Source organism: Kitasatospora sp. NPDC001095 (assembly GCF_053598615.1).
In genome coordinates, this window is record NZ_JBSFKQ010000003.1 from 225,313 (window position 1) to 281,058 (window position 55,746).

Below are 55,746 nucleotides of genomic sequence, written 5' to 3' on the forward strand. Positions count from 1 at the left end.
GCCGGACTCGCCGGGGCCGCCGGGGTTGACCATCAGCGAGCCGATCCGCTGCTCCGGCTTGGCGGCCGGGTACTTGATCAGCGCGATGTCGAGCGCGTCGACGGCGGGGTCGGCGTAGTCGAGCGGGACGTGCAGCTTGCCGCACTGCATCCCGGATATATCGATCTTGGCCTTCTGGGCCTGCGGGTCGGCCGGGCAGTCGGCCCAGGCGACCTGCTGGCCGTAGAAGGGCTTGAGCGCCGGGTCGGCCTCGCCGGTGGGCTTGGGCGTCGGCGTGGGGGCGGCCGCGGGGGTCGCGGCGGCGGGCGCGGTGGTGCCGGCGGCCTGCTCCCGGGCCGGCTTGGCGGCGTCGTCGCAGGCGGAGGTGAGGAGCAGGGTTCCTGCCGCCAGGGCGGTCAGCAGCACCCGTGGGCGGGCGGCCCGGAAGGTTCTCATCGCACGTGTGTACCACCGAGGGGTGACGTGTTCGATCTTGACCCCCCGGCCCGGGGCCGCCCGCCCGGTCCGGCTCAGCCGCGGTGCACCTTGTGGTTGGCGGCCTGCGCCCGGGGGCGGACCACCAGCAGGTCGATGTTCACGTGCGACGGCCGGGTGACGGCCCACGCCACGGTGTCCGCGATGTCCTCCGAGGTGAGCGGTTCGGCCACGCCCGCGTACACCGCGGCGGCCTTCTCCTCGTCGCCGCGGAACCGGGTGACCGCGAAGCCCTCGGACTTCACCATCCCGGGCGCGATCTCGATCACCCGGATCGGCTCCCCGCACAGCTCCAGCCGCAGCGTGGCCGCGACGGTGTGCGCGGCGTGCTTGGCGGCGACGTACCCGCCGCCGCCCTCGTACGCGGCCAGCGCGGCGGTCGAGGAGAGCACCAGCACCGTGCCGTCGCCGGTCGCCCGCAGGGCCGGCAGCAGGGCCTGCGTCACGTGCAGCACGCCGAGCACGTTCACCTCGTACATCGCCCGCCAGTCGGCCGGGTCGCCCTGCTCGACGGTCTCCGCGCCGATCGCGCCGCCGGCGTTGTTCACCAGGACGTCCACCCGGCCGACCGCGGCCGCGAAGGCGTCCACCGCGGCCCGGTCGGTGACGTCCAGGGTGACCGCCCGGGCGGACCCGCCCCGGTCGGCGATCTCCTTGGCCAGCGCCTCGATGCGGTCGGTGCGGCGGGCGGTCAGCACCACGTCGAAGCCCTCGGCGGCCAGCCGGCGGGCGGTCGCCGCGCCGATTCCGCTGCTGGCACCGGTGACCACGGCCACCTTCTGCTCGGTCATTGCCACTCCCTGGGGCTGGTCGGTCGTTCACCCGATCATCTCAACCGCGCCGCCGCCCCGGCGGGCCGGTCGCCCTCCGCGCCGCGGGGACCCCGATAGTGCGAGGACCCGATCCCCATCTCCGGAGGACCTCCATGGCAGCCGAACCGCGCCGCGCCGAGTCGGGCTTCGAGATCGAGCCGCTGTACGGCCCCGAGTCCCTGGCCGGCTGGGACGCCGGCGCCCGGCTGGGCCGGCCGGGGGAGTACCCCTACACCCGGGGCGTCTACCCGACGATGTACACCGGCCGCCCCTGGACGATGCGCCAGTACGCGGGCTTCGGCACCGCCGCCGAGTCCAACGCCCGCTACCGGCAGCTGATCGCGGGCGGCGGCACCGGCCTCTCGGTGGCCTTCGACCTGCCCACCCAGATGGGCTACGACTCGGACGCCCCGCTCGCCGCCGGGGAGGTGGGCAAGGTGGGAGTCGCCGTGGACGGCGTCGAGGACATGGCCGAGCTGTTCGACGGCATCCCGCTCGACGGGGTGTCCACCTCGATGACCATCAACGCGCCCGCCGCGCTGCTCCTGCTCCTCTACCAACTGGTCGGCGAGGCCCAGGGGGTGGCGCCGGCGGCGCTCACCGGCACGGTCCAGAACGACGTGTTGAAGGAGTACATCGCCCGCGGCACCTACATCTTCCCGCCGCAGCCCTCGCTGCGGCTGGTCGCCGACGTGTTCCGGTACTGCCGGGCCGAGATCCCGCGCTGGAACACCATCTCCATCTCCGGCTACCACATGGCCGAGGCCGGAGCCGATCCCGCGCAGGAGGTCGCCTTCACCCTGGCCAACGGCATCGCGTACGTCCGCACCGCGCTCGCCGCCGGGATGGCCGTGGACGACTTCGCCCCCCGGCTCTCGTTCTTCTTCGTGGCCCGTACGACCCTTCTTGAGGAAGTGGCCAAGTTCCGCGCCGCGCGCAGGATTTGGGCCAGAATCATGCGGGACGGATTCGGCGCCCGGGACCCGCGCTCGCAGATGCTGCGCTTCCACACCCAGACCGCGGGGGTGCAGCTCACCGCCCAGCAGCCCGAGGTCAACCTGGCCAGGGTCACCGTGCAGGCGCTCGCCGCGGTGCTCGGCGGCACCCAGTCGCTGCACACCAACAGCTTCGACGAGGCGATCGCGCTGCCCACCGAGAAGGCCGCCCGGCTCGCCCTGCGCACCCAGCAGGTGCTCGCGTACGAGACCGACGTGACCGCCACCGTCGACCCGTTCGCCGGCTCCTACGCCGTCGAGTCGCTCACCGACGAGCTGGAGGCCGCCGCCCGGGTGCTGATGGACCGGATCGAGGAGCAGGGCGGCGCGGTGGCCGCGATCGAACGCGGCTACCAGAAGGGCGAGATCGAGCGCACCGCCTACCGGCTCCAGCGGGAGACCGACTCCGGGGAGCGGACCGTGGTCGGCGTCAACCGCTTCCGGTCGGACACGGAGGAGCCGTACCGGCCGCTGCGGGTGGACCCGGCGATCGAGGAGCGGCAGGTGCGGCGGCTGGCCCGGCTGCGGGCCGAGCGCTCCGCCGGCGCCGTCACCCGGACGCTGGACGGGCTGCGCCGCACCGCCGAGGGGACGGGGAACGTGCTGTACCCGATGAAGGAGGCGCTGGCCGCCCGGGCCACCGTCGGCGAGGTGTGCGACGCGCTGCGCGGGGTGTGGGGGACGTACTCCCCGGTGGAGCGTTTCTGACGTCCCGTTGAACGGCCGTCAACCTGCCGGTTTCGCCCCGGGGGTGGTGGCCGTGACCGTCGGCGCGGGTGGTCGTTGCACAGGGCACGCAACTCGGGGAAGGCGGCTGAAACAAGATGTCATACCCACGTGTCCGGCCGGTATGCGCCCATCCGGGGACTAATTTTCCGGAAGTCGGGCCAAATCCCCCCAACAGGCCTACGATTGGGGAGATGAACCGTCCTGAGCCCGCTCAGCCGGGCGCCACTCTCGCCGTCGCACGTCCCGCCGCCGATCTGCGCGAGCGGGTCCGGGCGCTGGAGCCCGAGCTGATCGCCTTCCGCCGTGATCTGCACCGGCACCCGGAGCTGGGCCGCCAGGAGTTCCGTACCACCGGGCTGCTGCGCGACCGGCTGGTGGCCGCCGGCCTCGAACCCCGGGTGCTGCCCGGCGGCACCGGTCTGCTCGTCGACATCGTCCCGCCCGGCACCACCCCGGGGACGGAGTTCCTGGCCTTCCGCGCCGACATCGACGCGCTGCCGATCGACGACGCCAAGACCGACGTGCCGTACCGCTCCACCGTGCCCGGCCGGGCCCACGCCTGCGGCCACGACGTGCACACCTCGGTGGTGCTCGGCACCGGACTGGTGCTGGCCGAGGCCGTCCGCACCGGCGAACTGCGCCGCCCCGTCCGGCTGGTGTTCCAGCCCGCCGAGGAGGTCATGCCGGGCGGTGCGCTGGACGTGATCAAGGCCGGCGGGATGGCGGGGGTCGGGCGGATCTTCGCGGTGCACTGCGACCCGAAGGTGGAGGTCGGCCGGATCGCGCTGCGGGTCGGGGCGATCACCTCGGCCTGCGACCGCCTGGTGCTCCACCTGGACGGCCCCGGCGGGCACACCGCCCGTCCGCACCTGACCACCGACCTGGTCACCGCGGTCGCCAAGACGGCCGCCGACCTCCCGGGCGCGCTGGCCCGCCGGATGGACCCGCGCTGGGGCGTCAGCCTGGTCTGGGGGCGGATCGCCTCCGGCTCCGCACCCAACGTGATCCCGCAGCACGCCGAGCTGGAGGGCACCGTCCGCTGCCTGGAGCTGGACGGCTGGCGCGAGGCGCCGGACCTGCTGCACGAGCTGATCGCCAAGCTGGCCGAGACCTACCGGGCCAAGTGGACGCTGGACTACCACCGCGGGGTGCCGCCGGTGGTCAACGAGGCGGTCTCGGTGGCCCTGCTGGACGAGGCGATGAACGACCGCTTCGGCGGGGACGGCGCCGTGGTGGTGGAGGGCACCGAGCAGAGCCTGGGCGGCGAGGACTTCTCCTGGTACCTGGAGCACGCCCCGGGCGCGCTGGCCCGGCTCGGCGTCCGCGCCCCCGGCGACCCCACCGTCCGGGACCTGCACCAGGGGCGGTTCGACGTGGACGAACGGGCGATCGGAATCGGCGTGGAGCTGTTCTCGGCGCTGGCCCTGGAGGCGGACGGCAGCTGACGGCGGATCCGGGGTCGGCGCGGTCCGCGAGGGGGGCGGAAACGGCCGGATCCGGGGGTGCAGGAACGGTTCCGTAAACTGGGCGAACCGACCCCCCGGATCACCGTCCGCGCATGGGATAGAGCCTCAGGAAGAACATCAGACCACGGTTTGATAACAACCCGAATGCTCTGGCACCCCGTAACACAACCGTGTTCTACGCGCGTTACGGTGGCGTCCGACCACGCCAAACGGTTGCGTGTAGAAGGAGATATCCCCTTGCGCCGTTCAATGAAGCTCGCCGCGGTTGTGCTCTCGGGTTCCCTGGGCATGGCCTCGCTCGCCGCTTGCGGCGCAAAGAGCACCGACACCTCCTCCTCCGGCTCGGGCGACGGTTCGCTCAAGGTCGGCATGGCCTACGACATCGGCGGCCGTGGCGACCAGTCGTTCAACGACTCCGCCGCCCGTGGCCTCGACAAGGCCAAGTCCGAGCTGGGCGTCGCCGTGACCGAGGCCGAGGCCAAGCAGGGCGAGGCCGAGGCCGACAAGGAGACCCGCCTCAAGAACCTGATCGACTCGGGTTACAAGACGATCATCGCGGTCGGCTTCGTGTACCAGCCGGCGGTCAACAAGGTCGCCAAGGACAACCCGAACGTCAAGTTCGCGATCATCGACTCGAACGACAAGGACCAGCCGGCCAACGTCACCTCGCTGCTCTTCGCCGAGCAGGAGGGTTCGTACCTGGCCGGTGTCGCCGCCGCGAACAAGTCGAAGGCCAAGCACGTCGGCTTCATCGGCGGTGTGCAGTCCGAGCTGATCAAGAAGTTCGAGGCCGGCTTCAAGGCGGGTGTGAAGTCCGTCGACCCGAACATGGCGATCGAGACCACCTACCTGACCACCCCGCCGGACTTCACCGGCTTCTCCTCGCCCGACAAGGGCAAGGAGGCCGCCCAGGGCCAGCTCGACAAGGGCGCGGACGTCATCTACACCGCCGCCGGTTCCTCCGGCAACGGCGCCATCGAGGCCGTCGCCAACAAGCAGGGCGCCCTGGCCATCGGCGTCGACTCCGACCAGGCCAGCCAGCCGGCCCTGGCGAAGTACAAGGGCAGCATCCTGACCTCGATGGTCAAGAACGTCGACACCGCGGTGTTCTCGTACATCCAGTCGGTCAAGCAGGGCCAGAACCCGACCGGCGTCAAGCTGTTCGACCTGAAGGCCGACGGCGTCTCGCTCGCCACCACCGGCGGCAAGATCGACGACATCCAGGACAAGCTGAAGGCCGCCGCCGACGCGATCAAGTCCGGCGCCACCACGATCCCGACCGCGCCGGCCGCCCAGTAACGACCGCGCGTCCCGGACGCCGCAGCGCCTGCCGCCTGCCGGCAGCGCGGTGCAACCGCACAGTTCACGGGAGGGGCCCGGAAGGGTGCGCTCAACGCGTACCCCCGGGCCCCGTTCCGTCTCCACGTTCCCCCTTGGCCCTCCGTGCGCAACGACGCGCCTCCAGACCACCAGGAGATCGCCATCACCGCATCCGACCCCGTCCCCCTGCGCAAGGACGGCACCCCCAGCGCGGGGACGGCGACACCGGCCGTCGAACTGCGCGGCATCACCAAGCGCTTCCCGGGTGTCGTGGCCAACCACGACATCAACCTCACCGTCCGCACCGGCACCGTGCACGCCCTGATGGGCGAGAACGGCGCCGGCAAGTCGACGCTGATGAAGATCCTCTACGGCATGCAGAAGCCGGACGAGGGCACCATCGCGATCAACGGCGAGCTGTGCGAGTTCAACACCCCCGGTGACGCCATCTCCCGCGGCGTCGGCATGGTGCACCAGCACTTCATGCTCGCCGACAACCTCACGGTGTGGGAGAACGTCGTCCTCGGCGGCGAGAAGCTCCACGGCATCGGCGCCAAGGCGAAGGCGAAGATCAAGGAGATCTCCGACCAGTACGGCCTGGGCGTGCGCCCGGACGCCCTGGTCGAGGACCTCGGCGTCGCCGACCGCCAGCGCGTCGAGATCCTCAAGGTGCTGTACCGCGGCGCCAAGATCCTGATCCTCGACGAGCCCACGGCCGTGCTCGTCCCGCAGGAGGTCGACGCGCTCTTCGACAACCTGCGCGACCTCAAGTCCGAGGGCGTCACCGTCATCTTCATCTCGCACAAGCTGCACGAGGTGCTGGCGGTGGCCGACGCGATCAGCGTCATCCGGCGCGGCACCACGGTCGGCGACGCCGACCCGAAGGCCGTCACCGCCCGCCAGCTCGCCGAGCTGATGGTCGGCGCCGAGCTGCCCTCCCCGGAGAGCCGCGAGTCGACCGTCACCGAGACCGTGATGCTCGACGTCGAGAACCTGCGGATCGCCAAGACCGACGCCGAGGGCATCGAGCGCGTCGTCCTGGACGACATCTCGCTGCGCATCCACAAGGGCGAGATCCTCGGCATCGCCGGTGTCGAGGGCAACGGCCAGGCCGAGCTGGTCGAGGCCGTCATGGGGATGCTGCCGCTGAACGCCGGCACCGTCACCCTGGACGGCAAGGACCTCTCGGGCAGCCTGACCCGGGCCCGCCGCGAGGCCGGCATCGGCTACATCCCCGAGGACCGCCACAAGCACGGCCTGCTGCTGGAGGCCCCGCTCTGGGAGAACCGCATCCTCGGCCACGTCACCGAGGAGCCCAACTCCAAGGGCGTGCTGCTGGACCCGGCCGCCGCCCGTACGGACACCTGGCGGATCGTCCAGGAGTACGACGTCCGCACCCCCGGCATCGAGGTCACCGCGGCCTCGCTCTCCGGCGGCAACCAGCAGAAGCTGATCATCGGCCGCGAGATGAGCCACCAGCCCAAGCTGCTGATCGCCGCCCACCCCACCCGCGGTGTGGACGTCGGCGCGCAGGCGCAGATCTGGGAGCACATCCGGGTCGCCCAGCGGGCCGGCCTGGCCGTCCTGCTGATCTCCGCGGACCTGGACGAGCTGATCGGCCTGTCCGACACCATCCGGGTGATCTACCGCGGCCGCCTGGTCGCCGACGCCGACCCGGCCACCGTCACCGCCGAGGACCTCGGCACCGCGATGACCGGTGCCGCCAGCGGCCACCTGGAGTCCGAGCCGGAGGCCGTCGCCGAGGCGCAGGCCGTCGCGGCCGAGGGCACCGAGGCCGAGGCCGGGCACCCGCACACCGACACCGCCGACGACCCGCAGGCGGGGGAGTAACCCATGACCAGTCCCAACCCCGCCGCGGCCAAGTCCGGCCTGGCGCAGCGGTTCAGCGGTGAGCGGATCGTGCTCGCACTGGCGGCGCCGGTGCTCGCGGTCGTGCTCTCCGTCGCGATCTGTTCCGTCCTGCTGGCGACCTCGGGCAAGAACCCGTTCGACGCCTGGGACGTGATGATCACGTACGCCACCAAGGCTGACGGCCAGGTGAACATCCTCAACCGCTCCACCACGTACTACCTGGCCGCGGCGGCCGCCGCGTTCGGGTTCCGGATGAACCTGTTCAACATCGGCGTCGAGGGCCAGTACAAGGTCGCGGCGCTGTTCGCGGCCTTCGTCGGCGCCCAGCTCGACCTGCCGGCCTTCCTCCAGATCCCGCTGCTGCTGGTCACCGCCATGCTGGTCGGCGGCCTGTACGCGAGCATCGCCGGTCTGCTGAAGGTCTACCGCGGCGTCAGCGAGGTCATCTCGACCATCATGCTGAACTCGATCGCGGTGGCGATCATCGGTCTGCTGCTCGTCCCCGGCATCTTCGCGCCGAAGGTCAGCGGCACCAGCAACTCGGTCCAGACCGAGCCGATCTCGCAGTCCAGCCACTTCTTCGCGTTCGAGACGAACGGTGGCACCCTCTGGGGCTTCATCTTCATCGCCGCCCTGGTCGGCGTGGTCTTCCAGGTCGTGCTGACCCGCACCCGCTTCGGCTTCGACCTGCGCGCCACCGGCCGCTCGGAGTCCGCCGCGACCGCCTCCGGCGTCAACGTCAAGAAGATGGTCATCATCTCGATGGCGGTCTCCGGTGCGATCGCCGGTCTGATCGGCCTGCCCGAGCTGATGCAGAACTCGTACTACTTCGGCCAGAGCTTCCAACCCGGCCTGGGCTTCCTGGGCATCTCGATCGCCCTGCTCGGCCGCAACAGCCCGATCGGCATGGCCTTCGCGGCGCTGCTGTTCGCCTTCCTGGACGCCGCCGGCTCCCAGCTGCCGCTCAAGGGCGGCTTCCCCTTCGAGATCGTCGACGTCATGAAGGGCACCATCGTCATCTGCGTCGTCGTCGCGTACGAGCTGGTGCGGCGCTACGGCCTGAAGCGCCAGCAGCAGAAGGTCGGCGCCCAGCTCGCCGCCCAGGCTGCCGCGGCCAACGAGAAGAAGGAGGTGTCCGCATGAGCACGGCAACGGCTGCCCGTCCGAAGGCGTCGGGCGCACCCGCGAAGAAGCGCAAGCTGTCCTGGCCGGTGGTGCTCCTGCTGATCGCGGGCGCCCTGGTGCTGTTCTCCGCCGTGGGCATGGCCACCGGCAACCACTCGCTGACCTCCTCCGGGCAGGTCACCGCGGCGCTCAGCGCCGCCGTGCCGATCGGCATGGCCGGTCTGGGCGGTCTCTGGTCCGAGCGGGCCGGTGTGGTCAACATCGGCCTCGAGGGCATGATGGTCGCCGGCACCTTCTGCGGTGCCTGGGCGGGCTACCTGGTCAACCCGTGGGTCGGCCTGCTGGCCGGCATGCTGGGCGGGGCGCTCGGCGGCCTGCTGCACGCGGTCGTCACCGTCACCTTCGGCGTCGACCACATCGTCTCCGGCGTCGGCATCAACCTGCTGATCCCCGGCATCTGCGCGTACGTCAACCGGATCTACTACAAGGACTACATCTCGGCCGGTGCCGGCCAGAACCAGTCCCCGCCGGCGGACCCGCTGCCGTACATCACCATCCCGGGCCTGTCCTCCTGGCTGAAGGACATCGAGGGCCACCACTGGTTCTTCGTCTCGGACGTCGCGGGCGTGCTCGGCGGCCTGGTCACCAACATCTCGGTGGTCGTGCTGCTGGCCGGCGCGCTGATCGTGGTCAGCTACTTCGCGCTCTGGCGCACGGTGTTCGGCCTGCGGCTGCGCTCCTGCGGTGAGAACCCGACCGCCGCCGAGTCGCTGGGCGTCAACGTCTACAAGTACAAGTACCTCGCGGTCATCGCCTCCGGCGCCTTCGCCGGCCTCGGCGGGGCGTACCTCTCGCTGGTCGCGGCGCACTTCTACAAGGACGGCCAGACCCTCGGGCGCGGCTTCATCGGCCTCGCGGCGATGATCTTCGGCAACTGGATGCCCGGCGGCCTCGCCATGGGCGCCGGCCTGTTCGGCTTCACCGACAGCCTCCAGCTGCGCGACCCGGAGTCGGTGCACGTGCTGATCCTGACCGTGGGCATCGCGATGATCCTGCTCGCGCTGTGGCAGCTGTACCGCCGCAAGTACACCGCGACGGTGATCTCCTTCGTGGTGGCCGGCGGTCTGATCGCCTGGTACTCGCTCACCGACGAGGTGCAGCGCCCGCTGATCGTCGCCACGCCGTACGTGATCACCCTGGTGGTGCTCTCGCTGGCCTCGCAGCGACTGCGGATGCCGAAGGCGGACGGCCAGATCTACCGCAAGGGCCAGGGCAAGTGACCGCCTCCGCGGCCGCGGCGCCGTCCGCGATCGACTGGGAGCTGCTGCGCTCGGCGGCGCGCGAGGCCATGGGCCACGCGTACGCGCCGTACAGCGGGTTCCCGGTCGGCGCGGCCGCGCTGGTGGACGACGGCCGGGTGGTCACCGGCTGCAACGTGGAGAACGCCTCGTACGGGCTCGCGCTGTGCGCCGAGTGCGGGCTGGTGTCCGCGCTGCACTCCTCCGGGGGCGGCCGGCTGGTCGCCTTCACCTGCGTGGACGGCGCCGGCGAACTGCTGATGCCGTGCGGGCGCTGCCGTCAGCTGCTGTACGAGCACGGCGGTCCTGGGCTGCTGATCGAACTGCCCTCGGGCATCAAGCCGATGAGCGAGGTCCTGCCCGACGCGTTCGGGCCGGAGCGGCTCTAGCTTCCCTTTCTGTTACGCGCGTAGAGTGTCGCGAGTGGGCCGGAACCCGGTCATCTCGCGACACTCTTCGCTTTTGAAACCCCTCTTGGAGCACGCATGGACGCCATCTCCGTCATCAGGACCAAGCGCGATCGCGGAGAACTGAGCGACGCTCAGATCGACTGGGTCATCGACGCCTACACCCGTGGTGAGGTCGCCGACGAGCAGATGTCCGCGCTGGCGATGGCGATCCTGCTGAACGGGATGCAGCCGCGCGAGATCAGCCGCTGGACCGACGCCATGATCCGCTCCGGCGTCCGGATGGACTTCTCCTCGCTGCCGCTGCCCACCAGCGACAAGCACTCCACCGGCGGCGTCGGCGACAAGATCACCCTGCCGCTCGCCCCGCTGGTCGCCGCCTGCGGCGCCGCCGTCCCGCAGCTCTCCGGGCGCGGCCTCGGCCACACCGGCGGCACCCTGGACAAGCTGGAGTCCATCCCCGGCTGGCGCGCCCTGCTCTCCAACGACGAGATGATGGGCGTACTGCGCGACGCCGGCGCGGTGATCTGCGCGGCGGGCGACGGCCTCGCGCCGGCCGACAAGAAGCTGTACGCGCTGCGCGACGTCACCGGCACCGTCGAGGCCATCCCGCTGATCGCCTCCTCGATCATGTCGAAGAAGATCGCCGAGGGCACCGGCGCGCTGGTCCTGGACGTCAAGGTCGGCTCCGGGGCGTTCATGAAGAACCTGGACGACGCCCGCGAACTCGCCCGCACCATGGTCGGCCTGGGCACCACCGCCGGGGTCAACACCGTCGCCCTGCTCACCGACATGTCCACCCCGCTCGGCCTCACCGCGGGCAACGCGCTGGAGGTCCGGGAGTCCCTGGAGGTGCTCGCCGGCGGCGGCCCGGCCGACGTCGTCGAGCTGACCCTCGCGCTCGCCCGCGAGATGCTCGCCGCGGCCGGCGTGCAGGGCAAGGACCCTGCGGACGCGCTGCGGGACGGCTCCGCGATGGACCACTGGCGCCGCATGATCGCAGCCCAGGGCGGCGACGTCGACGCCCCGCTCCCGGTCGCCCGCGAGCAGCACGTCATCCCGGCGCCCGCCTCCGGCGTGCTCACCACGCTGGACGCCTACGCCGTCGGCGTCTGCGCCTGGCGCCTGGGCGCCGGCCGGGCCCGCAAGGAGGACCCGGTCCAGGCCGGAGCCGGCGTCGAGATGCACGCCAAGCCCGGCGACACCGTGGTGGCCGGCCAGCCCCTGCTGACCCTGCACACCGACACCCCGGAGCGCTTCGACTACGCCGTCGAGGCCCTGGCCGGCGGCATCGAGGTCGCCCCGGCGGGCACGGCGTTCACCCCGAACCCGATCGTCCTCGACCGCATCGCGTAGTCGTGCGATGACGGCATGTGCGGCAGCGTGCTCTGCGCTGCCGCACATGGGAGTCACGCGCTCCACGGTCGAGATCGGACCCTGAGGTCCGGGAACGGCTCAGCGCGCTTGCGGACCGGCATTGCCGCAGGACGGAACGCGCCGTCGATCTCCTGGCCGAACGACCGACGACGCTCGGCGAGCCGTACTCGCGCCGTCCGGACGGCCTGGTGCGCGAGCTCCGCTTCGAGCTGGGGACCGCCGCCCCGTGGATCGCCTACCGGCTCGCGTTGCAGCGGTTGGCGGCTGTGCTGGAGTCGGAGCTCGACATCCACGTGGAGCCCGGCATCCAGGCCACTGTCCGCTTCCGGGCCCCGGCTGCCTGAGCGCACGTCGAGGAGCCCGTACCCGCCCGGCGGGTACGGGCTCCTTCGCGTACTCAGGCCCGGACGGCGGGTACCGCCCGCCGGGCCGCGTGGGCCCGGCGGGTGGCGTGGAGGGTGACGGCGGTGGCGAGGGCCATGGCGGCGAGGCCGACGGTGGCGGCGCCGGGCCAGCCGGTGGCGTGGTAGGCGTCGGCGCCGAGGGTGCCGCCGAGGCTGTTGCCGAGGTAGTAGGCGATCAGGTAGAGGGCGGAGGCCTGGGCGCGGCCCTCGGTGGCGGTGCGGCCGACCGCGGAGGAGGCGGTGGCGTGGCCGGCGAAGAAGCCGGCGGTGATCAGGACCAGGCCGAGCAGCGCGCAGAGCAGGGACCCGGCGAGGGAGAGCAGCAGGCCGGCCGTGGTGACGCCGATGGAGACGTAGAGGGCGCCGCGCCGGCCGAGCCGGCCGGAGAGCCGTCCGGCCGCGGCGGAGGTGCCGGTGCCGACCAGGTAGACCACGAAGATCGAGGCGGCGATCGACTCCGGCAGGTGGAACGGCGCGGCGATCAGCCGGTAGCCGACGGTGTTGTAGACCGCGCCGAACACCGCCATGAACAGCATCCCGAGCGCGTACAACCGCACCAGCAGCGGGTTGCGCAGGTGCCGTCCGACGGTCCGGGCGAGCGCGCGGGCGTCCACCGGGGCCGGGGTGAAGTGCCGGGCGGCGGGGATCAGCAGTCGGAAGGCGAGGGTGGCGAGCAGGGCGAGGACGGCGGAGGCGGCGAGGCCCCAGCGCCAGCCGAACCCGGCGGCGGTCCAGCCGGAGAGGAGCCGGCCGCCCATCCCGCCGATGCTGTTGCCGGCCACGTACAGGCCCATCGCGGAGGGCAGCGCGCTGGGGTGGACCTCCTCGGCGAGGTAGGCCATGGCGGTGGCCGGGAGACCGGCGAGGACGACGCCCTGGAGGACCCTCAGGGTGACGAGGGTGGTGAGGTCCGGCGCGAAGGGCAGGGCGAGGGCGAACGCGGAGGCGGCGAGCGTGGAGGCCGTCATCACGGCGGTGCGGCCGTGGCGGTCGGAGAGCGCGCTGGCCGGGAGCAGCCCGAGGGCGAGGCCGAGGGTGGCCGCGGAGGCGGTCCAGCTGGCCTGGCCGGGGGTGAGGTCGAGGTCGGCCGAGAGGACCGGCAGCAGGCCCTGGGTGGAGTAGAGCAGGACGAAGGTCGCGACCCCGGCGGCGAACAGGGCGAGGTTGGCGCGGCGGAAGGCGCGCTGGCCTGGGCGGTGGCGGTCGTCCGCGGTGGCGGCGGGGGAGGGGGCGGTGGCGGGGGCGTCCGGGGAGGTCACGGACGCCCTGGTATCGGAGGGCTGCATGACGTCGACCGTAGGCCTGCCGTTGTTGATGCGTCCAATGCATGAAGCGTGGATGATCGATGCACTGGTGCATGAGTCGAGGTGGTGGCGGGATGTCCGGTCCGGAAGCGGTGGACGGTGGCGAGCAGCGGTACCGGGTGGCCGAGTTGGGACCGGAGGAGCCGGCCGTGCTGCTGGCACCCCGGCTGGCGCAGTTCGCGGCGGTGGCCCGGTTGGAGCACGTGACCCAGGCGGCCGCGCTGCTCGGGGTGCCGCAGCCGACGCTGTCGCGCGCGGTGGCCCGGCTGGAGGAGGAGCTGGGGGTGGACCTGCTGGCCCGTCAGGGCCGTACCGTCCGGCTGACCAGGGCGGGTCGGTTGCTGCTGGCCTCGGTGGAACGGGCGCTGGCGGAGGTCGAGCGGGGTGCGGCGGCGGCCCGGGCGGAGGCGGACCCGGAGGTGGGCCTGGTGGCCTTCGGCTTCCTGCACACGATGGGGCCGGACGCGGTGCCGGCGCTGCTGCGCGGCTTCCGCGCGGCGCACCCGCGGGTGCGGTTCCAGCTGGTGCAGGACTACGGCGCGGCGATGCTGGAGCGGCTGCGGGCCGGGGAGTTGGACCTCTGCCTGGTGGCGCCGCCGCCGGACGACCCGGCGTTCACCGCCCGCCCGCTGGACGAGCAGCTGCTGCACCTGGTCGTCCCGGCGGACCACCGGTTGGCCGGACGGCGGCGGATCCGGCTGGCGGAGGTGGCCGAGGAGCCGTTCGTCGGGCTGGAGCCGGGGTACGGGCTGCGCGTGCTCACGGACGGGTTCTGCGCGCAGGCCGGGTTCGTCCCCCGGCTGGCGTTCGAGGGGGAGGAGGCGGAGACGCTGCGCGGGCTGGTGGCGGCCGGGTTGGGGGTGGCGCTACTGCCGCCGGCCCTGGTGCCGCGGCCGGGGGTGGTGGAGCTGGAGGTGACGGCGCCGCGCCCCCGGCGGGCGGTCGGGCTGGCCTGGGCGGCGGGGCGGCCGCTGACCCCGCCGGCCAGGGCGTTCCGGGACTTCGTGCTGTCCCGGCGCGGGCGGTTGCTGCAGCACGACTGAGGCCGTCGCCGCGGTGGCGTGGCGCTTTGGTGGATCGTATGGACCGGCCGGTGGAATTCCGGATGGAGTTTGGACCATCCGGCGGTGTTCGCGGTGGTCGGTCTACGCGCGTAGGGGCTATATTTCCGCAATGGAACAGCAGATCCCCGTCACCACCGCGGGCACCGGCCCGCGCATCCCCACCGCCGACCAGATCCGCCGCGCGCCGAAGGTCCTCCTGCACGACCACCTGGACGGCGGGCTGCGCCCGGAGACGGTGGTCGAACTGGCCGCCGCCTGCGGCTACCAGGGCCTGCCCACCACCGACCCCAAGGAGCTCGGCGAGTGGTTCCGCGAGGCCGCCGACTCCGGCTCGCTGGTCCGCTACCTGGAGACCTTCGCGCACACCTGCGCCGTGATGCAGACCCGTGAGGCGCTGGTCAAGGTCGCCGCGGACTGCGCCGAGGACCTGGCCGCCGACGGTGTCGTGTACGCCGAGGTCCGCTACGCCCCGGAGCAGCACCTGGAGGCCGGACTGAGCCTGGACGAGGTCGTCGAGGCCGTCCAGGAGGGCTTCCGCCTCGGCGAGGCCAACGCCCGTGCGGCCGGCCACCGGATCCGCGTCGGCACCCTGCTGACCGCGATGCGGCACGCCGCGCGCTCCACCGAGATCGCCGAACTGGCCAACCGACACCGGGACGGGGGCGTGGTCGGCTTCGACATCGCCGGTGCCGAGGCCGGCTACCCGCCCACCCGCCACCAGGCCGCCTTCGACTACCTCAAGGGCGAGAACAACCACTTCACCATCCACGCGGGCGAGGCCTTCGGCCTGCCGTCGATCTGGGAGGCCCTGCAGTGCTGCGGCGCCGACCGGCTCGGCCACGGCGTGCGGATCGTCGACGACATCACGGTGGGCGAGGACGGCACGGTCGAGCTCGGCCGGCTGGCCGCGTACGTGCGCGACAAGCGCATTCCGCTGGAGATGTGCCCGACCTCCAACATCCAGACCGGTGCCGCCACTTCGTACACCGAGCACCCGATCGGGCTGCTCAGCCGGCTGAAGTTCCGGGTCACCGTGAACACCGACAACCGGCTGATGAGCGGTACCAGCATGAGCCGGGAGTTCGGCCACGTGGTGGAGGCCTTCGGCTACACCCTGGGTGACCTGGAGTGGTTCACGGTGAACGCGATGAAGTCCGCGTTCCTGCCTTTCGACGAGCGGCTGGCGATGATCAACGACGTGATCAAGCCGGGCTACGCCGAGCTGAAGGCGGAGTGGCTGTTCAGCGCGGGCACCGGCGGCAACTGAGCCGTCGGGGCGACGCTCCGGCGCGAGTCGGTCGGATGAACGGCCAGCTCTCTCAAGGGAATTGGCGTTCATCCGACTACTCACTCGGGTGAGTGAACGCCCTTTGGTTCCCACGCGACCGGCTCACTACCGTGTGCCCGTCATTGCCGACACGTCACGGCGGCGGTCGTCCGTTCGCCGGTTCCGAGCGTGCAGTCGGCCACCGAGGACCCAAAGGGGACCAACCATGAAGCAGGCTCTCAAGGCCGCGGGCACCGCGGCGCTCGGCATCGCCATCGCGGCGGTCGGCGCCGGTACCGCCTCCGCGGCCGACGGCCAGGCGGCCGGCGGCCTCGGGCTGCCCACCGGCGTGTTGACGAACCCGGCCGTGAGCAGTGCGGTCGCCGACACCGCCGCCAAGCTGCCCGCCACCGGCAAGGTGACCGAGACGCTCGGCACCCTCGCCCCGAGCGTCGGCCAGGCCGTCCCCGCCGGCGACACCACGCTGGCCGGCGTCACCCAGCAGCGCGCGGCCCTTCCGACCGTCCCGGGCCTGGACAAGACCCCGCTCGGCGGGCTGACCGGCGCCCTCCCGGCCCTCCCCGGCCTGGCCGGCTGAACCACCGCACGGCGACGGGCCGCCCGCCCCGGAGTTCCCGGGGCGGGCGGCCCGTCGCCGTGTGTCACGGTTCCTGGGGGAGCAGCACCCAGAGGGCCAGGTAGAGCAGGAACTGGGGGCCGGGCAGCAGGCAGGAGAGCAGGAAGATCAGCCGGACGGTCCACGGGGTCAGGCCGAAGCGTTCGGCGATCCCGGCGCAGACGCCGGCGATGACACGGTTGTGGCGGGGGCGGGCGAGGCGGGCACTCATGACGGTCTCCCTACGGTGGCGGCCCGGTCCGGCCGGTCCGGTGGGCTGTTTCCATGCTCCGCCGCCGGCGGCCCCCGGTCCTCCGCCCGGCAGGTGATTCCCCACCCCGAAGGGTCACCGGGGAGTCGTAGCCGGAAGTCGGGGTCGTCCTCAGGGTCACCCCGAGGGGCGGGCCGAATATCCGGCCGGGCCCGTCCGGACCCCCGGACGGGGCTCGGTAGGATGCTGCCGATCGCGGTCGGCCGGGGGGCGGACGAAAAGCCCGACTTTGTTGTGGAAAAACCTCTCCTGCAAGCGATTTCACGTCCTGTTGGGTTCTGTCCGAATTCTCTCGTGAGGTTGGATTTCGCATGCGGCATCGCAGATTCCTGGCCGCGGCCGCCGCCGTCTCGCTGGCCTCCGGCCTGGCCGTCGTCGAGGCCCCGGCCGCCTTCGCCGCCTCGGAGGCCGTCGCGCTCGTGCGGGGCACCCGGATCCAGTCCTCGCCGGTCACGGTCGTGCTCGGCGGCGCGCCCGCCACCGTCAAGGCGGGTGGCGCGCCGGTGGAGTTCACCGCGAGGCTCGGGAACACCGCCGACCACCAGGTGGACGTGCTGTCCTCCGCCTTCGTCGTCGGCGACACCGGCGCCGGCACCAGGCAGAGCCACTTCAAGCTGGAGTACCAGGCGCCCGGCGGTGCGCAGTGGCAGGACGCCACGGTGAACGCCGCGAGCGTCGGCGCCTTCTGGGAGATCGACCGGTCGGCCACGCTGCACCTGGCGGCGGGCGCCGAGGCGGTCTACCGGCTGCGGCTCACCGTCGCCGCCGAGGCCCCGGCCGGCCGGGTGAGCCTGGGCTTCAACGCCAACGTCGATGACCCCACCGTGCCGCGGGAGCAGCGGAGCAGCTTCGCCCAGAGCGAGCGGACGAACACGGTGATCGCTCCGGCGGTCACGCCGACCACGCCGGCGGCCACACCCGCCGCCGCGGCCGACATCAGGCTGGTCGGGGTGCCCACCACCTTCACGGCGGGCGGCGAGGCGAAGCCGTTCAAGCTGGTCTTCACCAACACCAGCGGCAAGGACCTCCGGGTCATGCCCACGGTCGTGTTCCAGGGGGTGACCGAACTCCCCTTCGAGACGGTCAGGTTCGAGTACCAGGGGCCGGACGGGGCCTGGCTGCCGGGCGGCCCCGGCGGCAACTCGGAGCACCCGACCTGGCTCTACATGAACCTCCGGCCGGGCGACATGAGCTCGGACGAGTTCGCCCTGCCGAAGGGCGGTACCCACACGATCAGCGTCCGGCTGTCCTTCACCAAGGACGCGTCGGCCCGTCTCGAGTCGCTGGTGGCCATGGCGGGCAGCCTGCCCGGCCCCGGCGAGAGCGCGACCGTGGTGTCCAGCCAGAAGGCCGACTTCACGATCGTGACCGCGGCGGCTCCCAGTGCCACCCGGACGCCGGGGCCCACCTCCGCGGCCCCGGTCGCCCCGGTGTCGACCGAGTCCGAGACCGCCGGCGCCCCGGTCCTCCCGGTCGCCCAGGCCACCGCCGTGGCGCCGAGCCCGGCGGCGGTCGGCGCGCCGGTGGTCGCCGCCGCGGCCCCGGCCGCGGACCCCCGGCTGGCCTCCACCGGCGGTGGCTCGACGGAGCCGATGGCGATCACCGGTGCGACCGCGATCGCCCTCGGCCTCGGCATCCTGGTGGTGGCGTGGCGCCGCAACCGCGTGCGGAGCGGCACCGGGAACTGACCCGAAGACGCCGGAAGGCCCGTCCGTCACCGCTCGGCAGCGGGTGACGGACGGGCCTTCCGGCGTTCGTACGGAGGGTGCGGCGCGTCAGCCGACCGGGTTCTGCGGCGGCTGCGGCTGGGCGTACGGGTTGTCCGCCACCGGCTGCGGCGGGACGCCCGGCTGGTAGGGCGAGCCGCCCTGCGGCTGCGCGGGCGGAGCGGCCTGCGGCGCGACCGGCGGGACGCTCGCACCCGGCTGCTGGGCGTACGGCGCCTGCGGGGCGCCCGGGTTGAACGGCGCCTGCGGGGCGTTGGGGTTGAACGGCGCGCCCGGGTTGAACGCCCCCTGCGGCGCGTTGGGGTCGAACGGGGCCGCCGCCCGGGCGGGCTGCTGCTTGGCGTTGCTGCGCTCGACGATCGCCTTCACCGAGGCGACGATCATGCCGATCGGCAGGATGAACACCTTGAAGAAGATGGTGTACGTGCCGCCCTCGAAGACGAACGCCAGGTAGTAGGCGTACCCCAGGAGCCCGAGGCCGATGACCACGTTGAGGATGCGCAGGCCGACCTTCAGTCCGCCGGAGGCGGCCCCGAGGGCCACCATGATGACGCCGCTGAGCGCCAGCAGCACGACGTACCAGGAGAAGAGCGGTTCGGCGCTGAAGTCGAGATTGTTCAAGGGGGTTTCCTGGGAGGGGAAGACGGAAAACGGCGGGCACCGTTCGGGGACGAGAGCGCACAGTACTGGAGGCGGCCGACATTCGCCTCCGCCTTTGTGTCACGGTGTCATTGCGCTGTGCCGGAACGGGAGTGGACGAGGTGGGAAATGACGGAGTTTGAGGTGCTGCGGGTCTTTTGCGGGCCGGACGGGAGTCACGGGAACGCGCTCGGAGTGGTGCGCGACGGCGCCGCCGTGCCGGAGCGCGCGGACCGGCAGCGGATCGCACACGAACTCGGCTTCAGCGAGACGGTGTTCGTCGACGACCCGGAGCGCGGGGAGATCGACATCTACGCCCCGTCGGTGCGGCTGCCGTTCGCCGGCCACCCGTGCGTGGGCGCCGCCTGGCTGCTCGGGGTGGACCGGCTGGTCACGGCGGCCGGCGAGGTGGCGGTGCGGCGCGAGGGCGGGCTGACCCGGATCGAGGCCCGCCCGGAGTGGGCCCCGCCGCGCACGCTGCGGCAGCACGGCTCGGCGGCCGAGGTGGAGGCCCTGGAGGTGCCGCCGCCGGGGGAGTGGGTCTACGCCTGGGCCTGGCAGGACGAGACGGCCGGTACCGTGCGGGCCCGGGCCTTCCCCGGGCGGGGGGACGGGATCGACGAGGACGAGGCGACGGGTGCGGCCGCCCTGCTGCTGGCCGCGCGCCTCGGCCGGGCGCTGACCGTCACCCAGGGGCGGGGCTCGCAGTTGCTGGCCGGCCCGCGTCCGGGCGGGCTGGTCGAGGTCGGCGGCCGGGTGGTCCGCGCCCCGCGCCCGGCTCAGCCGACCGGCGGGGTCGGCTCCGCGTAGGCGCGGCGGCGGGCGGCGGGCGCGACGGCCGCGAGCGGGGCCACGGCCACGGCCGACGCGGCGGCCACCGGCGGCACGGAGAGCACCGTCAGCCGGGGCGCCCGCGGCCGCCGGTCCCGCAGCAGGTGCCGCAGGCCGGGGACGAGCGCGAGGTGGACGACGGCCACGCCGACCACGGCGAGCAGGATGTGGTCCACGTTGAGGACGTGCCCGGGCGCCCAGGAGGAGAGGAACTCCAGCGCGGTCGCCAGCAGCGCGGAGACGCCGGTGGTGCGCAGGAAGGACGGCAGCCAGGGGGCCCGGAGCCGGCCGCCGGCCAGCGGCAGCAGGACGCCGAGCGGGGCCAGCAGCAGGAGCTCGCCGACCACCTGCCAGCCGCTGGAGGAGCGGAGCGAGGCGAGCGGCGTCAGGTTGGCGTCGTACACCCAGGCCACCGGCAGCGGTCTCAGCACCAGCCAGAGGACCAGCGCCAGATGGCCGGTGAGGCCCGCCAGCCCGGCCCACCGGAGGGGACGGTGGACGGCCGCCGCCGGGCTCTTCTCGTTCCCCGCGCCGGAACGCTCTTCGCGTGTCCTGGTGCCATCTCGCTGCACGGGGGGAAGGACGTGGCCCGACGCCACGTCGGTTCCACACCCGGCGTGAACATTCCCAAACGCGCCCTTGAGCTCGTTCCCCGCCCCTCTCCGCGCCCTTCCCGGCGGCCTACTTGCAGGGCGAGGCCGTCGGCACCGCGCCGAACACGTTGTCCGGCGGCGGGCTGCCCGGCGTCACCGCGGTGGGCGACGGGCTCGGGCTCGCGGACGCCTTGCCGCCGCGGGCCGGGGTCATGGTCGGGGCCGGTCCCGGCGGGGTGGCCAGGGCCGCCGGTATGTGCGGGGTGGTCGGGCAGGCCGTCCGGCTGGCGGGCGCGCCGGCGTCGACCGGTACGGCGGTCGGCCGGATGCCGCAGCCGGAGGCCAGGGCGATCAGCAGCAGCACGCCGGCGCCGCGGCGCAGGACGGTACGGGGGGAAGCGGTGTCGGGGGGGGTGGTCACGTGGCGTCCTTGTCCTGGGCGGCGTCGCCGGCGGGGCCGTCCTCGGCCTCGTCCGCGGACGGCGGAGGCGGCGGGGCCGACGGCAGGGTCAGGGTGAACACCGCACCGACCTCCCCGTTCGCCGCCGTGATCGTTCCCCCGTGTATCTGCGCGTTGGCCATCGCGATCGACAGCCCGAGGCCGCTGCCCTCCGAGCGCGCCCGCCCCCGGTCCGCCTTGTAGAAGCGGTCGAAGACGTGCGGCAGCACGTCCTCCGGGATGCCCGGGCCGCTGTCGGAGACCTCGACCACGACCGACTCCCCGTCCTGGCGGACCTTCACCCGTACCGGCGAGCCGCCGTGCTTCAGCGCGTTGCCGATCAGGTTGGCGAAGACCACGTCGAGCCGGCGCGGGTCGACCACGGCCAGGATGCCGCGCGGGGCGTCCACCTCGACCGCGTCGTACCAGGCCCGCCCGTCGATGCAGGACATGATCAGGTCGGCGATGTCCACCTCGTCGGCGACCAGCTTGGCGGTGCCGGCGTCGAAGCGGGTCACCTCCATCAGGTTCTCCACCAGGTCGGACAGCCGGCGGGTCTCGCTGACCACGAGCCGGACGGCCGGCTCGATCATCGGGTCCAGCGACTCGGCCTCGTCCTCCAGGATGTCCGTCACGGCGGTCATCGCGGTCAGCGGGGTGCGCAGCTCGTGCGACATGTCGGCGACGAACCGCCGGCTCTGCGCCTCGCGCGCGCTCAGCTCCTCGACCTGCTCGTGCAGCGACTCCGCGGCCCGGTTGAAGGTCCGCGCCAGGTCGGCGAGTTCGTCCGAGCCCTCGACCTCCAGCCGGGTGTCCAGGTGCCCCTCGCCGAGCCGCCGGGCGGCGTCCCCGAGCCGCTTGACCGGCCGCAGCACCGTCGCCGAGGCGGCCTGGGCGAGCAGCGCCGAGCCGATCAGCGCGAGCAGCGTCGCGATGGCCAGCGACCAGCCCAGGGTGTTGAGGTCGGCCCGCTCGTTCTCCAGCGACTTGAACATGTACGCCGTCGGGCCGTTCGGCACCACCTTGGTGCCGCCGATCACGAACGGCCGGCCCTCCAGGTTCTGCCGCTGCCAGTACAGGTGGTACGGGTACGGGTTGTTCTCGGTGACCTCGCGCGGCTTGGCGACGGTGGACTGCAGCGCGGCCGGGACGTCCGCCAGCGTGAAGTTCGCCGGGTCGGAGGAGGCCGGGCACTCCGGGTGCGCCGGGTCGACGACCACCACGTCGTACGTCAGCCCCGAGCTGGCCACGTTGGACGCCAGCGTCGCCAGCTCCGGGCAGCTCGCGTTCAGCGGCAGCTCGGAGACGTTGCGGGTGAGCGAGACCCTGAAGTCGTTCAGCGCCGTGTCCTGGGCGCGCTTGAGCACCGCGTCGCGGTTCAGCCAGTACGCGATGCCGGAGGCCGAGACGGCGGCGAGCAGCGCGACGGCCGCGAACACCGCGATCAGCCGCACCCGCAGGGAGCGCAGCCGACGCCACCGGCCCGTCGAGAACCGCCGGGCAGTCGTCTGATGGTCAGTCACAAGAGCCTGTCGTGGTACGGGAGTTCAGAGGTCGGGGAGGGGCGGGGCGAGGGCGCCCCTGGTCAGGCCGGCGGGTCCAGCCGGTAGCCCACCCCGCGGACGGTGCGGATCAGCGTCGGCGCGGACGGCACGTCCTCGACCTTGGCCCGCAGCCGCTGCACGCACGCGTCCACCAGGCGGGAGTCGCCGAGGTAGTCGTGCTCCCAGACCAGCCGCAGCAGCTGCTGGCGGGAGAGCGCCTGGCCGGGGCGGCGGCTGAGCTCCAGCAGCAGCCGCAGCTCGGTCGGGGTGAGCTGGAGGTCCTGTCCGTCCTTGGTGACGGTCATCGCCGCGCGGTCGATCACCACGCTGCCGTAGGCCGAGGAGTCCGAGCTCTCCCGTTCGCCGCGCCGCAGCACGGCCCGGATCCGCGCGTCCAGCACCCGGGGCTGCACCGGCTTCACCACGTAGTCGTCCGCGCCGGACTCCAGGCCCACCACCACGTCGATGTCGTCCGAGCGGGCGGTCAGCAGGATGATCGGCAGCTGGTCGGTGCGGCGGATCCGGCGGCACACCTCGAAGCCGTCGATCCCGGGCAGCATCACGTCCAGCACGATCAGGTCGGGCCGCTGCTCCTTGAAGAGCCTCAGGCCGTCCTCGCCGGAGGCGGCGGTGGCCACGCGGTGGCCCTGGCGGGTGAGGGCGAGTTCGAGGCCGGTGCGGATGGCGTCGTCGTCCTCGATCAGTAGGAGGAAAGGCACGGCCCCATTTTGGCCCACCGGCAGCCCCGAATCACCCCCCGGAGGGCCTGCCGTCCCCTCGGGAACCGGAACGCGCGCCACCGGCGTCCGGTACGGAGGGAGGCGGACCGGGACGTTCGACCCGCTCCTGTGACACCCCTGTGACAGTCGGCGGACAGCGCCATCACAACCGGCGGGCAGGATTTTCCGTGTCGCCGCAGGACAGCGGGCCGCAAGGCCGGCTGAAGGGCGGCTACCGGAACCGCTCGTACCGACCCAGGGGGCGCACGATGAACGCCATGCTTCAGACCCGGACCAACCCGGCTGTCCGCACCGCGCGTTCGTCAGCCACGTCCCACCGGACCCGGTACGAGGTCAGGACCGACGAGAACTCCGGTGCCGTGACCGTGCGGGGGTGCGCGCACAGCACCGGTGGAAACCCTGGCGCCCGTCGGGTGAGCGGCGGCGGCAGGACGGGGGAGCTGTACGGGATCGGCCGTCTGGGGAGTTCGGCCGACTCCTCCAACACCCTCACGCTGCGGGGCATCCTCCCCGTCCGCGTCGAGGGCAAGGACGTCCCGGGTAACAACCGGGGTACCGGGGGGAACGGTCTGCGGACGGTCGGTTCGGGGGAGCCGACCGGTCGCGAGGCCGCCGGTGCGACGCTGCTGCGGCTGAACCCCGCCGCGGCCCGCACCACCGAGGCCGGGCAGGGAGGCGCGCAGGGGGAGCACCCGGCCGTCGCGGAGGACCACATCAAGGAGTTCACCGCGTACGTGCGCGAGCGCCGCGCCTCCCTGTACGCCACGGCGTACCACCTGACCGGTGACCGCTACGAGGCCGAGGACCTGCTGCAGAGCGCGCTCTTCAGCACCTACCGGGCCTGGGGCCGGATCACCGACAAGGCCGCGGTCGGCGGGTACCTCCGCCGCACCATGACCAACCTGCACATCTCCGCCTGGCGGCGCCGCAAGGTCAACGAGTACCCGACCGAGGAGCTGCCGGAGACGGCCGGCGACACCGACGCGATGGGCGGCACCGAGCTGCGCACCGTGCTCTGGCAGGCGTTGGCGAAGCTGCCGGAGAACCAGCGCACCATGCTGGTGCTGCGGTACTACGAGGGCAAGACCGACCCGGAGATCGCCGACGTGCTGGGGATCAGCGTCGGTACGGTCAAGAGCAGCATCTGGCGCGCCCTGCGTCGGCTGCGCGAGGACGAGCACCTGAACAAGTCGGGCGACACCGTCCGGGCGTTCGGCGAGCTGGTCGCGTAACGAGGACTCCCGTCGGGGGACGGGAAGCGGACGGTCACGGTCCGGGGGCGGCAGCTCGGGGGAGCACGCCCGTGGGGGAGCCGAGGATCGTTCGGGAAAGGCGCGGGCCCGGTGCGGGGGAGACGCACCGGGCCCCGCGTCGTGTCCGGGGCCGGGGCGTACCGGGGGTCAGGCGGCGGAGAGCTCCGTCGTCCTGGCCGCGGCGCGGATCCGCCGTTCGGCCTCGGGGCCGGCGCACGCGTACGAGCCGAGGGCGACCTGCCGGCCGACGATGGACCGCTCGGCCCGCATCAGCCGCAGGCCCCGGCGCAGCAGCACCGGCAGCGACTTGCGGCCCTCCCGGACGTCCCGGCGCAGTCGGCGCCAGGCCGTGGTCAGCGCGCCGTTGCGCAGGCACAGGGCGTCGCCGAGCAGGCCCTGGTCGGCGCAGTCGGCGGTGATCTCGGCGGCGAATATGCCCTCCGCGATGAACGCGGCCGCCCCGCCCAGCTCCAGGCCGCGGGTGCCGGTGCGGCCGTTGTCCGGGATCGAGTACACCGGGACGTCCGCGCGGCCCCGCTCGTGCAGGGCGCGGATCGCGGCGAGCGCCTGGTCGCGGTGCCAGGCCAGCGGGGAGTCCCAGTCGACGGCGCCGTCCGGCAGCCGCGGCAGGGTCGGGTCGTCCCCGTCCTTGTAGAAGTCGTCGAGCTGGAGCACCGGCAGGCCGCTGCGCTCGGCGAGCGAGGACTTCCCCGACCCGGAGGGCCCGGAGAGCAGGATCACCCGGGCATGCCCGGTCGGTGCGGGGTTCATGGGGGAGTCACTCACGGGACACCAGTCTGACGCATCCCGGCCGGTTGCCGAAACCGGTCGGTCCGCAACTCCCGCGGCGGGAACCGCCGGAACGCCGACGGACCCGCGCCAGGGGGGGAGAGGCGCGGGTCCGTCCTGTGACCGTCCGGGCCCTGGGGGGTGAGGGCACTGGGGACGGCCAGTCTGTGGAGTTGTTACTCGGAGCGGGGAGGTCAGATCCCCATCGGGTGCCAGACCGTCTTCGTCTCCAGGAACGAGAGTAGCCGGTCGGTACCGGGTGCATCGGTCCAGTCCTGGGCGAACGGGTCCAGTACCGGACGGACCACCCGCTTCAGGGTATCCGCGGCGGCGGCTTCCAGCGCCTGCGCCGCGCCGGGACCGTCGACGGCGATGGCTCCGGTGAGGTCCACCGCGTTGACGTCCTGGTGCGAGGCCAGGGTGGGGGCGATGTCCGCGGTCCGGCCCGAGATGATGTTGACCACGCCGCCCGGGACGTCCGAGGTGGCCAGCACCTCGCCCAGCGACAGCGCGGGCAGCGGGGCGTCCGCGGCGGCCGCGACCACGACCGTGTTCCCGGTGGCGATCGCCGGGGCGATCACCGAGACCAGGCCGAGCAGCGAGTGCCCGTACCCGGCCTGCGGGGCGACGATCCCGACCACGCCGGTCGGCTCCGGGGTGGAGAGGTTGAAGTACGGCCCGGCGACCGGGTTGGCGCCGCCCGCGATCTGGGCGACCTTGTCGGTCCAGCCCGCGTACCAGACCCAGCGGTCGATCGCGGCGTCCACAAGCGCGGCGGCCTTCTTCGGGCCGATGCCCTCGGAGACGGACACCTCGGCGGCGAACTGCTCGCGCCGGCCCTGGAGCATCTCGGCCACCCGGTACAGCACCTGGCCGCGGTTGTACGCGGTGGTGCCGGACCAGCCCTTGACCGCCTTGCGGGCGGCCACGACGGCGTCGCGGGCGTCCTTGCGGGTGCCCAGCGGGACGTTGGCGAGCCACTCGCCCTTTGCGTCGGTCACCTCGTACACCCGCCCGCTCTCGGAGCGCGGGAACTTCCCGCCGACGTACAGCTTGTAGGTCTTGAGGACGTCAAGACGCGTTGCGACATCAGACATCTCGGGCCTCGACATTCAGGTAGGGCTCCAGACCGTGGCGGCCACCCTCGCGGCCGTAGCCCGACTCCTTGTAGCCGCCGAACGGCGAGGTCGGGTCGAACTTGTTGAAGGTGTTGGCCCAGACCACGCCGGCCCGGAGCCGGTTCGCCATCCACAGGATGCGCGAGCCCTTCTCCGTCCAGATGCCGGCGGAGAGGCCGTACGGGGTGTTGTTGGCCTTCTCGACCGCCTCGGCGGGGGTGCGGAAGGTCAGCACCGACAGGACCGGACCGAAGATCTCCTCCTGGGCGATCCGGTGGGCCTGGCTCACGCCGGTGAACAGGGTCGGCTTGAACCAGAAGCCGGTGCCGGGGAGTTCGCAGGCCGGCGACCAGCGCTCGGCGCCCTCGGCCTCGCCGGCCTCGGTCAGCGCGGTGATCCGGGCCAGCTGCTCGGCCGAGTTGATGGCGCCGATGTCGGTGTTCTTGTCCAGCGGGTCGCCGACCCGCAGGGTGGCCATCCGGCGCTTGAGGGCGTCCAGCAGCTCGTCCTGGACCGACTCCTGGACCAGCAGGCGCGAGCCCGCGCAGCAGACGTGGCCCTGGTTGAAGAAGATGCCGTTGACGATGCCCTCGACCGCCTGGTCGATCGGCGCGTCGTCGAAGACGATGTTCGCGGCCTTGCCGCCCAGCTCCAGCGAGAGCTTCTTGCGGGTGCCGGCCAGCTGCTTGGCGATGGCGCGGCCGACCGGGGTGGAGCCGGTGAACGCGACCTTGTTGACGTCCGGGTGGGAGGTCAGCGCGGCGCCGGTGCGGCCGTCACCGGTGACGATGTTGACGACGCCCTTCGGCAGACCGGCCTGGCGGCAGATCTCGGCGAAGCGCAGCGCGGTCAGCGGGGTGGTCTCGGCCGGCTTCAGCACGACCGTGTTGCCGGTCGCCAGCGCGGGCGCGATCTTCCACGCCAGCATCAGCAGCGGGAAGTTCCACGGGATGACTTGGCCGGCGACGCCCAGCGGCTTCGGGTCGGCGCCGAAGCCGGCGTAGTCCAGCTTGTCGGCCCAGCCCGCGTAGTAGAAGAAGTGCGCGGCGACCAGCGGCAGGTCGACGTCGCGGGTCTCGCGGATCGGCTTGCCGTTGTCGATCGACTCCAGCACGGCCAGCTCGCGACTGCGCTCCTGGATGATCCGGGCGATCCGGAACAGGTACTTGGCGCGCTCGCTGCCCGGCAGCGCCGACCAGTCGGCGAAGGCCTTGCGGGCGGCGGCGACCGCGCGGTCCACGTCCTCCTCGGTGCCCTGGGCGAACTCGGCGAGCACCTGCTCGGTGGCCGGGTTGACCGTCTTCAGGGCCTCGTTGCCGGAGGAGTCGACGAACTCGCCGCCGATGAAGTGGCCGTAGGAGGTGGCGATGTCGCCGGCGGCGGCCGGGGACTCCGGGGCCGGGGCGTAGGCGAAGAGGCCGCCGGCGGGCTTGGCCGCGGGCTCCTCGGTGTTCTTCTTCTTGGCCATGGTGATCAGTCCACCGTCACGTAGTCGGGGCCGGAGTAGCGGCCGGTGGCCAGCTTCTGGCGCTGCATCAGCAGGTCGTTGAGCAGGCTGGAGGCGCCGAAGCGGAACCAGTGCGGGGTCAGCCAGTCGTCCCCGAGGGTCTCGTTGACCATCACCAGGTACTTCATGGCGTCCTTGGTGGTGCGGATGCCGCCGGCGGGCTTGACCCCGACCTGGACGCCGGTGGCGGCGCGGAAGTCGCGGACCGCCTCCAGCATCAGCAGGGTGACCGGCGGGGTCGCGTTGACGGCGACCTTGCCGGTGGAGGTCTTGATGAAGTCGGCGCCGGCCAGCATCGCCAGCCAGGAGACCCGGCGGACGTTGTCGTAGGTCTGCAGCTCGCCGGTCTCGAAGATCACCTTGAGGTGGGCGGAGGTGCCGTCCGGGCGCTTGCACGCCTCCTTGACGGCCGCGATCTCGTTGTGGACGTCGAGGTAGCGGCCGGAGAGGAAGGCGCCGCGGTCGATCACCATGTCGATCTCGTCGGCGCCCGCGGCCACCGCGTCGGCGGTGTCGGCCAGCTTGACCGGGAGGGCGGCGCGGCCCGCCGGGAAGGCGGTGGCCACCGAGGCGACCTGGATGTCGGTGCCCTGCAGGGCGGCCTTCGCGGTGGCGACCATGTCCGGGTAGACGCAGATGGCGGCGACGCGGGGGGTGGTCGGGTCGGTCGGGTCGGGGGTCCTGCCCTTGGCGCACAGCGCGCGCACCTTGCCGACCGTGTCCGCGCCCTCCAGCGTGGTCAGGTCGATCATCGAGATCGCCAGGTCGATGGCGTACGCCTTCGCCGTGGTCTTGATCGAGCGGGTACCGAGAGCGGCGGCACGCGCCTCCAGGCCGACCTGGTCGACGCCGGGCAGGCCGTGCAGGAACCGGCGGAGCGAGGCCTCGGACGCCGCAACGTCCTGAAGGCCGCTGCCCGCAACGCCGAGGGCATTGGCTGCAACAGTGGACATAGTCACCAGACCAGCATATCTACGCGCGTAGTGAGCCGCCAGAGCGCCTGCCATTCGTGGCCGGACCGAGACCTCGGCGCGAGGGGCATGGGGCAGAATCGACGCCATGACCGATTCCGACGGCAAGCCCCACCAGGGCCCGGCCGCCCCCGACGGGGAGCCCGCGTACACGGACCGCGTGTACCGCTCTGTCCCCGGTGTGATCTCCGGAGTGCTGCTGCTGCTCGTCGCGGCCTGGCTGATCGGCGACGCGGTGGTGAGCGGGACGGGGAAGACCCCGTACGTCGCGCTCGCGGCGGTGCCGGTGTTCGCCTTCCCGGTGATCGCGTACACGCTGCGCCCGGTCGTGACGGCCGGCCGCGACAGGCTGGTCGTGCGCAACCCGTGGCGGACCGTCGTGGCGCCGTGGGCCTCGGTGGACGCGCTGCGCGCCGGGTACTCGGTCGAACTGCTCGCCGGCGGGAAGAAGTACCAGGTCTGGGCGGTGCCGGTGTCGCTGCGCCAGCGCAAGCGGGCCACCCGGGCGCAGCGCTCGGGTGCCGCCGAGCACGCCGCCAGGACCGGCCTGGGGCTGGGCATGGCCAAGCGGACCAACCCGGTCGTCCAGGGTTCGCCCGACGCCACCCGCGCCTGGTCCGACCAGGTCACCGCCGTGCTCCAGGAGATGGCCGAGCGCAACGCCGCCCGGCCCACGGCGGCCGGCCCGGTCGAGGTTCGCTGGTGCTGGTGGGGCATCGCCCCCACCCTGCTCGGCCTGGTCGCGCTGGTCACCGTCATCGCGGTCTGACGCCGCGGCACGTACGCCAAGGGCCCGCCGGTCGTGACCGGCGGGCCCTTCGGGTGCGCGGGCTCAGGCGGTGATGCCGGCGGCCTCGGCGAGGTCCCGCTTGACGGTGGCGAGGAGCTCGGCGGCGCGCTCGCGGGTGGCGGTGAGGTCGGCGGCCGAGGCGACCGGGAGGACGACCTCCAGGTAGCACTTGAGCTTGGGCTCGGTGCCGGAGGGGCGGACCACGATGCGGGCGGAGCGGACGCCCTCGCCGGCCAGGTAGTAACGCAGGCCGTCGGTGGGCGGCAGGTCGGCGGAGCCGGCCGACAGGTCGTCGGCGCGGGTGACCTGCAGACCGGCCAGGACGGTCGGCGGCTGCTCGCGCAGGCGGCGCATGGCGTCGGCGATCAGCGAGAGGTCCTGGACCCGCACGGAGAGCTGGTCGGTGGCGTGCAGGCCGTGCTCCAGCGCCAGGTCGTCCAGCAGGTCGGACAGGGTGCGGCCGGACTTCTTGAGGGTGGCGGCGAGTTCGGCGACCAGCAGGGCGGCGGTGATGCCGTCCTTGTCCCGCACGCCCTGCGGGTCGACGCAGTAGCCGAGCGCCTCCTCGTAGCCGTAGCGCAGGCCCTCGGCGCGGGAGATCCACTTGAAGCCGGTCAGCGTCTCGGCGTAGTCCAGGCCCGCGGCCTCGGCGATCCGGCCGAGCAGGGTGGCGGAGACGATGGTGGTGGCGAAGGTGCCCTCGGCCTTCTTCGCGACCAGGGCCGAGCCGAGCAGCGCGCCGACCTCGTCGCCGCGCAGCATCCGCCAGCCGGCCGCGCCCCGGCCGCCGCCGGCCGCGTTGCCGTTGGTGGGGACGGCCACCGCGCAGCGGTCGGCGTCCGGGTCGTTGGCGATCACGATGTCCGGGCCGACGGTGGCGGCGGTGCGGAAGGCGAGGTCCATCGCCCCCGGCTCCTCCGGGTTGGGGAAGGCCACGGTCGGGAAGTCCGGGTCGGGCTCGGCCTGTTCGGCGACCACGGTGGGCGCGGGGAAGCCGGCCCGGCGGAAGGCGGCGACCAGGGTGTCGCGGCCGACGCCGTGCATCGGGGTGTAGACGACGTCCAGGTCGCGCGGGCTGTGCGGGTCCACGATGGAGACGGCCCGGGCCAGGTACGCCTCGACGACGTCCTCGCCGAGCACCTCCCAGCCCTCCTCGGCGCGCGGGACCTCGTCCAGCGAGCCGATCGCGTCGATCTCGGCGGCGATCCCGGCGTCGGCCGGCGGGACGATCTGCGAGCCGTCGCCCAGGTAGACCTTGTAGCCGTTGTCCTGCGGCGGGTTGTGGCTGGCGGTCACGGTGACACCGGCGGCCGCGCCCAGGTGGCGGACGGCGAAGGCGAGCACCGGGGTCGGCAGCGGGCGCGGCAGCAGCGCGGCGCGCAGGCCGGCGCCGACCACCACGGCGGCGGTGTCGCGGGCGAAGTCGTACGACTTGTGGCGGGCGTCGTAGCCGATGACGACCAGGTCGCCCAGGCCCTGCTGCCTGACGTACGCGACCAGGCCGGCGGCGGCCCGGATCACCACGGCGCGGTTCATCCGCATCGGGCCGGCGCCGAGTTCACCGCGCAGGCCGGCGGTGCCGAACTGGAGGCGGTCGGAGAAGCGCTCGGCGATCTCCGCCCAGGCGAGCTTGCTGTCGGTCTCGGCCTCCGGGTCCTCGGCCCGGGCCAGCAGGGCGGTGAGCTCCTCGCGGGTCTGCGGGTCGGGGTCCTCGGCCAGCCAGGTCCGGGCCCGGGCGAGGAGGTCGGGGTTGAGTGCCTGCGTCATGCCAGCTCCATCGGGGTTTCAGCTGTGACCGGGGGGTTCCGTACGGAAGGGGGTCGCACATGCGGACGGGGCCCACGGGAGGGCGTGATCAGCGGATCACGCCGCCCGTGGGCCCCGTCAGCCATGATTCTGCGCCTCGCGGGCGTCAGATCCGCTCAAGGACCTTCGCCAGCAGCTCGCCCATGCGCTCGGCGGAGGCCTTGCCGGCCTCCAGCACCTCGGCGTGGTTGAGCGGCTCGCCGGTCATGCCGGCGGCCAGGTTGGTGACCAGGGAGATGCCGAGCACCTCGGCGCCGGCCTCGCGGGCGGCGATGGCCTCCAGGGTGGTGGACATGCCGACCAGCTCGCCGCCGAGCACCCGGGCCATGTTGACCTCGGCCGGGGTCTCGTAGTGCGGGCCGCGGAACTGGACGTAGACGGCCTCGTCCAGCGACGGGTCGACCTCGCGGCACAGCGCGCGCAGGCGCTTGGAGTACAGGTCGGTGAGGTCGACGAAGTTGGCGCCGACGATCGGGGAGTCGGCGGTCAGGTTGATGTGGTCGCTGATCAGGACCGGCTGACCCGGGGTCCAGCCGTGGCGCAGGCCGCCGCAGCCGTTGGTCAGCACGATGATGCCGCAGCCGGCCGCGGCGGCGGTGCGCACGCCGTGGACGACGGTGGCCACGCCGTGGCCCTCGTAGTAGTGGTTGCGGCCGAGGAAGATCAGGGCGCGCTTGTCGCCGATCTTCACCGAGCGGATCTTGCCGGCGTGGCCGGCGACGGCGGGGGCGGGGAAGCCAGGGAGCTCGGTGACCGGGAACTCGGCCACGGTCTCGCCCAGGGCGTCGGCGGCCGGCACCCAGCCGGAGCCCATCACCAGGGCGACGTCGTGCCGCTCGGCACCGGTCAGCTCGCGCAGGCGCTCGGCGGCGGCCTGGGCGGCGGCGTAGGGGTCGGCGGAGACGACCGACTGAGGAGAAGCGTTCACGGGTCCGAGGATAGACGGGAATCGGCTACGCGCGTAGAAATTCGGCCGCGGCATGCCGGATCGTTACCCGGTCGGCCCGAAAACACAGCTCGGCGGTGGTTCCGGGCCGGCCGGTCCTTCGGTTTCCCCACGGACGGTGTTGCGCACCCCCGGTACCCGCACTCCCTCAGCAGGGGCGGCGGCGCAGGTCCATCACGTAGTCGTGCGGGGCGCCGGCGCTCTCCGCGGCATCGGCGATCAGGCCGAGGTAGCGGGCCGCGGGCAGGCCGCCCTCGTAGTCGTTGAGCACGTACGTCCAGACCGGGATGTCCCCGTCCAGGGTCTGCGCGCGCAGCTTGATCTTGCGGTAGATGCCGAGCTGGACGCCCTCCCAGCGGTCCAGGCCCTCCTCGTCCATCGGCGCGACGTCGTACAGCGAGACGAAGACCTGGTCCTTCTCGTCCTCGACGACGGTGGCCAGCGAGCCCTCCCAACCGAGCTGCTCGCCGCCGAAGGTGAGCCGCCAGCCGGCTAGCCACCCCGTGCCGCGCAGCGGGGAGTGCGGGGCTCGGCGGGTCATCTGCCGGGCATCGAGGTTGGTGGCATACGCGGCGTAAAGGGGCATGGGGGCCAGCGTAGCCCGGGCGGCGGGCGGGCCGCGGCTGGTGGACGAAGGTGCGCAAGCCCGGACCCCGGCGTGGCGGCGGTCCCGGCGTGCGGGACAATGGGGAACGTGACTCGGATCGTGATCATCGGTGGCGGACCCGGCGGCTACGAGGCGGCCCTGGTCGCCGCACAGCTCGGCGCGGAGGTGACCGTCGTCGACACCGACGGTCTGGGCGGATCGGCGGTGCTCACGGACTGCGTTCCGTCGAAGACCCTGATCGCGACCGCGGAGGTGATGACCACCTTCGACAGCTCGTACGAGGAACTGGGCATCCTGGTCGCGGACGACACCCCGCCCGTCGAGCAGGCCGCCCGGGTGATCGGCGTGGACCTGGGCAAGGTCAACCGACGGGTGAAGCGGCTGGCCATCGCCCAGTCCCACGACATCACCCAGTCCGTCACCCGGGCCGGCGTCACCGTGCTGCGCGGCCGCGGCCGGCTCGGCGGCGGCGGGCAGGCCGTGGACGGCTCCCGCGAGGTGCTGGTGGACGCCCCCGACGGCAGCGTGCAGTCGCTGCGCGCCGACGCGGTGCTGATCGCCACCGGCGCCCACCCGCGCGAGCTGCCGGACGCCCAGCCGGACGGCGAGCGGATCCTCACCTGGACCCAGGTGTACGACCTGGAGGAGCTGCCCCGCGAGCTGATCGTGGTCGGCTCCGGTGTGACCGGCGCCGAGTTCGCCGGCGCCTACCAGGCGCTCGGCTCCAAGGTGACCCTGGTGTCCAGCCGCGACCGGGTGCTGCCGGGCGAGGACCCGGACGCCGCCGAGGTGCTGGAGGACGTCTTCCGCCGCCGCGGCATGAACGTGATGGGCCGCTCGCGCGCCGAGAGCGTCAAGCGGATCGGCGACCGGGTCGAGGTCATGCTGGCCGACGGCAAGGTGATCGAGGGCACCCACTGCCTGATGGCGGTCGGCTCGATCCCCAACACCTCCGACATGGGCCTGGAGGAGGCCGGGGTCAAGCTCAACGACTGGGGCCAGATCCAGGTCGACCGGGTCTCCCGCACCACCGCCCCCGGCGTGTACGCGGCGGGCGACTGCACCGGCGTCTTCATGCTCGCCTCGGTGGCGGCCATGCAGGGCCGGATCGCGATGTACCACGCGCTCGGCGACGCGGTGCAGCCGCTGAACCTCAAGACCGTGGCCTCCAACGTCTTCACCGACCCGGAGATCGCCACCGTCGGCTACACGGCGGCCGACGTGGAGTGCGGCAAGATGGACGCCGTCGTGGTCAAGCTCCCGCTGCGCGGCAACCCGCGGGCGAAGATGCAGGGCATCCGCGACGGCTTCGTGAAGCTGTTCTGCCGCCCGGGCACCGGCATCGTGGTCGGCGGCGTCGTCGTCGCCCCGCGGGCCAGCGAGCTGATCCACCCGATCGCGCTCGCGGTGGACGCCAATCTGACGGTCGAACAGGTGGCCAGCGCCTTCACCGTCTACCCGTCCGTCTCCGGCTCGACCGCCGAGGCCGCCCGGCAGCTGCACGTCCGCAAGCGGGCCGACGGCGAATCCTGAGCGTTCGGCGCACAGTTGAGGGCGGCTGCCGATCGGCGGCCGCCCTTCGCGCGGGCACGGCCGTCACCCGGACGGCGGGCGCAGTCCCGGGGGCGTCGACGGCGCGTATTGTACGGTCACGCGCCGCTCGTGCGTGAGCAATTCCCGCTACCAGCTGCAAACGCCTGAAAGCAGACGGTCACGCAGGTTACCGTCGGTTCTGTGTTTGCTGCAGAACGTCGCCAGTTGATCCTCGAAATGGTGCGCGCCAACGGAGCCGTCTCGCTCCGGGAGTTGGCCCGCGTCGTCCAGACCTCCGAAGTGACCGTGCGCCGTGACGTGCGGGCGCTGGAGGCAGAAGGGCTCCTCGACCGCCGGCACGGCGGCGCGGTGCTCCCCGGCGGCTTCAGCCGCGAACCCGGATATCCGCAGAAGACCCATCTGTCCGCGGCGGAGAAGAGCGCCATCGCGGACTTCGCCGCCGGCCTGGTGGAGGAGGGCGACGCCGTGGTGGTGGGCGCCGGCACCACCACCCAGGAGCTGGCCCGCCGGCTGGCCCGCGTGCCCGGGCTGACGGTGGTCACCAACTCGCTGCTCGTCGCCCAGGCGCTGGCGCACGCCAACCGGGTCGAGGTGGTGATGACCGGAGGCACCCTGCGCGGCTCCAACTACGCGTTGGTGGGCAGCGGCGCGGAGCAGTCGCTGCAGGGGCTGAGGGTCACCAAGGCCTTCATCTCCGGCAGCGGGCTGACGGCCGAGCGCGGGCTGTCGACGGCGAACATGCTGTCCGCGAGCGTGGACCGGGCAATGGTGCTGGCGGCCGCCGAGGTGATCGTCCTCGCCGACCACACCAAGCTCGGCGCGGCCGGCATGTTCCAGACCGTCGCCACCGAGACCATCACCCGGCTGGTCACCGACGAGCAGGCCACCGCGGACGACGACACCGTCCGCGAACTGGACGCGCTCGCCGACTGCGGGGTGCAGGTCGACCTGGCCCCGCTGGGCGCGGGCCCGAGCGGCGACGCCCCGGTGCACGGCACCGGCAGCGGCCCGGTGCACCAGACCCAGCCGGGCCCGATGGCCCGCCGCGGCGGCCCGCCCCCCGGCGGCGCCCCGCTGCCCGGCCAGCGCCGCCCCGGCGCGCAGGGCGGTCCGGCCGGCCCGGGCGGCATGCCGGCCCGGCTGGCCGAGATGGGCCTGCCGCGCGGGCGCTGAGCCCGTACGGTCCTCGCAGGACGGCCTCGGAAACGCGGACCGGTCCGCACGCCCCCGAAGGGCGTACGGACCGGTCCGAGGGTCAGGGCTGGTGTCAGTCCTTGATCTCGCAGAGCGCGGCGCCGCTGCTGACGCTCGCGCCGACCTCGGCCTTGAGACCGGAGACGGTGCCGGCCTTGTGGGCGTTCAGCGGCTGCTCCATCTTCATCGCCTCCAGGACCACGATCAGCTCGCCCTCGGCGACGACCTGGCCCTCCTCCACGGCGACCTTGACGATGGTGCCCTGCATCGGCGAGGCCAGGGTGTCACCGCTGACGGCCGAGCCGGCCTTCTTGGCGCCGACCCGGCGCTTGGCCTTGGCGGCACCCGCCGCACCGGCGGCCGGGGCGGCCGCGACGCCGAGCGAGGACGGCAGGGAGACCTCGATGCGCTTGCCGCCGACCTCGACGACCACAGTCTCCCGGGTCTCGGCCTCCTCGCCGTCACCGGCCGTGCCGACGAAGGGCGGGATGGTGTTGTCGAACTCGGTCTCGATCCACCGGGTGTAGACCGAGAACGGCTCGTCGCTGCCGTGGACCTCGGGCGCGAACGCCGGGTCGGTGACGACGGCCTGGTGGAACGGGATGGCGGTGGCCATGCCCTCCACCTTGAACTCGCTCAGCGCGCGGCGGGCCCGCTCCAGGGCCTGCTTGCGGTCGCGGCCGGAGACGATCAGCTTGGCCAGCAGGGAGTCCCAGGCCGGGCCGATGACCGAACCCGACTCCACACCGGAGTCCAGGCGCACGCCCGGGCCGGACGGCGGGGCGAACAGCGTCACGGTGCCGGGGGCGGGCAGGAAGTTGCGGCCCGGGTCCTCGCCGTTGATGCGGAACTCGAAGGAGTGGCCGCGCACCTCGGGGTCGTCGTAGCCGAGCTCCTCGCCGTCGGCGATGCGGAACATCTCGCGGACCAGGTCGATGCCGGTGACCTCCTCGGTGACCGGGTGCTCCACCTGCAGACGGGTGTTGACCTCCAGGAAGGAGATCGTGCCGTCGACGGCGACCAGGAACTCGCAGGTCCCGGCGCCCTGGTAGCCGGCCTCCTTGAGGATGGCCTTGGACGCGCGGTACAGCTCGGCGTTCTGCTCGGCGGTCAGGAACGGCGCGGGCGCCTCCTCGACCAGCTTCTGGTGGCGGCGCTGCAGCGAGCAGTCACGGGTGGAGACGACGACCACGTTGCCGTGCTTGTCGGCCAGGCACTGGGTCTCCACGTGCCGCGGGTTGTCGAGGTAGCGCTCGACGAAGCACTCGCCGCGGCCGAACGCGGCGACGGCCTCGCGCACCGCGGACTCGTACAGCTCGGGGATCTCCTCGAGCGTGCGGGCGACCTTGAGGCCGCGGCCGCCGCCGCCGAAGGCCGCCTTGATGGCGACCGGCAGGCCGTGCTCCTGCGCGAAGACGACGACCTCGTCGGCGCCCGAGACCGGGTCCGGGGTGCCGGCGACCAGCGGGGCGCCGGCGCGCTGGGCGACGTGCCGGGCGGTCACCTTGTCGCCGAGGTCGCGGATGGCCTGCGGCGGCGGGCCGATCCAGATCAGACCCGCGTCGATGACGGCCTGGGCGAAGTCGGCGTTCTCCGACAGGAACCCGTAGCCGGGGTGGACGGCGTCGGCGCCGGAGTCGGCGGCCGCCTTCAGGACCTTGGCGATGTCCAGGTAGCTGGTAGCGGGGGTGTCACCGCCCAGCGCGTAAGCCTCGTCGGCCGCGCGGACGTGCAGCGCATCCCGGTCCGGCTCGGCGTAGACGGCGACGCTGGCGATACCGGCGTCCGAGCAGGCCCTGGCGACGCGGACGGCGATTTCCCCGCGGTTGGCGATGAGCACCTTGCGCACTGTGGCTCCCTTCTTGAACCTCGTTGAGTTTATGGATTCCCGGGCAGTACCGGCGAGTAGCCCCAGGTTGTGAACTATCCCACACGCTCGGTGATGGCTACCGAGGCCCGGCGGGCGGCCCTGCGGACGACGCCGCAGGTCGGCGCCGGTCCGGCCGGGGCGGCGGGGGCCACGGCGGGTGACCGGGCGGCGGCGTGGCGGGAAGTGGCATGGGACACAGTTTCGCGCGGACCGCTCAAGCGGCGCCGGAACGGGCGACCGGCCGCCGCAGCGCCTCGGCCGTCACGTCCGCCGCCACCTCGACCATGTCCGGCCCGTACGCCTCCGGGTTGACCACCCGTAGGACGAGCGCGAAGGTGCCGTCCTGCCCGTACTTCCGGGCGAGTTCGCGGTGGTGGGTGACCAGGTAGCGCACCCCCGCCTGGTTGGCGATGCCGGTCTGGCCGGCGACCAGGAACACCGGGCGGCCGCCGTCCGGGGTGGCGAGCCGGGCGAGCAGGGTGTGCGTCTGGTCGCGGCCGGCGGTGAAGTCCCGTTCGCCGACCACGATCACGTTGCTGCCCCGCTCGGGACCGGAGGTGATCAGCACACCGGGCAGACCCCAGGCCACGTGCGCGGCCATCCGCTCGTTGCTGACAGGACCGCCCAGGCACAGCTCGGTCTTGGCGCCCAGGCCGCGGTGCGCGGCGTCGTGGGCGACCAGTTCGGGCCGCGCCCCGCACTCCTCGACCAGCCCGGCCAGCCACATCAGCGCGTAGGCGTCGCGCCGGGTGACGGTGTGTTCGTGCGAGCCCGTCCCGATGCTGCGCGGCACCACGATCAGGCACTCGCTGCCGCCCGGCAGCCCGAAGAACTCCCGAACCCGCTCGGTCCTGCGGCGCCGCCGCAGCACCTGGGCCAGCCAGCCGAGGGCGGCGCTGATCGCGCTGGCCACCAGGCCGAGCACCACGTTGAGCACGCTGTCGGTCATCGCCGTCCTCCTCCCTGTCCGAGACCTCGGCCAGCTTATGGGGGAGGGATACGGCTGTCGTCGGTCGGTTGACCCAGGTCTGCCGCGCGGATTTTGTCGGATCCGGACCGTCCGGTCAGCTCCCGGTACGGGTCCAGAGGTCGGTGATGCGGACGTCGAGGTCGGCGAGCAGCCGGCGCAGCAGCGGCAGGGAGAGGCCGATGACGTTGCCCGGGTCGCCGTCGATGCCGTCGACGAACGGCGCCGAGCGACCGTCCAGGGTGAAGGCCCCGGCCACGTACAGCGGTTCGCCGGAGGCCACGTACGCGGCGATCTCGGCGTCGTCCGGGGTGCCGAAACGGACGGTGGTGGAGGCGGTGGCCGAGGACTGCCGGCCGGTCGCGGTGTCGATCACGCAGTGGCCGGTGCGCAGCTCCCCGGCGCGTCCGCGCATCGACTGCCAGCGGGCCAGCGCCTCGGCGGCGTCGGCGGGCTTGCCGAGGGCCAGGCCGTCCAGCTCCAGGACGGAGTCGCAGCCGATCACCAGCTCGCCGTCGGCGAGTTCGGCGGCGACGGCCTTCGCCTTGGCCTCGGCCAGGACGAGCGCGAGCTCGGCGGGGGTGGCGGCGGTGATCGCGTCCTCGTCGACGCCGCTGACCACCACGCGCGGGTCGAGGCCCGCCTGGCGCAGCAGCCCGAGGCGGGCGGGGGAGGCGGAGGCGAGGACGAGGGCGCGCTGGTCGGTCATGCCCACCAGCCTAGGGGGTGCCGCTATCCGCCGTTCGGGTGAACGATTCAGCTGAACGGGCGGGAGAGCATCATCAGCACGGCGCCGACGAGCACCAGCGCGGCGAGCACCTTGCCGGCCCGTTGCATCCGCGCCTGCATCCGACGGGCCTCGGGCGAGGGCTCGTCACGGGGATCTGACCAGAGCACCCGTCCAGGGTGCGTCGCACGGGGGTGCGGGCGCCTGAGTATCCGTACTCAGGTTCCGGGCGAAGCGGGCGCCGGACAGCTCGCGGGGCGGGAAGCCGACCGGCTTCCCGCCCCGCGCGGCGGACGTCAGTGCGCCCAGCCCGAGGTCCGCCAGGCGTTCACGCCAGGGCGGACGGCGGGGCGCAGCAGGCGGGCGCGGTCGCTCCAGGGGGAGGCCGGGCCGACACCGGCCAGGCGCGCCGCCTCGGCGGCGGCCTGCGCGGCGGCGGCCCGGGCCTGGACCACCGCCAGGACGGTGGCCAGCTCCTCGGGGGTCGGCTGCCCGTGCAGTACGTGGATCGGGGACATGGCTGGTTCTCTCCCGACAGGGACGGGGCCTACAGGGGGATGTTGCCGTGCTTCTTCGGCGGCAGCACCTCGCGCTTGCCGCGCAGCGCCCGCAGGCCGCGGACGATGTGCCGGCGGGTCTCGCTCGGCGCGATCACCGCGTCCACGTAGCCGCGCTCGGCCGCCAGGTAGGGGTTCAGCAGGGTGTCCTCGTACGAGGCGATCAGCTCGGCCCGCTTCTCCTCGACGGTGCCGGCCGCCTCGGCCTCGGCGATCTCCCGGCGGTGCAGGATGTTGACCGCGCCCTGCGCGCCCATCACGGCGATCTGCGCGGTCGGCCAGGCCAGGTTGAGGTCGGCGCCCAGGTGCTTGGAGCCCATGACGTCGTACGCGCCGCCGAAGGCCTTGCGGGTGATCACGGTGATCAGCGGGACGGTGGCCTCGGCGTAGGCGTAGATCAGCTTGGCGCCGCGCCGGATGATGCCGTCCCACTCCTGCTCGGTGCCCGGCAGGAAGCCGGGTACGTCCACGAAGGTCAGCACCGGGACGTTGAAGGAGTCGCAGGTGCGGATGAAGCGGGCGGCCTTCTCGCTGGCGTTGATGTCCAGGCAGCCGGCCAGGTCCATCGGCTGGCTGCCGACGATGCCGACGGACTGGCCCTCGACTCGGCCGAAGCCGGTGATGATGTTGCCCGCGTACAGCGGCTGGGTCTCCAGGAACTCGCCGTCGTCGACGACGTGCTCGATCACCTTGCGCATGTCGTACGGCTGGTTCGCCGAGTCCGGCACGATGGTGTCGAGTTCGAGGTCCTCCTCGGTGACCGTGAGGTCGGCCTGCTCGGGGTAGGACGGCGGGTCGCTGAGGTTGTTGGAGGGCAGGTACGAGAGCAGGCTCTTGACGTACTCGATCGCCTCCTTCTCGTCCGCGGCCAGGTAGTGGGCGTTGCCCGACTTGGTGTTGTGGGTGCGCGCGCCGCCCAGCTCCTCCATCGCGACGTCCTCGCCGGTGACGGTCTTGATCACGTCGGGGCCGGTGATGAACATGTGCGAGGTCCGGTCGGCCATCACCACGAAGTCGGTGATCGCGGGGGAGTACACCGCGCCGCCCGCGCAGGGGCCCATGATCAGCGAGATCTGCGGGATGACGCCGGAGGCGTGCACGTTGCGGCGGAAGATCTCGCCGTACAGGCCGAGCGAGACCACGCCCTCCTGGATCCGGGCGCCGCCGGAGTCGTTGATGCCGATGACCGGGCAGCCGGTCTTCAGCGCGAAGTCCATCACCTTGACGATCTTCTCGCCGAAGACCTCGCCGAGGGAGCCGCCGAAGACGGTGAAGTCCTGGGCGAACACGGCGACCTGGCGGCCGTCCACGGTGCCGTAGCCGGTCACCACGCCGTCGCCGTACGGCCGGTTCTTCTCCTGGCCGAAGTTGGTCGAGCGGTGCCGGGCGAACTCGTCGAACTCCACGAAGGAGTCCTCGTCCAGCAGTTCCACGACCCGCTCACGGGCGGTCAGCTTGCCCTTGGCGTGCTGCTTCTCCACGGCCTTCGCGGAGCCGGAGTGCACCGCCTCGTCCAGCCTGCGCCGCAGGTCGGCGAGCTTGCCGGCGGTGGTGTGGGGGTCGTACGGCGCCTCGGTCATCCGGTGGCTCTCCCTGATCCATGGCCGCGACCTGTTCGAGTGCGCGCGGGGCCGGGTGGTGGGCCCGCGCATGAGGGCAGGGCGGCGCTACGAACTACCGCTGGGTAGCGTAGCCAGCGCGCAGGGCGATGCGTCATGTCCTGGCGTTATGGCCATCAACACAGTGTGTCCCCGCCCGTTCTGCGGGACGATGGGGCGGCCTGCGTCCCGTACCCGATCTAGGGTTTCCCCATGACCGATCGCGAGACCCCCCGCCGTAGCGGGCTGCGCGGCTTCGGCCACGCCGGACCGTCGCCCTGGACCGACCTGGACCGTCCGCCGCTGGACGAGGAGGCGCTGCGCCACGACCTGCTCGTCCCGGGCGGCCTGTGGACCTCCCTGGACGTCGTCTCCGAGACCGGCTCCACCAACAGCGACCTCGCCGCCCGCGCCGCGGCGGGCGCCGGGCAGGGCGCGGTGCTGGTGGCCGAGGCGCAGAGCGCCGCCCGCGGCCGACTGGACCGGCGGTGGACGGCCCCGCCCCGCTCCGGGCTGTTCCTGTCCGTGCTGCTGCGCCCCGAGGAGGTGCCGGTCGAGCGGTACGGCTGGCTGCCGATCCTGGTCGGGGTGGCCGCGGCGAGCACGCTGGGCCGGGTCGCCGGGGTCGAGGTCGGGCTGAAGTGGCCCAACGACCTCCAGGTGGAGATCGACGGCGCGGAGCGCAAGCTCGGCGGCATCCTCACCGAGCTGGCCGGCGGCGCGGTGGTGGTCGGCATGGGCCTCAACGTCTCGCTGCGCGAGCCGGAGCTGCCCGTCCCCACCGCCGCCTCGCTCGCGCTGGCCGGCGCCTCGACGACCGACCGGGGCACCCTGCTGCGCGCCCTGCTGCGCGAGTTCGCCGAGCTCTACCGGGACTGGACGGCCGCCGCGGGCGACCCGCACGCCAGCGATCTGCTGCGCGCCTACGTGGACCGCTGCAGCACGCTGGGCCGCCAGGTGAAGGTGCACCTGCCGGGCGACCGCGAGCTGGTCGGCGAGGCGGTGGCGGTGGACGGCGACGGGCGGCTGGTGGTCCGCACGCCTGACGGCGTACGCCGGGCGGTCGGCGCGGGCGACGTGGTCCACGTGCGCCCCGAGCCCCGCTGAACGGCAGTCTTCACCTCCCCTTGACCCGGGCTGATGCCCCGGATCCGACGATTCCGTGCGAACATTCCACCTGGCAGCGGTGTGAGGCGCGCCACTGCCCGCCCGGGTGGCGGACGGCGCGCCCGGACACGTAGGACACGAGGCGAGTGCGGCGAGCGCACGGGGACGGACCGGTGGCAGAGGACGGCAGCAGCGGCGCGACGGCGGGCAGCAACGACCCCACGGTCGCGCTCGAACTGGAACGCCTGATCCTGGACGCGCCGCGCCGCTACACCCCGTACCAGGCGGCGCGCGCCGCCGACGTCCCGATGGAGCTGGCCACCCGGTTCTGGCGCGCCATGGGCTTCCCCGACATCGGCCAGTCCAGGGCGCTCACCGACGGCGACGTGATCGCGTTGCGGCGCCTGGCGGGCCTGGTGGAGTCCGGGCTGCTCAGCGAGTCGATGGCGATCCAGGTGGCCCGGTCCACCGGCCAGACCACGGCCCGGCTGGCCGGCTGGCAGATGGACACCTTCCTGGAGAACCTCACCCAGTCCGTCGAGCCCGGGCTGACCCGCGCCGACGTCGCGTACCCGCTGGTCGAGCTGCTGCTGCCGGAGCTGGAGCAGTTCCTGGTGTACGTCTGGCGGCGCCAGCTGGCGGCGGTCACCGGCCGGGTGGTGCAGGCCGCCGAGGACAACGAGATCACCAGCGGGCGGCTCGCCGTCGGCTTCGCCGACCTGGTCGGCTTCACCCGGTTGTCCCGGCGGCTGGAGGAGGAGGAGCTCGGCGAGCTGGTCGAGACCTTCGAGAACACCTGTTCGGATCTGATCGCCGGCCAGGGCGGCCGGGTGATCAAGACCCTCGGCGACGAGATCCTCTACGTCTCCGAGGACCCGGCGACCGCCGCCGAGATCGCGCTGAGCCTGATCGACGCGCTGGCCGGGGACGACACCATCCCGCCGCTGCGAGTCGGCATGGCCTTCGGCACGGTCACCTCGCGGATGGGCGACGTCTTCGGCACCACCGTCAACCTGGCCAGCCGGCTCACCTCGATCGCGCCCAAGGACGCCGTGCTGATCGACGGCGAGTTCGCCGCCGCGCTGGAGCAGAACGGCAGCGTCGCCCCGGCCGACTCGGAGGGGCCCGGCCTGGCCGAGGCGCTGTCGGCCGCGGCCGGGATGCCCGCCTCCGGACTGCCGATGCCGGCCCCGGACACCGGGGCGCGCTTCCACCTGCAGCCGATGTGGCGGCGGCCGGTGCGGGGGCTCGGGCTGGTCGAGCCGTGGCTGCTCAGCCGGCGGCTGAAGGCCGAATAGCGGCCCGCCGGCGGGGAAGCGTGCGGGTGGAGGAAACCGTCCGCGGTGCGGTCGTTCGCGGGTGCGCCTCCCTGTGGTGGGTTCGGTGCCCCGGGCGCCGTACGGGTGGGGCCGGGTGGCGGGCGTCCTGACGGCGCCGCGGTCCGTCCGGGCAAACAGGGCATAACCGAATGAAACCGCCATAGTCTTGGTGCAAGCGGCCGGTCGGGTGCGGCCGGCCGACGGGGGTCCGGCAGGACCGAGCACAGGGAGCGAGGCGAGCCGGTGAGCAGTGAGGCGATCATGACGGACCGCGACTGCGACTGCGACCGCGGCGGGTCGCGGCACCCCGAGCCGCTGCCCGACCTGAGGCTGCAGTCCGTGGTCGAGCTGGCCCAGGACATGGCCGCCGCACTCACCCCGCTGGAGGCCGTCCGGGCCGCCGCCGCCCGTGCCACCGAGGCGCTCGGCGCCACCATGGCCGCCGTCTCGGTCTGGGACCGCGAGTCCGGCCGGCTGCGGGTCCTGGTCAACCACGGCGAGCTCGCCCCGGGCGAGGAGGAGCTGCCCGAGGACGAGTCGTACCCGGTCGCCGACTTCCCCGAGATCGTCACGTACCTGGAGGAGCGCTGGACCACCGGGCGGCTGCCGCGCGCCTGGCTGCAGAGCGCCGAGAACAGCGAGCCGCACGCCGGGCACGCGCACCCGACCGCCGGCGCGTACTGCCAGGAGCGCGCCGCGGCGCTGCGCCGGCGCGGGCGGGCCTGCTGCGTGGTCGCGCCGATCGTGCTGCACGGCCAGGCCTGGGGCGAGCTGTACATCGCCCGGTCCGCCGGGATGCCCGAGTTCACCGAGGCCGACGCCGACTACGCGACACTGCTCGCCGCCCAGGTCTCGGCCGGGCTGGCGCAGACCGAGCGCCTCGCCGACCTGCGCCGGCTCGCCTTCTCCGACCCGCTCACCGGCCTGGCCAACCGGCGGGCCGTCGACGCCAGGCTGGAGAGCGCGCTGGAGGCGCACAACCGGGACGGCACCGTGGTCTCGCTGGTGGTCTGCGACGTCAACGGGCTGAAGCGGGTCAACGACCAGCTCGGCCACGAGATGGGCGACCGGCTGCTGGAACGGTTCGCCCACCAGCTCTCGCTGGCCGCCGCCAAGCTCCCCGGCAGCCTCGCCGCGCGGCTCGGCGGCGACGAGTTCTGCCTGCTGGTGGAGGGTCAGAAGGCCGACGAGGTGGTCGCCGTCGCCGAGGAGATGTGCGCCCGGGCGCTCGCGCTCTCCGAGGGCGAGGGCGTGGCCTGCGGCGTCGCCTCCACCGGGGACTCGATCGGGCCCGTCACCACCCCCGACCGGCTGTTCCGGCTCGCCGACGCCGCCCAGTACCGGGCCAAGGCCGCCCGGGCCGCCCACCCCGTGGTCGCCGGGCGCAGCCACGGCCCCGGCTTCTCGCCCGACCCCACGGTGCTGCTCGCCGACGCCGCCGACCCGCACCACCGGGCGGACGGGCGGCGCGTGCCGGGCGGCCGGGCCGGCGCGGGCGACCGGCGGCGGTTCCGGGGCGCCGCCCGCAGCGCCGACCCTGGGCAGCTGCTCACCGCGGTGCTCGCCTCCCTCGACCAGGCCGCCCTGACCCGGGCCGTCCACCCGGCGGACACCCTCGGCAAGCTGGTCGTGGTCGCCGAGGCCTCCGCCCGGCTGCTGGATGCCGTCGGCTGGTGGGTCTCGTACGTCCCGCCCGGCTCCCATCTGATGCGCACCTCCCAGCACGCCGTCTACCGGATGACCAGCGGCCCCAGCAGTGTCCGCGCCGAGACCCAGCGGGCCCAGATCGAGGCCCCCGACGCGGTCTTCGACCTCCGGCACTACCCGATGACCCGCCGGGCCGTCCGCGGCGGCGCCTTCGCCCTGCGGGCGGGCGCGGCCGGCAACGACCCGGCGGAGGAGGCGATGCTGGTCGTCTCCGGCTACCGGGGCATGGTCGCCGCCGGCGGCCAGAACGCGGCGGGCGGCTGGCTGGTGGAGCTCTTCGCCGACGACGCCACCCTGCCGCTGGGCCAGGCCGCCTGCGCCATGCGCGCCCTGGTCTCGGTCGCCCTGTCGGGGCCGGCCTCGCCGCCGGTGGTGTGAGGCGGGAGTTGCGCCCAGGGCCGGTCGGAGGCCCCGTCGGCCGGGCCCCGGCCCGGGTCCGGCCGCGCCGTGTGCGGATTCGGTGACGGGGGTGTTCCGGGTGGGTCGCGGTCGGCGCCCGGGGGATGCCGGGGGCGGGCGGGGTGGTGGAAGGTGGGGCGACGGTGTTCCGGGGAACGGGGGGTTCGGCCGTGGGTGGACGGTGGGCGGGTGCGGCGGTGGCCGGGGTGCTGGTGCTCGGGGGCGCGGTGGCGGGGGCCGCCCCGGCGTCGGCGGTGCCGGCGGCGCGGACGGCCGGGGCGGTGCCGGCGGTCGGGGCGGTGCGGGCGGCGCCCGAGCGGGCGCCTCAGCCGCGGGCTTCCGAGGGGGCGCACCGGATCACGGAGTCCACGCTGTCCGCGTCGAAGTCGAGGAGGCGCACGGTGCGGCACGGCTCCCACGGCGGGTTCGGCGGGCTGTTCACCTGGTTCGGCGTCGTCCTGCTGCTCTGCGTGCTGACCGTGGTGCTGGCGGTGTTCTGGTTCAGGCGTCGGAACCGGCTCCGTCCGCAGGCGGGTTGAGGGCCCGTAGGGCGGCGTCGACCAGGCGGTCGGCGTGCTCGTGGGTGAGCGGGCCGAGCCGGTACTGCCAGCGGTAGTAGATCGGGCCGTAGACCAGCTCGACGGCCAGGTCGAGGTCGGCGTCGGCGGCGATCTGGCCGGCCTCGCGGGCGCTGCGCAGGCGGTCGCGGGTGACCTCCAGCAGGGGGTCCAGCAGGCGGGTGCGGTACTCGGTGTGCAGCGCCGGGTCGTTGAGGATCTCGGCGACGATCGCCCGGTAGGTGCGGTCGGTGCCCGGGTCGCGGAGTTCGTCGCTGGTGGGGCGCAGGACGGCGCGGAGGTCGGCGGCGAGGTCCCCGGTGTCGGGGAGGGCGAGGCCGCCGTCGTGCTCGCCGGCGGCGAGGAAGGCGTCGAAGACGACGGCGCCCTTCGAGGGCCACCACCGGTAGATGGTCTGCTTGCCGACGCCGGCCCGGGCGGCGATCGCCTCGATGGTCAGCTTGCCGTAGCCGACTTCGGCGACGAGTTCGGTGGCGGCGGCGAGGACGGCGGCGCGGGCGCGCTCGCTGCGGCGGGCGGGGTCGGGGGCGGTTCTGGAAGCCATGGGGAAAAGTCTATGCCGAATGACGAGACGAGACGTATTGTCTTCTCAAGCCATGCGAGACGGAACGTCTCGTCTCATTCGCTATCCCCGGAGGTGCCCGTGAACCGCCCCGCACACATCCTGATGGTCTCCGTACCGGCCCACGGGCACGTCAACCCGAGCCTCGCCGTGATCGCCGAGCTGGTCGCCCGGGGCCACCGGGTCAGCTACCTCAACGACCCCTCCTTCCGCGAGACCGTCGAGTCCACCGGGGCCGCCCTCGTCCCGTACCCGACGAAGCTGCCGCTCACCGACGACCCCGGCGGCTGGCCGGCGGACCCGGTGGCGATCCAGGACGTCTTCCTGGACGACACGCTGGCGGCGTGGTCCGTCCTGCTGGAGGCCTTCGAGGACGACCGCCCCGACCTGGTGCTGTACGACATCGCGGGCTTCGCCGGCCGGGCGTTCGGCGAGCGGCTGGGGGTGCCGGTGGTGCAGCTGTCGTCCACCTTCGTCGGCTGGGAGGGCGTCGAGGAGGACATGGCCGAGGTCTTCGAGGCGATCCGCACCGGCCCCGGCGGCCCCGAGCACCACCGCCGGTTCGCCGACTGGCTGGTCGAGGCCGGCGCGGTGCAGCGCGACGTGGAGGCCTTCAAGGGCCGTCCGGAGCGGGCGATCGCGCTCGTCCCGCGCGCCCTGCAGCCCAACGCCGACCGGGTCGACGAACGGCGGATCAGCTTCGTCGGGCCCTGCTTCGGCGACCGCGCCCACCAGGGGCGGTGGCAGCGGCCGGCCGGTGCGGAGAAGGTGCTGCTGGTCTCGCTGGGCTCGGCGTTCACCCACCACCCGGCGTTCTACCGCGCCTGCGTCCAGGCCTTCGGCGACCTGCCGGGCTGGCACACGGTGCTGCAGATCGGCGCGCACACGGACCCGGCCGAGCTCGGCGAGGTGCCGGACACCGTCGAGGTGCACCGCTGGGTGCCGCAGCTGTCCGTGCTCTCCCAGGCGGACGCCTTCGTCACCCACGCGGGCATGGGCGGATCCAGCGAGGGGCTGTTCCATGCGGTGCCGATGATCGCGGTGCCGCAGGCCGTCGACCAGTTCGCCAATGCGGACGCTCTGGTGGGCCTCGGTGTCGCCCGCCGGCTGGACACCGAGCAGGCCACCCCGGAGGCGCTGCGCGCGGCGCTGCTGGAGCTGGTCGGCGACCCGGCGGTGGCCGAGCGGCTGCGGGAGCTGTCCGCCGCCGGGCGGGCCGAGGGCGGGACCGCCCGGGCGGTCGACCTGATCGAGGCGCAACTCGTGAAGTGAGTGGGGGTGACGGGGGCCACGGCGTGCGACATCGATCCGGAGGGCGGAGAATCCGGATGGCGAGCACCTGTTGTCATATCTTCATTCACCTGATGTGATGGTGTATATGGATATGCACAGTGCTGTGGCCCCCGACGCTCCGCTGGTCCTGGTCGGCAAGGCCGACGTCAGCGCCGAGGACGTCCTGTCCGTCGCCCGGGGCGACGCCCGGGTCGAGATCGGTCCCGACGCGCAGGCCGAGATGGCGGCCGCCCGTGCGCGGATCGACGCCCTCGCGGCCGAGCCGCGTCCCGTCTACGGCGTGTCGACCGGCTTCGGCGCGCTCGCCGTGCGCCACATCAGCCCCGAGCTGCGCGCCCAGCTGCAGCGGTCGCTGGTGCGCTCGCACGCCGCCGGCATGGGGCCCGCGGTCGAGCGCGAGGTGGTCCGCGCGCTGATGTTCCTGCGGATGAAGACGCTGGCCTCCGGCCGCACCGGCGTCCGGCCGCTGGTCGCGCAGACCATGGCCGCCCTGCTCAACGCGGGCATCACCCCGGTGGTGCGGGAGTTCGGCTCGCTCGGCTGCTCCGGCGACCTCGCGCCGCTCTCGCACTGCGCACTGGTCCTGATGGGCGAAGGCACCGCCACCGGCTCGGACGGCGTGGAGAAGCCCGCCGCCGAACTGCTCGCCGCCGCCGGGATAGCGCCGGTCGAACTGCTGGAGAAGGAGGGCCTCGCCCTCATCAACGGCACCGACGGCATGCTCGGCATGCTGGTGATGGCCATCGCCGACCTCCAGCGGCTGTTCACCACCGCCGACATCACCGCGGCGATGACCCTGGAGGCGCTGCTCGGCACCGACAAGGTGCTCGCCCCCGAACTGCACGCCCCGATCCGCCCGCACCCGGGCCAGGCCCTCAGTGCCGCCAACATGCTTGCCGTCCTCAAGGGCTCCGGCCTCACCGGCCACCACCAGGACGACGCCCCGCGCGTCCAGGACGCCTACTCGATCCGCTGCGCCCCGCAGGTCGCCGGCGCCGGCCGGGACACCCTGGCGCACGCCCGGCTGGTCGCCGACCGCGAGCTGGCCGCCTCCGTCGACAACCCGGTGGTGCTGCCGGACGGCCGGGTGGAGTCCAACGGCAACTTCCACGGCGCCCCGGTCGCGTACGTGCTGGACTTCCTCGCCATCGCCGCCGCCGACCTCGGCTCGATCTCCGAGCGCCGCACCGACCGGCTGCTCGACAAGGCCCGCTCGCACGGCCTGCCGGCCTTCCTGGCCGACGACCCGGGCGTGGACTCGGGCCTGATGATCGCCCAGTACACCCAGGCGGCGCTGGTCAGCGAGAACAAGCGGCTCGCCGTCCCGGCCTCGGTCGACTCGATCCCCTCCTCCGCGATGCAGGAGGACCACGTGTCGATGGGCTGGTCGGCCGCGCGCAAGCTGCGCCAGGCGGTGGCCAACCTCGGCCGCATCCTGGCCGTCGAACTCACCGCGTCCGCCCGCGCGCTGGAGATCCGTCAGCAGGCCGACGGGGTCGCCCGGCTCGCCCCGGCCACCGCGGCCGCGCTGGCCGCCGCCCGGGAGGCGGGGGTCGGCGGCGCCGGTCGCGACCGCTTCCTCTCGCCGGACCTGGAGGCGGCCGCCGAGCTGGTCGCCTCCGGCGGTCTGGTGCGGGCGGTCGAGCGGGTCACCGGCCCGCTGGCCTGAGCCGTTGCCGCCGCCGCGGGGTGACCGGGGCTCAGTCCCAGTCCCCCCGCGGGCGGCGGTCCCGCTCGTCCCGGCGGTCGCGGCGGTTGCCCAGCGCGGCCGCGAAGTTGACCCCGACGATGCCCGCCCAGCAGGCCAGCAGGCCGGCGAAGCCACCGGTCTCGGGGCTGCCGGCGATCGCGGTCAGCGGGATGCCGAGAGCGAGCGAGACCACCGCCAGCCGGTTGCCGGCCCGGCCGGAGGCCGACGGACGGTCGCGGTCCCGGCGCCCGCCCCGGCCCCGGTAGGACGGCTCGTAGTCGTCCATCCGCTCGGCCACCGACCGGTCGACCCGGGCGTCCAGCCGGGCGTCGAGCCGCTTCACGAAGGAGTCGACGAGTGCGTCCTCGTACTCCTTGCCGAGTTCCTTGCGGGCCTGGAGAGTGGCGTCGAGGTCGCGCCGCAGTTCGTCCTGACGAGTGTCCATGGAGCAAGCGTGGGGCCGCCGGGACGTCCGGTCCATCCGTTCGCGGGAGGAATCCGGGCGGGCTCAGGGACAAATCAGGGTTCCCCCAAGGGGTGCCCCGAACCCGGCGGGGCCGCCGGACCGCCGCGGCTACCGAACCGACCCGACCGCGGGACGTCTCACCGGACGTCCCGCCGTACGAGACGTCTTTGCCAGTCGCGGCCCGCTCCTGCACAGTCGTCGTCCGAACCGCTCGCACCCGGAGGTACCGCTGATGACCGCCACCGACGAGACCGGCAGCGTCGGACCCTCCGCCCGGCTGCTCCAGCTGTTCGAAGGGCACCGGCTGACGCCGACCCAGCGCCGGATCGCCCACTCGCTGGTGCGGCACGCCACCGAGGCGCCGTTCCTGTCCAGCGTGGAGGTCGCCGAACTCGCGGGCGTCAGCCAGCCGTCCGTCACCCGCTTCGCGGTCGCGCTCGGGTACGACGGCTACCCCGCGCTGCGCAAGCAACTGCGCGAACTCGGCGGCGGCGACCAGGGCGCGCCGGAGAGCCCGGACGACGCCGTGCGCAACGAGCACCAGCAGGCCGTGCTCGCCGAGATCGCCCACCTGCGCCACCTCGCCGAACTCCTCGCCGACCCGGAGCCGATCACCCGGGCCGCCCGGCTGCTCGCCGCCTCCCGCCCGCTGCCGGTGCTCGGACTGCGGGCGGCCTCGGCGCAGGCGCGCGGCTTCGCCTACTTCGCGTCCAAGGTGCACCCGGACATCCGGCTGCTGGACGAGGGCGGCAGCATGCTCGCCGACCGGCTGGAACAGGCCCGGGCGGCCGGGGCCGACGCGCTGCTCTGCTTCGCGCTGCCGCGCTACCCGCGGGAGCTGATGGACGCGCTGACGGTCGCCCGCGAGTGCGGGCTGACGGTGCTCACCGTGGCCGACAGCGCCTTCGCGCCGGTCGCCAAGCTGTCCGACCTGATGCTGCCGGCTGCCGTCGGCACCGGGCTGGTCTTCGACACCGCGTGCGCGCCGATGATGCTCGGCCGGGTGCTGCTGCAGTCCATGTGCGACGAACTCCCGGGCGCCGAAGCCAGGTTGGAGGCGATCGAGCAGTCCGCGGCGGCGCGCGGGCTGTTCCTGGAGTAGTGGCGGGGCGGGGGAGTAGCCGTCACGGACCCGGGCATCCCCTCCTACAGGGGGTGTCACCCATGCGCGTGATCCACGAGATGAAGTTCGTCGCCCGCCTGTCCTCCGGCGCCGACGAGTGGTCCTGCCCCACCTGCGGCCGCCGCGTCACCCTGCGGCGCCTGCCCGACCCCGAACTGACCGTCCTCGACCCGGGCGACGAGTCGGCCGTCCACGTCGGCGTCATCGAACCCGACGCCCGCGCCGCCGCGGCCGCAGAGAAGTACGGCCTCGGCCCCGTCCAGAACATCCCCCGCCCGCCGTCCCCACCCGCCCCGGACGCCGACGACCGCCGCTGGCTCGCCGAGATCGGCATCGACTGGGACGGCGGCGCGGCGGCCTGATTCAGTCTCGGGGCGCGTACAGCGGAAGGCCGGAGGTGTCCAGCTCGGCGGGCAGTGGCGCGGGCAGCGGGACGGGCTCGCCGTACTTGCCGTGCAGGACGCCCTGGTACTCGCCGTCGCGGGGGCGGGTGTGGAGCGTCCAGGCGCCCTTGCGGGGGTCGACCGTGAGGAGGGTCGGCACGCCGGCGACCGCGTACCAGCTGGTCTTGGCGGCGATGAGGCTGACCCGCTCGGAGGTCGAGATGACCTCCACGGCCAATTCGACGTCGTGCGGGTCGGCCAGCCACTCGTCGTCGTCCTCCCAGCCACGGGGCAGGACGACGAGGCCGGGTGTCGCATAGTCCTCCGCGTTGTCGGGCATGGTGATCGACGAGACCTCGTAGGCGCCCAGGCTGTCGGGGAGTCCGGCGTCGAGCTGGCGGGACAGGCGCTTGGTGGTACCCGCGTGCTTGCCGCGGGGTGTCGGGGACATCACCAGGGTTCCTCCGATGATCTGGACACGGAGTCCCGTGCTCCGCTCGATCTCCTCCGCCACATCCCGGAGTCTGCCGGGCCGCACGGTGATGGCCGTCATCGTGTCCTCCGCTCCCTGGTGCTGGGCCGAGTGGCTGGTGTCCGCCGGGTTCAGGCTAGCTCGCCGAGCCGACCGGTGCCGTGGCTGGTCGGATTGTTCCGGGGTCTGGTCGGGAATTGATTGTTTGGATATATTCAGCCGAACCGAGCTTGAATGAATCCATCCGCAGGGAGGCCGGGACATGGTGCAGCAGCAGGTGAGCGGGCCGCGTGAGGTGCGCGCGGCGCGTGGGACGGGGCTGACGGCGCAGGGGTGGCAGCAGGAGGCGGCCCTGCGGATGCTCATGAACAACCTCGACCCGGAGGTGGCCGAGCACCCGTCGAAGCTGGTGGTGTACGGCGGCACTGGCAAGGCGGCGCGGGACTGGCGGTCCTTCGACGCCATGGTGAGGACGCTGGAGGGGCTGAAGCAGGACGAGACCATGCTGGTCCAGTCCGGCCGCCCGGTCGGCGTGATGCAGACCCACGAGTGGGCGCCGCGCGTGCTGATCGCCAACTCCAACCTGGTCGGCGACTGGGCCAACTGGGAGGAGTTCCGCCGGCTGGAGAGCCTCGGGCTCACCATGTACGGGCAGATGACCGCCGGCTCGTGGATCTACATCGGCACCCAGGGCATCCTCCAGGGCACCTACGAGACCTTCGCCGCCGTCGCCAACAAGCGGTACAACGGCTCGCTGGAGGGCACCATCACCCTCACCGCCGGCCTCGGCGGGATGGGCGGCGCCCAGCCGCTGGCCGTCACCATGAACGGCGGCGTGGCGATCTGCATCGACTGCGACCCGTCCCGGATCTCCCGCCGGATCGAGCACCGCTACCTGGACGTCGAGGCCAAGGACCTCTCCCACGCGCTGGAGCTCGCCACCGCGGCCCGCGACAGGAAGCAGCCGCTCTCCATCGGCGTGCTGGGCAACGCCGCCGAGCTGGTCCCGCAGCTGCTCGCGATGGACGCGCCGATCGACATCGTCACCGACCAGACCAGCGCCCACGACCCGCTCAGCTACCTGCCGGTCGGCGTCGACTTCGAGGACATGGCGGACTACGCGGCCGCCAAGCCCGCCGAGTTCACCCAGCGGGCGCGCGAGTCGATGGCCCGGCACGTCGAGGCGATGGTCGGCTTCCTGGACCGCGGCGCCGAGGTCTTCGACTACGGCAACTCGATCCGCGGCGAGGCCCAACTGGCCGGCTACGACCGGGCGTTCGCCTTCCCGGGCTTCGTCCCGGCGTACATCCGCCCGCTGTTCTGCGAGGGCAAGGGCCCGTTCCGCTGGGCGGCGCTGTCCGGCGACCCGCAGGACATCCACAAGACCGACAAGGCCGTCCTCGACCTCTTCCCGGAGAACGAGTCGCTGGCCCGCTGGATCAAGATGGCCCAGGAGAAGGTGCACTTCCAGGGCCTGCCGGCGCGGATCTGCTGGCTCGGCTACGGCGAGCGCGACAAGGCCGGCGAGCGCTTCAACGACATGGTCGCCTCCGGCGAGCTGTCCGCCCCGATCGTCATCGGCCGCGACCACCTGGACTGCGGCTCGGTCGCCTCCCCGTACCGGGAGACCGAGGCGATGCTGGACGGCTCCGACGCGATCGCCGACTGGCCGCTGCTCAACGCCATGGTCAACGTGGCCTCCGGCGCCTCCTGGGTCTCCATCCACCACGGCGGCGGTGTCGGCATCGGCCGCTCGATCCACGCCGGGCAGGTCACCGTCGCCGACGGCACCGCGCTCGCCGGGGAGAAGATCCGCCGGGTGCTCACCAACGACCCGGGCATGGGCGTCATCCGGCACGTGGACGCCGGGTACGACCGGGCCACCGAGGTCGCCGCCGAGCGTGGGGTCCGCGTCCCGATGGGTGAGCTGTGACCTCGTCGTTCGAAGAGATGTGGGCGGAGCTGCTCCCGGTGGGCCGCTCCGCCGCCTCCGGCGGCTACCGCCGCTTCGCCTGGAACTCCGCCGACGCCGAGTGCCGCGCCTGGTTCGAGCAGCAGGCCCGTAGCCGCGGCCTGACGTACGAGCTGGACCGCAACGGCAACCAGTGGGCCTGGCTGGGCGACCCGAACGGGCACGGGGCGGTCGTCACCGGCTCGCACCTGGACTCCGTCCCGGACGGCGGCGCCTTCGACGGCCCGCTCGGCGTGGTCTCCTCCTTCGCCGCGCTGGACGAACTGCGCTCCCGCGGCGCCGAGTTCACCAAGCCCCTGGCGATCGTCAACTTCGGCGACGAGGAGGGCGCCCGGTTCGGCGTGGCCTGCATCGGCTCCCGGCTGACCGCCGGCGTCCTCGGCCGCGAGCAGGCGTACGAGCTGCGCGACGCGGACGGCCTGCGGCTGCCCGACGCGATGGAGAAGGCCGGCTACGACCCGACCGCGATCGGCGCGGACGACGACCGGCTGGCCCGGATCGGCGCCTTCGTCGAACTCCACGTCGAGCAGGGCCGCTTCCTCGCCGAGGGGCAGCCGGTCGGCGTGGCCGGCGCGATCTGGCCGCACGGCCGCTGGCGGTTCGACTTCCACGGCGAGGCCAACCACGCCGGCACCACCCGGATCGAGGACCGCCACGACCCGATGCTGACCTACGCCAACACGGTGCTCGCCGCCCGCAAGAAGGCCAAGCAGGCGGGCGCGCTGGCCACCTTCGGCAAGGTCGCCGTCGAACCCAACGGCACCAACGCGATCGCCTCGCTGGTGCGCGGCTGGCTGGACTCCCGGGCGGCCGACGAGCGCACCCTCACCGCGCTGGTCGCCGGGATCGAGCAGGCCGCCGCCGAGCGCGGCGGGCGCGACGGCGTCCGGGTCGAGCTGACCCGCGAGTCGTACACCCCGGTGGTGGACTTCGACGGGCCGCTGCGCGACCGGCTGGCCGAGCTGCTGGACGCCCCGGTGCTGCCCACCGGCGCGGGACACGACGCCGGCATCCTGGCCTCGGCGATCCCGACCGCCATGCTGTTCGTGCGCAATCCCACCGGCGTCTCCCACTCCCCGGCCGAGCACGCCGAACCGGCCGACTGCC

Annotated in this window: 52 protein-coding genes and 1 pseudogene (2 of these 53 cut by a window edge); 28 read left to right on the plus strand and 25 right to left on the minus strand. The window is 73.2% G+C overall.

Annotation, left to right across the window (positions count from 1 at the left end; genetic code table 11):
* Both ACWDBB_RS05025 and ACWDBB_RS05030 read right to left on the minus strand, forming a co-directional pair.
* Positions 1-435, minus strand: the beginning of a protein-coding gene (locus ACWDBB_RS05025) for an alpha/beta hydrolase (protein ID WP_449788231.1). 1,215 nt of this gene lie to the left of the window's left edge; the window shows 435 of its 1,650 coding nt (coding positions 1-435); the start codon lies at positions 433-435; its stop codon lies off the left edge, out of view.
* 74 nt (positions 436-509) lie between these two features.
* Positions 510-1,265 (minus strand): SDR family oxidoreductase, encoded by a 756-nt coding sequence (locus ACWDBB_RS05030; protein WP_449788232.1) that lies wholly within the window; start codon positions 1,263-1,265, stop codon positions 510-512.
* 134 nt (positions 1,266-1,399) lie between these two features.
* Here ACWDBB_RS05030 and ACWDBB_RS05035 point away from each other — a divergent pair, with 134 nt between their 5' ends.
* From ACWDBB_RS05035 to ACWDBB_RS05075, 9 genes are all read left to right on the plus strand, one after another.
* Positions 1,400-2,989, plus strand: a complete 1,590-nt coding sequence (locus ACWDBB_RS05035) for an acyl-CoA mutase large subunit family protein (protein ID WP_449788233.1) — start codon at positions 1,400-1,402, stop codon at positions 2,987-2,989.
* A gap of 212 nt (positions 2,990-3,201) precedes the next feature.
* A complete protein-coding gene (locus ACWDBB_RS05040) occupies positions 3,202-4,455 on the plus strand; it encodes an amidohydrolase (RefSeq protein WP_392867138.1) in 1,254 nt (417 codons plus the stop codon).
* Positions 4,456-4,713: 258 nt separating this feature from the next.
* A complete protein-coding gene (locus ACWDBB_RS05045) occupies positions 4,714-5,775 on the plus strand; it encodes a BMP family lipoprotein (RefSeq protein ID WP_449788234.1) in 1,062 nt (353 codons plus the stop codon).
* A 345-nt stretch (positions 5,776-6,120) separates the two neighbouring features.
* The gene (locus ACWDBB_RS05050) at positions 6,121-7,647 is read left to right on the plus strand and encodes an ABC transporter ATP-binding protein (RefSeq protein ID WP_449788304.1); all 1,527 of its coding nucleotides are present in this window, start codon (positions 6,121-6,123) and stop codon (positions 7,645-7,647) included.
* A 3-nt stretch (positions 7,648-7,650) separates the two neighbouring features.
* Positions 7,651-8,811, plus strand: a complete 1,161-nt coding sequence (locus ACWDBB_RS05055; RefSeq protein WP_449788235.1) for an ABC transporter permease — start codon at positions 7,651-7,653, stop codon at positions 8,809-8,811.
* A complete protein-coding gene (locus tag ACWDBB_RS05060) occupies positions 8,808-10,073 on the plus strand; it encodes an ABC transporter permease (protein ID WP_449788236.1) in 1,266 nt (421 codons plus the stop codon). Before ACWDBB_RS05055 ends, ACWDBB_RS05060 begins: the two co-directional genes overlap by 4 nt.
* Positions 10,070-10,480: a cytidine deaminase gene (locus ACWDBB_RS05065; RefSeq protein WP_449788237.1), complete on the plus strand. Its 411-nt coding sequence runs from the start codon at positions 10,070-10,072 to the stop codon at positions 10,478-10,480. The genes ACWDBB_RS05060 and ACWDBB_RS05065 overlap by 4 nt, the downstream gene beginning before the upstream one ends.
* A gap of 96 nt (positions 10,481-10,576) precedes the next feature.
* Positions 10,577-11,854, plus strand: a complete 1,278-nt coding sequence (locus ACWDBB_RS05070; RefSeq protein ID WP_449788238.1) for a thymidine phosphorylase — start codon at positions 10,577-10,579, stop codon at positions 11,852-11,854.
* A gap of 209 nt (positions 11,855-12,063) precedes the next feature.
* The gene (locus tag ACWDBB_RS05075; RefSeq protein WP_449788239.1) at positions 12,064-12,219 is read left to right on the plus strand and encodes a hypothetical protein; all 156 of its coding nucleotides are present in this window, start codon (positions 12,064-12,066) and stop codon (positions 12,217-12,219) included.
* 53 nt (positions 12,220-12,272) lie between these two features.
* Here the strand turns inward: ACWDBB_RS05075 and ACWDBB_RS05080 are convergent, their stop codons facing one another.
* Positions 12,273-13,565, minus strand: coding sequence for an MFS transporter (locus ACWDBB_RS05080; RefSeq protein WP_449788240.1), 1,293 nt, complete (start codon positions 13,563-13,565; stop codon positions 12,273-12,275).
* A 92-nt stretch (positions 13,566-13,657) separates the two neighbouring features.
* Here ACWDBB_RS05080 and ACWDBB_RS05085 point away from each other — a divergent pair, with 92 nt between their 5' ends.
* From ACWDBB_RS05085 to ACWDBB_RS05095, 3 genes are all read left to right on the plus strand, one after another.
* On the plus strand, positions 13,658-14,626 hold the full coding sequence (locus ACWDBB_RS05085) for a LysR family transcriptional regulator (RefSeq protein ID WP_449788241.1): 969 nt from the start codon (positions 13,658-13,660) through the stop codon (positions 14,624-14,626).
* Between the two features lie 130 nt (positions 14,627-14,756).
* Positions 14,757-15,914, plus strand: coding sequence for an adenosine deaminase (locus ACWDBB_RS05090; RefSeq protein ID WP_449788242.1), 1,158 nt, complete (start codon positions 14,757-14,759; stop codon positions 15,912-15,914).
* Between the two features lie 226 nt (positions 15,915-16,140).
* A complete protein-coding gene (locus ACWDBB_RS05095) occupies positions 16,141-16,512 on the plus strand; it encodes an ATP-binding protein (RefSeq protein ID WP_449788243.1) in 372 nt (123 codons plus the stop codon).
* 64 nt (positions 16,513-16,576) lie between these two features.
* Here the strand turns inward: ACWDBB_RS05095 and ACWDBB_RS05100 are convergent, their stop codons facing one another.
* Positions 16,577-16,762 (minus strand): PspC domain-containing protein, encoded by a 186-nt coding sequence (locus ACWDBB_RS05100; RefSeq protein WP_350735952.1) that lies wholly within the window; start codon positions 16,760-16,762, stop codon positions 16,577-16,579.
* A gap of 350 nt (positions 16,763-17,112) precedes the next feature.
* Here ACWDBB_RS05100 and ACWDBB_RS05105 point away from each other — a divergent pair, with 350 nt between their 5' ends.
* On the plus strand, positions 17,113-18,489 hold the full coding sequence (locus tag ACWDBB_RS05105; protein WP_449788244.1) for a hypothetical protein: 1,377 nt from the start codon (positions 17,113-17,115) through the stop codon (positions 18,487-18,489).
* An 87-nt stretch (positions 18,490-18,576) separates the two neighbouring features.
* On the opposite strand, the gene ACWDBB_RS05110 is transcribed toward ACWDBB_RS05105, so the two are convergent.
* On the minus strand, positions 18,577-19,149 hold the full coding sequence (locus ACWDBB_RS05110; protein ID WP_449788245.1) for a hypothetical protein: 573 nt from the start codon (positions 19,147-19,149) through the stop codon (positions 18,577-18,579).
* Positions 19,150-19,296: 147 nt separating this feature from the next.
* Between ACWDBB_RS05110 and ACWDBB_RS05115 the strand changes: the two genes are divergently transcribed.
* Positions 19,297-19,977 (plus strand): PhzF family phenazine biosynthesis protein, encoded by a 681-nt coding sequence (locus tag ACWDBB_RS05115; protein ID WP_449788246.1) that lies wholly within the window; start codon positions 19,297-19,299, stop codon positions 19,975-19,977.
* On the opposite strand, the gene ACWDBB_RS05120 is transcribed toward ACWDBB_RS05115, so the two are convergent.
* The 4 genes from ACWDBB_RS05120 to ACWDBB_RS05135 form a co-directional block, all read right to left on the minus strand.
* A complete protein-coding gene (locus ACWDBB_RS05120) occupies positions 19,947-20,570 on the minus strand; it encodes a VanZ family protein (RefSeq protein WP_449788247.1) in 624 nt (207 codons plus the stop codon). The two genes, ACWDBB_RS05115 and ACWDBB_RS05120, sit on opposite strands and share 31 nt — an antisense overlap.
* Positions 20,571-20,679: 109 nt before the next feature.
* A complete protein-coding gene (locus ACWDBB_RS05125; protein ID WP_449788248.1) occupies positions 20,680-21,012 on the minus strand; it encodes a hypothetical protein in 333 nt (110 codons plus the stop codon).
* Entirely contained in the window at positions 21,009-22,553 is a 1,545-nt protein-coding gene (locus tag ACWDBB_RS05130; protein ID WP_449788249.1) for an ATP-binding protein, read from the minus strand. The genes ACWDBB_RS05125 and ACWDBB_RS05130 overlap by 4 nt, the downstream gene beginning before the upstream one ends.
* Positions 22,554-22,615: 62 nt before the next feature.
* Positions 22,616-23,293, minus strand: coding sequence for a response regulator transcription factor (locus ACWDBB_RS05135; RefSeq protein WP_030257458.1), 678 nt, complete (start codon positions 23,291-23,293; stop codon positions 22,616-22,618).
* A gap of 278 nt (positions 23,294-23,571) precedes the next feature.
* On the opposite strand from ACWDBB_RS05135, the gene ACWDBB_RS05140 reads away from it, so the two are divergent.
* Positions 23,572-24,546 carry a SigE family RNA polymerase sigma factor gene (locus ACWDBB_RS05140; protein WP_392867090.1) on the plus strand — a complete coding sequence of 325 codons (975 nt, stop codon included), beginning with the start codon at positions 23,572-23,574 and terminating at the stop codon, positions 24,544-24,546.
* 168 nt (positions 24,547-24,714) lie between these two features.
* On the opposite strand, the gene ACWDBB_RS05145 is transcribed toward ACWDBB_RS05140, so the two are convergent.
* From ACWDBB_RS05145 to deoC, 4 genes are all read right to left on the minus strand, one after another.
* Positions 24,715-25,353, minus strand: a complete 639-nt coding sequence (locus tag ACWDBB_RS05145; protein ID WP_449788250.1) for an ATP-binding protein — start codon at positions 25,351-25,353, stop codon at positions 24,715-24,717.
* A 197-nt stretch (positions 25,354-25,550) separates the two neighbouring features.
* Positions 25,551-26,453, minus strand: a complete 903-nt coding sequence (locus ACWDBB_RS05150) for an aldehyde dehydrogenase family protein (protein WP_449788251.1) — start codon at positions 26,451-26,453, stop codon at positions 25,551-25,553.
* Positions 26,446-27,942: an aldehyde dehydrogenase family protein gene (locus ACWDBB_RS05155; RefSeq protein ID WP_449788252.1), complete on the minus strand. Its 1,497-nt coding sequence runs from the start codon at positions 27,940-27,942 to the stop codon at positions 26,446-26,448. Before ACWDBB_RS05155 ends, ACWDBB_RS05150 begins: the two co-directional genes overlap by 8 nt.
* A 5-nt stretch (positions 27,943-27,947) precedes the next feature.
* Entirely contained in the window at positions 27,948-28,934 is a 987-nt protein-coding gene (deoC, locus tag ACWDBB_RS05160) for a deoxyribose-phosphate aldolase (protein WP_449788253.1), read from the minus strand.
* 106 nt (positions 28,935-29,040) lie between these two features.
* On the opposite strand from deoC, the gene ACWDBB_RS05165 reads away from it, so the two are divergent.
* Positions 29,041-29,721 (plus strand): PH domain-containing protein, encoded by a 681-nt coding sequence (locus tag ACWDBB_RS05165; RefSeq protein ID WP_449788254.1) that lies wholly within the window; start codon positions 29,041-29,043, stop codon positions 29,719-29,721.
* Between the two features lie 63 nt (positions 29,722-29,784).
* Here ACWDBB_RS05165 and ACWDBB_RS05170 read toward each other — a convergent pair whose 3' ends face one another.
* The 3 genes from ACWDBB_RS05170 to ACWDBB_RS05180 all read right to left on the minus strand — a co-directional run bounded on the left by ACWDBB_RS05170 (position 29,785) and on the right by ACWDBB_RS05180 (position 33,080).
* Positions 29,785-31,509, minus strand: a complete 1,725-nt coding sequence (locus tag ACWDBB_RS05170; RefSeq protein ID WP_449788255.1) for a phospho-sugar mutase — start codon at positions 31,507-31,509, stop codon at positions 29,785-29,787.
* Positions 31,510-31,654: 145 nt separating this feature from the next.
* A complete protein-coding gene (locus tag ACWDBB_RS05175) occupies positions 31,655-32,476 on the minus strand; it encodes a purine-nucleoside phosphorylase (protein ID WP_449788256.1) in 822 nt (273 codons plus the stop codon).
* Positions 32,477-32,642: 166 nt separating this feature from the next.
* Positions 32,643-33,080, minus strand: a complete 438-nt coding sequence (locus ACWDBB_RS05180) for a gamma-glutamylcyclotransferase (protein WP_224284955.1) — start codon at positions 33,078-33,080, stop codon at positions 32,643-32,645.
* A 99-nt stretch (positions 33,081-33,179) separates the two neighbouring features.
* Here ACWDBB_RS05180 and ACWDBB_RS05185 point away from each other — a divergent pair, with 99 nt between their 5' ends.
* Both ACWDBB_RS05185 and ACWDBB_RS05190 read left to right on the plus strand, forming a co-directional pair.
* The gene (locus ACWDBB_RS05185) at positions 33,180-34,634 is read left to right on the plus strand and encodes an NAD(P)H-quinone dehydrogenase (RefSeq protein ID WP_449788257.1); all 1,455 of its coding nucleotides are present in this window, start codon (positions 33,180-33,182) and stop codon (positions 34,632-34,634) included.
* A 237-nt stretch (positions 34,635-34,871) separates the two neighbouring features.
* Complete coding sequence (locus ACWDBB_RS05190) at positions 34,872-35,828, plus strand: DeoR/GlpR family DNA-binding transcription regulator (protein WP_449788305.1); 957 nt, start codon at positions 34,872-34,874, stop codon at positions 35,826-35,828.
* Positions 35,829-35,922: 94 nt separating this feature from the next.
* On the opposite strand, the gene ACWDBB_RS05195 is transcribed toward ACWDBB_RS05190, so the two are convergent.
* The 6 genes from ACWDBB_RS05195 to ACWDBB_RS05220 form a co-directional block, all read right to left on the minus strand.
* Positions 35,923-37,698 (minus strand): acetyl/propionyl/methylcrotonyl-CoA carboxylase subunit alpha, encoded by a 1,776-nt coding sequence (locus ACWDBB_RS05195; RefSeq protein ID WP_449788258.1) that lies wholly within the window; start codon positions 37,696-37,698, stop codon positions 35,923-35,925.
* A gap of 235 nt (positions 37,699-37,933) precedes the next feature.
* Entirely contained in the window at positions 37,934-38,668 is a 735-nt protein-coding gene (locus ACWDBB_RS05200; RefSeq protein ID WP_449788259.1) for a hypothetical protein, read from the minus strand.
* Positions 38,669-38,783: 115 nt separating this feature from the next.
* Positions 38,784-39,395 (minus strand): nucleoside triphosphate pyrophosphatase, encoded by a 612-nt coding sequence (locus ACWDBB_RS05205; RefSeq protein ID WP_449788260.1) that lies wholly within the window; start codon positions 39,393-39,395, stop codon positions 38,784-38,786.
* Positions 39,396-39,442: 47 nt separating this feature from the next.
* A complete protein-coding gene (mmpB, locus tag ACWDBB_RS05210; RefSeq protein ID WP_449788261.1) occupies positions 39,443-39,583 on the minus strand; it encodes a morphogenic membrane protein MmpB in 141 nt (46 codons plus the stop codon).
* A 126-nt stretch (positions 39,584-39,709) separates the two neighbouring features.
* Positions 39,710-39,931, minus strand: coding sequence for an acyl-CoA carboxylase subunit epsilon (locus ACWDBB_RS05215; RefSeq protein WP_392867052.1), 222 nt, complete (start codon positions 39,929-39,931; stop codon positions 39,710-39,712).
* A 29-nt stretch (positions 39,932-39,960) separates the two neighbouring features.
* Positions 39,961-41,550 (minus strand): acyl-CoA carboxylase subunit beta, encoded by a 1,590-nt coding sequence (locus ACWDBB_RS05220; protein WP_449788262.1) that lies wholly within the window; start codon positions 41,548-41,550, stop codon positions 39,961-39,963.
* A 231-nt stretch (positions 41,551-41,781) separates the two neighbouring features.
* On the opposite strand from ACWDBB_RS05220, the gene ACWDBB_RS05225 reads away from it, so the two are divergent.
* The 4 genes and pseudogenes from ACWDBB_RS05225 (at position 41,782) to ACWDBB_RS05240 (ending at position 46,639) form a co-directional block, all read left to right on the plus strand.
* Positions 41,782-42,675 carry a biotin--[acetyl-CoA-carboxylase] ligase gene (locus tag ACWDBB_RS05225; RefSeq protein ID WP_449788263.1) on the plus strand — a complete coding sequence of 298 codons (894 nt, stop codon included), beginning with the start codon at positions 41,782-41,784 and terminating at the stop codon, positions 42,673-42,675.
* Between the two features lie 173 nt (positions 42,676-42,848).
* Complete coding sequence (locus tag ACWDBB_RS05230; protein ID WP_449788264.1) at positions 42,849-43,973, plus strand: adenylate/guanylate cyclase domain-containing protein; 1,125 nt, start codon at positions 42,849-42,851, stop codon at positions 43,971-43,973.
* A 381-nt stretch (positions 43,974-44,354) separates the two neighbouring features.
* Positions 44,355-45,512, plus strand: a pseudogene (locus tag ACWDBB_RS05235) (diguanylate cyclase domain-containing protein); the annotation flags it as partial.
* Positions 45,513-46,270: 758 nt separating this feature from the next.
* Complete coding sequence (locus tag ACWDBB_RS05240; RefSeq protein ID WP_449788265.1) at positions 46,271-46,639, plus strand: hypothetical protein; 369 nt, start codon at positions 46,271-46,273, stop codon at positions 46,637-46,639.
* Here the strand turns inward: ACWDBB_RS05240 and ACWDBB_RS05245 are convergent.
* Positions 46,602-47,222, minus strand: a complete 621-nt coding sequence (locus ACWDBB_RS05245) for a TetR/AcrR family transcriptional regulator (protein WP_449788266.1) — start codon at positions 47,220-47,222, stop codon at positions 46,602-46,604. The genes ACWDBB_RS05240 and ACWDBB_RS05245 overlap by 38 nt on opposite strands.
* 123 nt (positions 47,223-47,345) lie before the next feature.
* Between ACWDBB_RS05245 and ACWDBB_RS05250 the strand changes: the two genes are divergently transcribed.
* Both ACWDBB_RS05250 and hutH read left to right on the plus strand, forming a co-directional pair.
* Positions 47,346-48,512 carry a macrolide family glycosyltransferase gene (locus tag ACWDBB_RS05250; RefSeq protein ID WP_449788306.1) on the plus strand — a complete coding sequence of 389 codons (1,167 nt, stop codon included), beginning with the start codon at positions 47,346-47,348 and terminating at the stop codon, positions 48,510-48,512.
* Positions 48,513-48,624: 112 nt separating this feature from the next.
* Positions 48,625-50,202: a histidine ammonia-lyase gene (hutH, locus tag ACWDBB_RS05255; RefSeq protein ID WP_449788267.1), complete on the plus strand. Its 1,578-nt coding sequence runs from the start codon at positions 48,625-48,627 to the stop codon at positions 50,200-50,202.
* Positions 50,203-50,233: 31 nt separating this feature from the next.
* Here the strand turns inward: hutH and ACWDBB_RS05260 are convergent, their stop codons facing one another.
* On the minus strand, positions 50,234-50,668 hold the full coding sequence (locus ACWDBB_RS05260) for a hypothetical protein (RefSeq protein ID WP_449788268.1): 435 nt from the start codon (positions 50,666-50,668) through the stop codon (positions 50,234-50,236).
* A gap of 253 nt (positions 50,669-50,921) precedes the next feature.
* On the opposite strand from ACWDBB_RS05260, the gene ACWDBB_RS05265 reads away from it, so the two are divergent.
* Entirely contained in the window at positions 50,922-51,791 is an 870-nt protein-coding gene (locus tag ACWDBB_RS05265) for a MurR/RpiR family transcriptional regulator (protein WP_449788269.1), read from the plus strand.
* A gap of 62 nt (positions 51,792-51,853) precedes the next feature.
* On the plus strand, positions 51,854-52,174 hold the full coding sequence (locus tag ACWDBB_RS05270) for a hypothetical protein (RefSeq protein WP_449788270.1): 321 nt from the start codon (positions 51,854-51,856) through the stop codon (positions 52,172-52,174).
* Between the two features lies 1 nt (position 52,175).
* On the opposite strand, the gene ACWDBB_RS05275 is transcribed toward ACWDBB_RS05270, so the two are convergent.
* Positions 52,176-52,748 (minus strand): Uma2 family endonuclease, encoded by a 573-nt coding sequence (locus tag ACWDBB_RS05275; protein ID WP_449788271.1) that lies wholly within the window; start codon positions 52,746-52,748, stop codon positions 52,176-52,178.
* Positions 52,749-52,944: 196 nt separating this feature from the next.
* On the opposite strand from ACWDBB_RS05275, the gene hutU reads away from it, so the two are divergent.
* Together hutU and ACWDBB_RS05285 are read left to right on the plus strand one after the other, a co-directional pair.
* On the plus strand, positions 52,945-54,600 hold the full coding sequence (gene hutU, locus ACWDBB_RS05280; protein ID WP_449788307.1) for a urocanate hydratase: 1,656 nt from the start codon (positions 52,945-52,947) through the stop codon (positions 54,598-54,600).
* Positions 54,601-54,617: 17 nt separating this feature from the next.
* Positions 54,618-55,746, plus strand: partial view of an allantoate amidohydrolase gene (locus ACWDBB_RS05285; protein ID WP_449788308.1) — the 5' portion only. Its footprint extends 53 nt past the window's final position; the window shows 1,129 of its 1,182 coding nt (coding positions 1-1,129); its start codon is at positions 54,618-54,620; its stop codon lies beyond the right edge, outside the window.

Bases quoted from the DNA above. Each gene is read 5' to 3' on its own strand.
- ACWDBB_RS05070 (WP_449788238.1), top strand. From the start codon at position 10,577: ATGGACGCCATCTCCGTCATCAGGACCAAGCGCGATCGCGGAGAACTG.
- ACWDBB_RS05275 (WP_449788271.1), bottom strand. From the start codon at position 52,748: ATGACGGCCATCACCGTGCGGCCCGGCAGACTCCGGGATGTGGCGGAG.
- ACWDBB_RS05205 (WP_449788260.1), bottom strand. From the start codon at position 39,395: ATGACCGACCAGCGCGCCCTCGTCCTCGCCTCCGCCTCCCCCGCCCGC.
- ACWDBB_RS05250 (WP_449788306.1), top strand. From the start codon at position 47,346: ATGGTCTCCGTACCGGCCCACGGGCACGTCAACCCGAGCCTCGCCGTG.
- ACWDBB_RS05140 (WP_392867090.1), top strand. From the start codon at position 23,572: ATGCTTCAGACCCGGACCAACCCGGCTGTCCGCACCGCGCGTTCGTCA.
- ACWDBB_RS05150 (WP_449788251.1), bottom strand. From the start codon at position 26,453: ATGTCTGATGTCGCAACGCGTCTTGACGTCCTCAAGACCTACAAGCTG.
- ACWDBB_RS05245 (WP_449788266.1), bottom strand. From the start codon at position 47,222: ATGGCTTCCAGAACCGCCCCCGACCCCGCCCGCCGCAGCGAGCGCGCC.
- ACWDBB_RS05100 (WP_350735952.1), bottom strand. From the start codon at position 16,762: ATGAGTGCCCGCCTCGCCCGCCCCCGCCACAACCGTGTCATCGCCGGC.
- ACWDBB_RS05060 (WP_449788236.1), top strand. From the start codon at position 8,808: ATGAGCACGGCAACGGCTGCCCGTCCGAAGGCGTCGGGCGCACCCGCG.
- ACWDBB_RS05055 (WP_449788235.1), top strand. From the start codon at position 7,651: ATGACCAGTCCCAACCCCGCCGCGGCCAAGTCCGGCCTGGCGCAGCGG.
- hutH (WP_449788267.1), top strand. From the start codon at position 48,625: ATGCACAGTGCTGTGGCCCCCGACGCTCCGCTGGTCCTGGTCGGCAAG.
- ACWDBB_RS05080 (WP_449788240.1), bottom strand. From the start codon at position 13,565: ATGCAGCCCTCCGATACCAGGGCGTCCGTGACCTCCCCGGACGCCCCC.
- ACWDBB_RS05180 (WP_224284955.1), bottom strand. From the start codon at position 33,080: ATGCCCCTTTACGCCGCGTATGCCACCAACCTCGATGCCCGGCAGATG.
- ACWDBB_RS05260 (WP_449788268.1), bottom strand. From the start codon at position 50,668: ATGGACACTCGTCAGGACGAACTGCGGCGCGACCTCGACGCCACTCTC.
- ACWDBB_RS05085 (WP_449788241.1), top strand. From the start codon at position 13,658: ATGTCCGGTCCGGAAGCGGTGGACGGTGGCGAGCAGCGGTACCGGGTG.
- ACWDBB_RS05090 (WP_449788242.1), top strand. From the start codon at position 14,757: ATGGAACAGCAGATCCCCGTCACCACCGCGGGCACCGGCCCGCGCATC.
- ACWDBB_RS05170 (WP_449788255.1), bottom strand. From the start codon at position 31,509: ATGACGCAGGCACTCAACCCCGACCTCCTCGCCCGGGCCCGGACCTGG.
- ACWDBB_RS05225 (WP_449788263.1), top strand. From the start codon at position 41,782: ATGACCGATCGCGAGACCCCCCGCCGTAGCGGGCTGCGCGGCTTCGGC.
- ACWDBB_RS05200 (WP_449788259.1), bottom strand. From the start codon at position 38,668: ATGACCGACAGCGTGCTCAACGTGGTGCTCGGCCTGGTGGCCAGCGCG.
- ACWDBB_RS05040 (WP_392867138.1), top strand. From the start codon at position 3,202: ATGAACCGTCCTGAGCCCGCTCAGCCGGGCGCCACTCTCGCCGTCGCA.
- ACWDBB_RS05265 (WP_449788269.1), top strand. From the start codon at position 50,922: ATGACCGCCACCGACGAGACCGGCAGCGTCGGACCCTCCGCCCGGCTG.
- ACWDBB_RS05190 (WP_449788305.1), top strand. From the start codon at position 34,872: ATGGTGCGCGCCAACGGAGCCGTCTCGCTCCGGGAGTTGGCCCGCGTC.
- deoC (WP_449788253.1), bottom strand. From the start codon at position 28,934: ATGTCCACTGTTGCAGCCAATGCCCTCGGCGTTGCGGGCAGCGGCCTT.
- ACWDBB_RS05165 (WP_449788254.1), top strand. From the start codon at position 29,041: ATGACCGATTCCGACGGCAAGCCCCACCAGGGCCCGGCCGCCCCCGAC.
- ACWDBB_RS05270 (WP_449788270.1), top strand. From the start codon at position 51,854: ATGCGCGTGATCCACGAGATGAAGTTCGTCGCCCGCCTGTCCTCCGGC.
- ACWDBB_RS05095 (WP_449788243.1), top strand. From the start codon at position 16,141: ATGAAGCAGGCTCTCAAGGCCGCGGGCACCGCGGCGCTCGGCATCGCC.
- ACWDBB_RS05215 (WP_392867052.1), bottom strand. From the start codon at position 39,931: ATGTCCCCGATCCACGTACTGCACGGGCAGCCGACCCCCGAGGAGCTG.
- ACWDBB_RS05105 (WP_449788244.1), top strand. From the start codon at position 17,113: ATGCGGCATCGCAGATTCCTGGCCGCGGCCGCCGCCGTCTCGCTGGCC.
- ACWDBB_RS05185 (WP_449788257.1), top strand. From the start codon at position 33,180: ATGGGGAACGTGACTCGGATCGTGATCATCGGTGGCGGACCCGGCGGC.
- ACWDBB_RS05220 (WP_449788262.1), bottom strand. From the start codon at position 41,550: ATGACCGAGGCGCCGTACGACCCCCACACCACCGCCGGCAAGCTCGCC.
- ACWDBB_RS05155 (WP_449788252.1), bottom strand. From the start codon at position 27,942: ATGGCCAAGAAGAAGAACACCGAGGAGCCCGCGGCCAAGCCCGCCGGC.
- ACWDBB_RS05030 (WP_449788232.1), bottom strand. From the start codon at position 1,265: ATGACCGAGCAGAAGGTGGCCGTGGTCACCGGTGCCAGCAGCGGAATC.
- ACWDBB_RS05115 (WP_449788246.1), top strand. From the start codon at position 19,297: ATGACGGAGTTTGAGGTGCTGCGGGTCTTTTGCGGGCCGGACGGGAGT.
- ACWDBB_RS05035 (WP_449788233.1), top strand. From the start codon at position 1,400: ATGGCAGCCGAACCGCGCCGCGCCGAGTCGGGCTTCGAGATCGAGCCG.
- ACWDBB_RS05050 (WP_449788304.1), top strand. From the start codon at position 6,121: ATGGGCGAGAACGGCGCCGGCAAGTCGACGCTGATGAAGATCCTCTAC.